At 44.0% G+C, this 57,497-nt stretch carries 62 protein-coding genes (2 of these 62 cut by a window edge); 6 read left to right on the top strand and 56 right to left on the bottom strand.

Annotated features, from left to right (window positions below; translation table 11 throughout):
* A protein-coding gene (locus DXD06_RS00905) for an aminoacyl-histidine dipeptidase (RefSeq protein ID WP_117830325.1) crosses the window boundary here: on the bottom strand, positions 1-1,229 show its 5' portion. The gene continues 223 nt to the left of window position 1, outside the view; only the first 1,229 of its 1,452 coding nucleotides appear in the window; its start codon is at positions 1,227-1,229; the stop codon falls past the left edge of the window.
* Positions 1,230-1,259: 30 nt separating this feature from the next.
* Between DXD06_RS00905 and DXD06_RS00900 the strand changes: the two genes are divergently transcribed.
* Positions 1,260-2,141 (top strand): nucleoside recognition domain-containing protein, encoded by an 882-nt coding sequence (locus DXD06_RS00900; protein ID WP_022046571.1) that lies wholly within the window; start codon positions 1,260-1,262, stop codon positions 2,139-2,141.
* On the opposite strand, the gene DXD06_RS00895 is transcribed toward DXD06_RS00900, so the two are convergent.
* From DXD06_RS00895 to DXD06_RS00855, 9 genes are read right to left on the bottom strand one after another with little or no spacing between them, the layout of a single operon-like run.
* Positions 2,115-2,762 carry an ATPase gene (locus tag DXD06_RS00895; RefSeq protein WP_117830324.1) on the bottom strand — a complete coding sequence of 216 codons (648 nt, stop codon included), beginning with the start codon at positions 2,760-2,762 and terminating at the stop codon, positions 2,115-2,117. The two genes, DXD06_RS00900 and DXD06_RS00895, sit on opposite strands and share 27 nt — an antisense overlap.
* A gap of 14 nt (positions 2,763-2,776) precedes the next feature.
* The gene (gene coaD, locus DXD06_RS00890) at positions 2,777-3,259 is read right to left on the bottom strand and encodes a pantetheine-phosphate adenylyltransferase (RefSeq protein WP_022046573.1); all 483 of its coding nucleotides are present in this window, start codon (positions 3,257-3,259) and stop codon (positions 2,777-2,779) included.
* A 5-nt stretch (positions 3,260-3,264) separates the two neighbouring features.
* Positions 3,265-3,822 (bottom strand): 16S rRNA (guanine(966)-N(2))-methyltransferase RsmD, encoded by a 558-nt coding sequence (gene rsmD, locus DXD06_RS00885; RefSeq protein WP_022046574.1) that lies wholly within the window; start codon positions 3,820-3,822, stop codon positions 3,265-3,267.
* Entirely contained in the window at positions 3,810-4,295 is a 486-nt protein-coding gene (locus DXD06_RS00880; protein WP_117830323.1) for a CinA family protein, read from the bottom strand. Before DXD06_RS00880 ends, rsmD begins: the two co-directional genes overlap by 13 nt.
* On the bottom strand, positions 4,295-4,837 hold the full coding sequence (pgsA, locus tag DXD06_RS00875) for a CDP-diacylglycerol--glycerol-3-phosphate 3-phosphatidyltransferase (protein ID WP_022046576.1): 543 nt from the start codon (positions 4,835-4,837) through the stop codon (positions 4,295-4,297). Before pgsA ends, DXD06_RS00880 begins: the two co-directional genes overlap by 1 nt.
* Before the next feature lie 11 nt (positions 4,838-4,848).
* Positions 4,849-6,177 (bottom strand): 30S ribosomal protein S12 methylthiotransferase RimO, encoded by a 1,329-nt coding sequence (gene rimO, locus DXD06_RS00870; protein WP_117830322.1) that lies wholly within the window; start codon positions 6,175-6,177, stop codon positions 4,849-4,851.
* Positions 6,178-6,231: 54 nt separating this feature from the next.
* The gene (gene rpoZ, locus DXD06_RS00865; RefSeq protein ID WP_022046578.1) at positions 6,232-6,474 is read right to left on the bottom strand and encodes a DNA-directed RNA polymerase subunit omega; all 243 of its coding nucleotides are present in this window, start codon (positions 6,472-6,474) and stop codon (positions 6,232-6,234) included.
* Between the two features lie 2 nt (positions 6,475-6,476).
* Positions 6,477-7,139, bottom strand: coding sequence for a guanylate kinase (gene gmk, locus DXD06_RS00860; RefSeq protein WP_055261224.1), 663 nt, complete (start codon positions 7,137-7,139; stop codon positions 6,477-6,479).
* A 12-nt stretch (positions 7,140-7,151) separates the two neighbouring features.
* On the bottom strand, positions 7,152-8,030 hold the full coding sequence (locus tag DXD06_RS00855; RefSeq protein ID WP_117830321.1) for a YicC/YloC family endoribonuclease: 879 nt from the start codon (positions 8,028-8,030) through the stop codon (positions 7,152-7,154).
* A 199-nt stretch (positions 8,031-8,229) separates the two neighbouring features.
* On the opposite strand from DXD06_RS00855, the gene DXD06_RS00850 reads away from it, so the two are divergent.
* A complete protein-coding gene (locus DXD06_RS00850; RefSeq protein WP_117830320.1) occupies positions 8,230-9,984 on the top strand; it encodes an Rqc2 family fibronectin-binding protein in 1,755 nt (584 codons plus the stop codon).
* A 79-nt stretch (positions 9,985-10,063) separates the two neighbouring features.
* On the top strand, positions 10,064-10,261 hold the full coding sequence (locus DXD06_RS00845) for an alpha/beta-type small acid-soluble spore protein (protein ID WP_117830319.1): 198 nt from the start codon (positions 10,064-10,066) through the stop codon (positions 10,259-10,261).
* Positions 10,262-10,334: 73 nt separating this feature from the next.
* Here DXD06_RS00845 and recG read toward each other — a convergent pair whose 3' ends face one another.
* The 3 genes from recG to DXD06_RS00830 are packed head-to-tail and all read right to left on the bottom strand — an operon-like array spanning position 10,335 to position 14,490.
* Complete coding sequence (gene recG / locus DXD06_RS00840; protein ID WP_117830318.1) at positions 10,335-12,407, bottom strand: ATP-dependent DNA helicase RecG; 2,073 nt, start codon at positions 12,405-12,407, stop codon at positions 10,335-10,337.
* Positions 12,408-12,449: 42 nt separating this feature from the next.
* A complete protein-coding gene (locus tag DXD06_RS00835) occupies positions 12,450-14,117 on the bottom strand; it encodes a DAK2 domain-containing protein (protein WP_117830317.1) in 1,668 nt (555 codons plus the stop codon).
* 13 nt (positions 14,118-14,130) lie between these two features.
* Entirely contained in the window at positions 14,131-14,490 is a 360-nt protein-coding gene (locus DXD06_RS00830) for an Asp23/Gls24 family envelope stress response protein (RefSeq protein WP_022046585.1), read from the bottom strand.
* A gap of 206 nt (positions 14,491-14,696) precedes the next feature.
* On the opposite strand from DXD06_RS00830, the gene rpmB reads away from it, so the two are divergent.
* Entirely contained in the window at positions 14,697-14,882 is a 186-nt protein-coding gene (gene rpmB / locus DXD06_RS00825) for a 50S ribosomal protein L28 (RefSeq protein ID WP_022046586.1), read from the top strand.
* Positions 14,883-14,931: 49 nt separating this feature from the next.
* On the opposite strand, the gene DXD06_RS17195 is transcribed toward rpmB, so the two are convergent.
* The 18 genes from DXD06_RS17195 to proB form a co-directional block, all read right to left on the bottom strand.
* Positions 14,932-15,069: a hypothetical protein gene (locus DXD06_RS17195; protein ID WP_022046587.1), complete on the bottom strand. Its 138-nt coding sequence runs from the start codon at positions 15,067-15,069 to the stop codon at positions 14,932-14,934.
* A gap of 69 nt (positions 15,070-15,138) precedes the next feature.
* Positions 15,139-15,525: a GerW family sporulation protein gene (locus DXD06_RS00820; RefSeq protein WP_022046588.1), complete on the bottom strand. Its 387-nt coding sequence runs from the start codon at positions 15,523-15,525 to the stop codon at positions 15,139-15,141.
* A gap of 21 nt (positions 15,526-15,546) precedes the next feature.
* On the bottom strand, positions 15,547-16,485 hold the full coding sequence (locus DXD06_RS00815; protein WP_117830316.1) for a hypothetical protein: 939 nt from the start codon (positions 16,483-16,485) through the stop codon (positions 15,547-15,549).
* Positions 16,482-16,814: a hypothetical protein gene (locus DXD06_RS00810; protein WP_117830315.1), complete on the bottom strand. Its 333-nt coding sequence runs from the start codon at positions 16,812-16,814 to the stop codon at positions 16,482-16,484. The genes DXD06_RS00815 and DXD06_RS00810 overlap by 4 nt, the downstream gene beginning before the upstream one ends.
* A 14-nt stretch (positions 16,815-16,828) precedes the next feature.
* The gene (locus DXD06_RS00805) at positions 16,829-17,281 is read right to left on the bottom strand and encodes an NUDIX hydrolase (RefSeq protein ID WP_022046591.1); all 453 of its coding nucleotides are present in this window, start codon (positions 17,279-17,281) and stop codon (positions 16,829-16,831) included.
* Positions 17,282-17,349: 68 nt separating this feature from the next.
* Positions 17,350-18,780, bottom strand: a complete 1,431-nt coding sequence (locus DXD06_RS00800) for a penicillin-binding transpeptidase domain-containing protein (protein ID WP_243000810.1) — start codon at positions 18,778-18,780, stop codon at positions 17,350-17,352.
* Positions 18,777-20,126: an FtsW/RodA/SpoVE family cell cycle protein gene (locus DXD06_RS00795; RefSeq protein WP_117830314.1), complete on the bottom strand. Its 1,350-nt coding sequence runs from the start codon at positions 20,124-20,126 to the stop codon at positions 18,777-18,779. The genes DXD06_RS00800 and DXD06_RS00795 overlap by 4 nt, the downstream gene beginning before the upstream one ends.
* Positions 20,126-22,342: a U32 family peptidase gene (locus tag DXD06_RS00790; RefSeq protein WP_117830313.1), complete on the bottom strand. Its 2,217-nt coding sequence runs from the start codon at positions 22,340-22,342 to the stop codon at positions 20,126-20,128. The genes DXD06_RS00795 and DXD06_RS00790 overlap by 1 nt, the downstream gene beginning before the upstream one ends.
* 59 nt (positions 22,343-22,401) lie before the next feature.
* Entirely contained in the window at positions 22,402-22,860 is a 459-nt protein-coding gene (locus DXD06_RS00785; protein WP_022046595.1) for a cell division protein ZapA, read from the bottom strand.
* Between the two features lie 80 nt (positions 22,861-22,940).
* The gene (gene ruvB / locus DXD06_RS00780; protein WP_022046596.1) at positions 22,941-23,942 is read right to left on the bottom strand and encodes a Holliday junction branch migration DNA helicase RuvB; all 1,002 of its coding nucleotides are present in this window, start codon (positions 23,940-23,942) and stop codon (positions 22,941-22,943) included.
* A gap of 21 nt (positions 23,943-23,963) precedes the next feature.
* On the bottom strand, positions 23,964-24,575 hold the full coding sequence (gene ruvA, locus DXD06_RS00775; RefSeq protein ID WP_117830312.1) for a Holliday junction branch migration protein RuvA: 612 nt from the start codon (positions 24,573-24,575) through the stop codon (positions 23,964-23,966).
* 75 nt (positions 24,576-24,650) lie between these two features.
* Entirely contained in the window at positions 24,651-25,175 is a 525-nt protein-coding gene (locus DXD06_RS00770; protein WP_117830311.1) for a Gx transporter family protein, read from the bottom strand.
* The gene (locus DXD06_RS00765) at positions 25,159-25,542 is read right to left on the bottom strand and encodes a NusG domain II-containing protein (RefSeq protein WP_022046599.1); all 384 of its coding nucleotides are present in this window, start codon (positions 25,540-25,542) and stop codon (positions 25,159-25,161) included. Before DXD06_RS00765 ends, DXD06_RS00770 begins: the two co-directional genes overlap by 17 nt.
* Positions 25,535-26,971, bottom strand: coding sequence for a tRNA (N6-isopentenyl adenosine(37)-C2)-methylthiotransferase MiaB (gene miaB, locus DXD06_RS00760; protein WP_055067869.1), 1,437 nt, complete (start codon positions 26,969-26,971; stop codon positions 25,535-25,537). Before miaB ends, DXD06_RS00765 begins: the two co-directional genes overlap by 8 nt.
* Before the next feature lie 28 nt (positions 26,972-26,999).
* Complete coding sequence (locus DXD06_RS00755) at positions 27,000-28,262, bottom strand: glutamate-5-semialdehyde dehydrogenase (protein ID WP_022046601.1); 1,263 nt, start codon at positions 28,260-28,262, stop codon at positions 27,000-27,002.
* A gap of 2 nt (positions 28,263-28,264) precedes the next feature.
* Positions 28,265-28,852: a 5-formyltetrahydrofolate cyclo-ligase gene (locus DXD06_RS00750; RefSeq protein ID WP_158569450.1), complete on the bottom strand. Its 588-nt coding sequence runs from the start codon at positions 28,850-28,852 to the stop codon at positions 28,265-28,267.
* Positions 28,827-29,051: a DUF896 domain-containing protein gene (locus tag DXD06_RS00745; protein ID WP_022046603.1), complete on the bottom strand. Its 225-nt coding sequence runs from the start codon at positions 29,049-29,051 to the stop codon at positions 28,827-28,829. Before DXD06_RS00745 ends, DXD06_RS00750 begins: the two co-directional genes overlap by 26 nt.
* The gene (proB, locus tag DXD06_RS00740) at positions 29,051-29,890 is read right to left on the bottom strand and encodes a glutamate 5-kinase (protein WP_117830309.1); all 840 of its coding nucleotides are present in this window, start codon (positions 29,888-29,890) and stop codon (positions 29,051-29,053) included. Before proB ends, DXD06_RS00745 begins: the two co-directional genes overlap by 1 nt.
* 141 nt (positions 29,891-30,031) lie before the next feature.
* Between proB and DXD06_RS00735 the strand changes: the two genes are divergently transcribed.
* Positions 30,032-31,090 carry an FAD:protein FMN transferase gene (locus DXD06_RS00735; protein WP_117830308.1) on the top strand — a complete coding sequence of 353 codons (1,059 nt, stop codon included), beginning with the start codon at positions 30,032-30,034 and terminating at the stop codon, positions 31,088-31,090.
* 70 nt (positions 31,091-31,160) lie between these two features.
* Here DXD06_RS00735 and rnfB read toward each other — a convergent pair whose 3' ends face one another.
* The 6 genes from rnfB to rsxC are packed head-to-tail and all read right to left on the bottom strand — an operon-like array spanning position 31,161 to position 36,200.
* Positions 31,161-31,949: an RnfABCDGE type electron transport complex subunit B gene (rnfB, locus tag DXD06_RS00730; RefSeq protein ID WP_117830307.1), complete on the bottom strand. Its 789-nt coding sequence runs from the start codon at positions 31,947-31,949 to the stop codon at positions 31,161-31,163.
* 14 nt (positions 31,950-31,963) lie between these two features.
* Positions 31,964-32,569: an electron transport complex protein RnfA gene (locus DXD06_RS00725; RefSeq protein WP_022046607.1), complete on the bottom strand. Its 606-nt coding sequence runs from the start codon at positions 32,567-32,569 to the stop codon at positions 31,964-31,966.
* A gap of 15 nt (positions 32,570-32,584) precedes the next feature.
* On the bottom strand, positions 32,585-33,304 hold the full coding sequence (gene rsxE / locus DXD06_RS00720; protein WP_022046608.1) for an electron transport complex subunit RsxE: 720 nt from the start codon (positions 33,302-33,304) through the stop codon (positions 32,585-32,587).
* Positions 33,304-33,909, bottom strand: coding sequence for an RnfABCDGE type electron transport complex subunit G (locus DXD06_RS00715; RefSeq protein ID WP_055067874.1), 606 nt, complete (start codon positions 33,907-33,909; stop codon positions 33,304-33,306). The genes rsxE and DXD06_RS00715 overlap by 1 nt, the downstream gene beginning before the upstream one ends.
* The gene (locus DXD06_RS00710; protein WP_117830306.1) at positions 33,902-34,858 is read right to left on the bottom strand and encodes an RnfABCDGE type electron transport complex subunit D; all 957 of its coding nucleotides are present in this window, start codon (positions 34,856-34,858) and stop codon (positions 33,902-33,904) included. Before DXD06_RS00710 ends, DXD06_RS00715 begins: the two co-directional genes overlap by 8 nt.
* Positions 34,859-34,877: 19 nt before the next feature.
* Positions 34,878-36,200 carry an electron transport complex subunit RsxC gene (gene rsxC, locus DXD06_RS00705; RefSeq protein ID WP_117830305.1) on the bottom strand — a complete coding sequence of 441 codons (1,323 nt, stop codon included), beginning with the start codon at positions 36,198-36,200 and terminating at the stop codon, positions 34,878-34,880.
* A 219-nt stretch (positions 36,201-36,419) separates the two neighbouring features.
* Between rsxC and DXD06_RS00700 the strand changes: the two genes are divergently transcribed.
* Positions 36,420-37,520 (top strand): ribonuclease H-like domain-containing protein, encoded by a 1,101-nt coding sequence (locus DXD06_RS00700; protein WP_117830304.1) that lies wholly within the window; start codon positions 36,420-36,422, stop codon positions 37,518-37,520.
* A 65-nt stretch (positions 37,521-37,585) separates the two neighbouring features.
* On the opposite strand, the gene DXD06_RS00695 is transcribed toward DXD06_RS00700, so the two are convergent.
* From DXD06_RS00695 to DXD06_RS00605, 19 genes are all read right to left on the bottom strand, one after another.
* A complete protein-coding gene (locus DXD06_RS00695) occupies positions 37,586-38,365 on the bottom strand; it encodes a CheR family methyltransferase (RefSeq protein ID WP_117830303.1) in 780 nt (259 codons plus the stop codon).
* A gap of 72 nt (positions 38,366-38,437) precedes the next feature.
* On the bottom strand, positions 38,438-39,517 hold the full coding sequence (rpsA, locus tag DXD06_RS00690) for a 30S ribosomal protein S1 (RefSeq protein ID WP_055067878.1): 1,080 nt from the start codon (positions 39,515-39,517) through the stop codon (positions 38,438-38,440).
* Complete coding sequence (ispH, locus tag DXD06_RS00685; protein WP_022046615.1) at positions 39,498-40,352, bottom strand: 4-hydroxy-3-methylbut-2-enyl diphosphate reductase; 855 nt, start codon at positions 40,350-40,352, stop codon at positions 39,498-39,500. Before ispH ends, rpsA begins: the two co-directional genes overlap by 20 nt.
* A 6-nt stretch (positions 40,353-40,358) precedes the next feature.
* Positions 40,359-41,024, bottom strand: coding sequence for a (d)CMP kinase (gene cmk, locus DXD06_RS00680; RefSeq protein ID WP_117830302.1), 666 nt, complete (start codon positions 41,022-41,024; stop codon positions 40,359-40,361).
* Between the two features lie 39 nt (positions 41,025-41,063).
* A complete protein-coding gene (locus tag DXD06_RS00675; protein ID WP_117830301.1) occupies positions 41,064-42,305 on the bottom strand; it encodes an NAD(P)/FAD-dependent oxidoreductase in 1,242 nt (413 codons plus the stop codon).
* Positions 42,298-43,227 carry a MurR/RpiR family transcriptional regulator gene (locus tag DXD06_RS00670; RefSeq protein ID WP_117830466.1) on the bottom strand — a complete coding sequence of 310 codons (930 nt, stop codon included), beginning with the start codon at positions 43,225-43,227 and terminating at the stop codon, positions 42,298-42,300. The genes DXD06_RS00675 and DXD06_RS00670 overlap by 8 nt, the downstream gene beginning before the upstream one ends.
* Before the next feature lie 158 nt (positions 43,228-43,385).
* On the bottom strand, positions 43,386-44,804 hold the full coding sequence (locus tag DXD06_RS00665; protein WP_055067880.1) for an oxaloacetate decarboxylase subunit alpha: 1,419 nt from the start codon (positions 44,802-44,804) through the stop codon (positions 43,386-43,388).
* A gap of 15 nt (positions 44,805-44,819) precedes the next feature.
* Entirely contained in the window at positions 44,820-45,968 is a 1,149-nt protein-coding gene (locus DXD06_RS00660; RefSeq protein ID WP_117830300.1) for a sodium ion-translocating decarboxylase subunit beta, read from the bottom strand.
* Between the two features lie 18 nt (positions 45,969-45,986).
* On the bottom strand, positions 45,987-46,349 hold the full coding sequence (locus DXD06_RS00655; protein WP_117830299.1) for a biotin/lipoyl-containing protein: 363 nt from the start codon (positions 46,347-46,349) through the stop codon (positions 45,987-45,989).
* A gap of 31 nt (positions 46,350-46,380) precedes the next feature.
* On the bottom strand, positions 46,381-47,154 hold the full coding sequence (locus tag DXD06_RS00650; protein ID WP_117830298.1) for an OadG family protein: 774 nt from the start codon (positions 47,152-47,154) through the stop codon (positions 46,381-46,383).
* A gap of 14 nt (positions 47,155-47,168) precedes the next feature.
* Entirely contained in the window at positions 47,169-48,605 is a 1,437-nt protein-coding gene (locus DXD06_RS00645; RefSeq protein WP_022046623.1) for an acyl-CoA carboxylase subunit beta, read from the bottom strand.
* A 117-nt stretch (positions 48,606-48,722) separates the two neighbouring features.
* On the bottom strand, positions 48,723-49,949 hold the full coding sequence (locus DXD06_RS00640; RefSeq protein ID WP_117830295.1) for a D-alanyl-D-alanine carboxypeptidase family protein: 1,227 nt from the start codon (positions 49,947-49,949) through the stop codon (positions 48,723-48,725).
* A 54-nt stretch (positions 49,950-50,003) separates the two neighbouring features.
* A complete protein-coding gene (gene scpB, locus DXD06_RS00635) occupies positions 50,004-50,573 on the bottom strand; it encodes an SMC-Scp complex subunit ScpB (RefSeq protein WP_117830293.1) in 570 nt (189 codons plus the stop codon).
* Positions 50,574-50,604: 31 nt separating this feature from the next.
* On the bottom strand, positions 50,605-51,354 hold the full coding sequence (locus DXD06_RS00630) for a segregation and condensation protein A (protein WP_117830291.1): 750 nt from the start codon (positions 51,352-51,354) through the stop codon (positions 50,605-50,607).
* An 81-nt stretch (positions 51,355-51,435) separates the two neighbouring features.
* The gene (gene cls / locus DXD06_RS00625; RefSeq protein ID WP_117830289.1) at positions 51,436-52,989 is read right to left on the bottom strand and encodes a cardiolipin synthase; all 1,554 of its coding nucleotides are present in this window, start codon (positions 52,987-52,989) and stop codon (positions 51,436-51,438) included.
* A gap of 55 nt (positions 52,990-53,044) precedes the next feature.
* Entirely contained in the window at positions 53,045-53,911 is an 867-nt protein-coding gene (locus DXD06_RS00620; protein ID WP_055067885.1) for a S8 family peptidase, read from the bottom strand.
* 115 nt (positions 53,912-54,026) lie between these two features.
* Positions 54,027-56,123 carry a polyribonucleotide nucleotidyltransferase gene (locus DXD06_RS00615; RefSeq protein WP_022046629.1) on the bottom strand — a complete coding sequence of 699 codons (2,097 nt, stop codon included), beginning with the start codon at positions 56,121-56,123 and terminating at the stop codon, positions 54,027-54,029.
* 156 nt (positions 56,124-56,279) lie between these two features.
* On the bottom strand, positions 56,280-56,546 hold the full coding sequence (rpsO, locus tag DXD06_RS00610) for a 30S ribosomal protein S15 (protein WP_022046630.1): 267 nt from the start codon (positions 56,544-56,546) through the stop codon (positions 56,280-56,282).
* Positions 56,547-56,674: 128 nt separating this feature from the next.
* Positions 56,675-57,497, bottom strand: partial view of a C40 family peptidase gene (locus DXD06_RS00605; protein ID WP_022046631.1) — the 3' portion only. 332 nt of this gene lie beyond the right edge of the window; the window shows 823 of its 1,155 coding nt (coding positions 333-1,155); the start codon falls outside the window, past its right edge — the gene reads right to left on this strand; the stop codon is at positions 56,675-56,677.

Raw genomic sequence — 57,497 nt, 5'->3', positions numbered from 1 at the left:
ACCTGCGGACGCAGCGCAGAATCCGTGCGATACTCCCACGCCGGATAATCACCTTCCACTTCTGCTTCTCCTCCAAGCATCTCCACAAGCATCGTAACACGTGCACACAGATCTTCTTTGCGGGTTTTTACACTGCTTCGGATCGAAGTAAGCGACGTCAAGGCATCTTCTTTTAATTCCAGAATTCCAAGATTTAAGGAAGTTTCTACCTGACCGTTTAACAGCTGGCTCATATGCTGAATTCCGTTTGGCACATTGCGCAGATAAAAAATCACACGGCTTACCGAATGATAATCTAATATTTCCGCTTCAGCATTGCCCTGTTCTTCTATCAGCACCTGCACGCCCGGATCTGTTTCCACCAGTTCTTTTTTTAATATTTCATTCAGTTCTTTTACATATTCACAGACAATCTGCGTATTTTCTGCCGGAATCAGGATTTCTGCCTCACATTCTCTTGGAATTGCATTGTCCTTTAACCCACCATGCAAAGTGAGAATTCCAAACGGGGAACGAGAAAAGATTCCATACAGCAGGCGTCCCATCAAAAGATCTGCATTTCCATGTTCTTTATCGATCTCACTGCCGGAATGTCCGCCGGAAAGCCCGGTCACAATAAGAGAAAGTTTCTTTCCCGTCTGTCTGACACGGGTTACGGGAATGGAAACATTTAATGCCATACCGCCCGCACAGCCGGTCAGGAAAATTCCCTCTTCATCACTGTCAATATTTAACATGGTATGTCCGGTCAGCATAGACAGATCCATGACAGCCGCCCCCAGCATTCCGATTTCTTCATCCACGGTAATCACAACTTCTAATTTCGGATGGGAAATTTCATCTGATTCCAAAATTGCCAGCGCATATGCCACTGCAATTCCGTCATCTCCGCCAAGCGTTGTCCCTTCTGCCTTCAGGAAATCTCCATCTACATACAGGCGCAGCCCTTCTTTATCCATGTCAAGATTACAGTCTTTTTCTTTTTCACAGACCATATCCATGTGTCCCTGAATGATGATCGCCGGAGCCTTTTCATAACCTTTGGATGCTTCCTTGACAAGAACCACATTGTTTGCTTCATCCTGATACCAGGTCAGTGCGTGTTCTTTTGCAAATTTTACCAGGTAATCACTGATCGCTTTGGTGTTTCCCGATCCATGTGGAATTGCTGCGATCTGCTTGAAATAATAAAATACCCTTTCCGGATATAAATGCTCTAATGTACTCATATACTCCTCCTGTCTCACATAAACTGTATCATGAAAAAATTTGTATTTACTCTTCTCTGTTGCATACTGTTTTTGTTTTTTATCTGTTTCCCCCACGCAGCAGTTTCGGCATCAAAACAAGGGCTGCAGCTGTGGTTTACACAGATTCTTCCGACGCTGCTTCCTTTTTGTGTCCTCTCGTATGTCATTCTGCGCAGTGAAATTCTTCCAAAAAAATTTTCTGCCTGCTACATCGTACTGTGTGGTTTTTTGTTTGGATTTCCCATCGGCTGCAAACTGACTGCCGACTTTTACAGCAGTAACTATATCTCCCGGGAAAAAGCCTCTGCCTTATGCTGCTTTACAAACAACTTAAGTCCCGTATTTGTCATAACCGCCATTCAGGAAATTTTGCAGCTTCCGTTATCTCCTGTATACGTTTTTCTGATCTATGGCATTCCGTTTTTGTATGGAATGAGTATGCTGTTATTATATCACAGAACCCCTTCTTCTACACAAAAAGAAACGGCATCAAGATTTCATATGGATATGCAAATCATTGATGCCGGCATCATTCACGGATTTGAAACCCTGATCAAAATATGCGGCTATATCATCCTGTTTTCCATTTTCTGCGAAATGCTGCAGACACTGCCGTTTCCGGCGCATTGGTTTTCGCTGGCCGCCACCGGATTCTTAGAAGTTACAAACGGTGTTGCGCTGCTTTCCACCTCTGCCTGCACCAGACAGATAAAATCTCTTCTGGCAGTGTTATTCCTGTCATGGGGAGGATTGTCCGGCATTTTTCAGGTCTCTTCCATCCTTCACCAGACCGGACTCTCGCTCCGGAACTATGTATTACAGAAAATAATCCTCTTACTGTTAACCGTTGGATGCTGTATTCCTTTACTTTTCCTGGGCATCCTCATCTGAAGCTGAAATATTGGTAATCTGTGGCTCCTCTGCAGACTCTGCTGCCTGTCCGGCAGAAGCGGCTGCCTCCTCTGCTGCTTCTGTCTGTGGAAACAGCTGTGCCCGGTTCTTTGTCACTACATCAAGGAACCCCTGCAGTGAAGAAATCAGACTGTCATACCGCGCCTGAGAAGTCTCGATGGAATTAGACAAAACCTCCTCGATCTCATGCAGCTGGTCATCCGCATATCCCATGGCACTGACACGCAGACTGTTTGCCTCATTGGTAGCATTGTCTAAAATTTCCTGGGCCTGCTTGGTTGCGATCATAACAACTTCATTTGCCTGTGCATATGCCTGCTGCATAATCTGATGCTCGCTGACAAGTTCGTTGGTCTGCACCTGTGCCTGTGCAATGATCTGATCCGCCTTCGCCTGTGCATCTGCTAAAATTGCTTCCTTATTGCTGATAATCTTCTGATAACGCTTTACTTCTTCCGGTGTTTTGGCGCGAAGTTCCGCAATAAGTTCTTCTAATTCTTCTTTGTTGACAATAATCTTTGTACTTGAGAGCGGCTGAAATTTACAGCCATCAATATACTCTTCGATTTCCTCAATAATCTGTTCCATCTTACTGCTCATAGTGAAAATCTCTCCTATCTGTTCTCATATTTCTTATAAATCCGTTCAATAAAACGTTCCGGTACAAAGTTGGAAATATCTCCACCGTAGGACGCAAATTCCTTGACAATTGTCGAACTTAAATAGGAATAAGAAAGATCACTTGTCAGGAAAATGGTTTCAATATTAGAATCCTGCACATGGTTCGCCTGTGCGATCTGCAGCTCGTACTCAAAATCTGTCACTGCACGAAGCCCACGCACGATAATGGTAGCATCTATTTTATTCATAAACTCTACCAACAGACCATCAAAGGACGCCACCGTAACGTTTGGAATATCCTTTGTCATCTCTTCTATCATACTAACACGTTCTTCTAAAGAAAACAACGAATTTTTTGCGCTGTTGTTGAGCACTCCGACGACCAGCTCATCCACAATTCTTGAAGCACGGTTGATGATGTCCATATGTCCGAATGTCAGTGGATCAAAACTTCCCGGATAAATTGCTTTTTTCATGTTTGTTATACCCTCTTCTGTTGAATAAAGACATGCATGTTTGTCTTATATTTTTTGAACTTTATCACGGAAAATCCCAGCTCATCCAGATAAGAAAAATCCGTATCCAGCGATGCTTCCACAATAATCATGGTGTCAGGTTTCAACACACTTGATTTTGAAAGGAAACGCAGCACATCTTCTTCAAGTCCCTGCCGGTATGGCGGGTCCATAAAAATAATATCAAATGTATATTTTCCCTCCAGACTGCTGATTCCGCTGATCACATCCGTGGTAAGCAGTCTGGATTCCTTCGTAAATTTTGTGAATGCAATATTATCTTCAATGCATTTGGCCGCTTTCCGGTTATTCTCAATAAAAACCGCATACAAAGCTCCGCGGCTGATTGCTTCTAACCCGATCTGACCGCTGCCCGCAAACAGATCCAGGAAATAACATCCCGGCACATCATTCTGCAGCATATTGAATAATGTCTCTTTGATCTTGTCTGTTGTCGGGCGCGTTTCCAGCCCCTCAATTGTTTTCAGCGGCAGGCTGCGCGCTGTTCCTGCTATGATTCGCATAAGGTTCCTCCATATGTTTTGATGATACACCGCTCCAGAAATGCAATGGCATATGCCGCAGCCGCATGTCTTATTTCACTTCTTGTACCGGTAAAATGTTCTGTCCCGGAAAATATCTTTCCCTGCACAAAACATCCAAAACAGACCGTTCCCACCGGAGTCTTTAAAGTTCCTCCCCCGGGTCCGGCAACCCCCGTTGTAGCCACCGCACATCCCGCGTGTGCCTGTTTTGCAGCACCTTCCGCCATCTCACGTGCGGTCTGTTCACTCACGACACCATAATCGGAAATGGTCTCCGGCAATACTCCCAGTATCTTTTCTTTTGCTTCGGGAGCATAAGTGATATATCCCTCTTTAAAATAATCGGAAATTCCCGGAATATCTACCAGTGCAGACGCTACCAGTCCTCCGGTACAGCTCTCGGCTGTCGTCACCAGCAGCTGGTGTTCTGCCAGAAGTCTGTCAATTTTCATTAGTTCTGATCCTTTAATACTTCTTTGTTTTTTGCGATATAATCAATCAGAGATACGACGGTAAGTACCAGGGAAATATAAATAAATACCGTTCCGAGTACTGTAAATACCGTATTTTGAATATTCAGTACCAGAAGAATCACGGTAACCATCTGGGATGCGGTTTTAAACTTGCCCCAGTAGCTTGCAGCGATCACGACACCATTGTCTGCAGCAATCAGACGGAATCCGCTGATAATAAACTCGCGGGAAATAATCACAATCACAATCCATGCCGGAATTCTGTCAAGTGCAATCAAACAGATCAGTGCAGAGCAGACCAGAAGCTTGTCTGCCAGCGGGTCCATAAACTTTCCGAAATTTGTTACAAGATTGTACTTTCTTGCAATTTTTCCATCCAGAAAATCCGTCAGGCTTGCGACAATAAAAATAACAAGCGCAATGTAATTTCCATACCCTTCAAAGTATGGAGCTAACAGGAAAAATACAAAAAACGGAATAAGAATCACACGGAAAGTTGTTAATTTATTTGGTAAATTCATAATTGTTCCTCCTATTTTACAATCGTAGCGATCAGGTCATATTCATATGCACCGGTAACTTCCACCTTCACAATATCTCCGGTTAAAAGTTCTTCGTCTGTATTGATAAAAATATATCCGTCTACATTTGGCGCATCCCGGTAGGTTCTGCCGACGTAGGTATTGTTTTCATCCGCAACCTGTCCTTCGATAAACGCATACAAAACCGTACCTTTCATGGCTTCATTCCTGTCAAAAATCACTTCTTCCTGAAGTTCCATGACGTCTGCCTGCCATTCCTCTTTTTGTTCCTGCGGCACCTGATCCGGCATTTCCGCTGCCGGTGTCCCTTCCTCCGCGGAATAAGTAAACGCTCCGAGACGGTCAAATTCCATATCATTGACAAACTGCATCAGTTCTTCGTGCTGCTCTTTTGTCTCCCCCGGGAATCCGCAGATCAAAGAGGTCCGCAAGGTGATATCCGGGACACGTTTTCTCAAATAATGGATTCTCTCGATCAGTTCCTTTTTATTTGTTTTTCTTCCCATGCGCTGCAAAATTGTATCGTTGCAGTGCTGGACCGGCATGTCCAGATAGTGACAGACCTTTTTATCCTTAATCATGGAATCGATCAGTTCCTCATAGATTTCCTCCGGATAACAGTACATAATACGAATCCAGAACAGACCGGAAATCCCGTTCAGGCGGTCTAACAATTCATGCAGGCATTTTTTCCCATACAGATCCACACCGTAAAGCGTTGTCTCCTGCGCAACAAGGATCAGTTCCTTTACGCCTCCTGCAACCAGTTCTTCTGCTGACGTAACCAGCTCGTCCATCGGAACACTGCGGTAACGTCCGCGCACAGACGGGATCACACAGTAGGTGCAGTTTTTGTTGCATCCCTCTGCAATTTTCAGATATGCATAATGTCCACCTGTCGTAACCGTCCGTTTGGTCGACAGCTGCGGCAGTCCGCTGAGCGTATGAAAATTTTTATAAAATTTATGCTGCAGGGTCTCCTCGAGTGCCTCTACAATGGAATCATAGGAATTGGTTCCTAAAATAGCATCTACTTCCGGTATTTCTTTTTTCACTTCATCCTGATAACGCTGTGTCAGGCAGCCGGTGACAATGAGTGATTTACAGCAGCCTGTTTTTTTCTGCTCTGCCATTTCCAGAATGGTGTTAATGCTTTCTTCTTTTGCATCGCCGATAAAACAGCAGCTGTTGACAATAATGATATCCGCTTCCGTTTCATCATCCGTCAGTTCAATTCCATGACTGGTAAGCATACCGATCATGTACTCGGAATCTACCAGATTTTTGTCACATCCGAGTGAAACAAATAATAATTTCATATAACCTCTCACTTGAAAAAGGGAATGACAGTTGTCACTCCCTTTTGGTATTTCTTAGTTTTCGTCCTCTCCAGGTACAATCTTTACTTCTCCGCGGTATAACTCTTCCACGGCAATGGAAAGCGGCTTGTTGCAGACCGGATCATCAATCAGTGGTTTTGCTCCGGCAATGATCTGTCTTGCACGCTTTGCTGTGGCAAGAACGATGGAGTAACGGCTGTTTACCACCGGTTCTTCACCGATTTCGCCCTCGTCATTTACAACTTTCATTAATTCAACATAAGATGGATGTATCATATTCATTCTCCTTTCGAAAAGCTTTTGAGATTTTCTCTCATTTGATTAATAAAATCTATATTAGCAGATACCCGATACTCCTGATCCCTTCCGGTATTTTGTGACTGCTCATCACAGATCAGCTGATCAATCAAAGCCGATGCGTGATCCACCGTATCGTTTACCACTAAATAATCATAATTTTCAATTCCTTCGGATTCCTCACATGCACGTGCAAGCCGTGCCGCAATGACCTCCGGAGTCTCTGTACCGCGTCCGACCAGACGGTCACGCAGTGTCCCGGCATCCGGTGCCGTAACAAACATCAGGACAGCATCTTTTATTTTTTCTTTTACTTTTAATGCTCCCTGTATCTCAATCTCTAAAATTACATTCTTTCCGAGATTTAAATTTTCCTCCACATAAGAACGAGGAGTTCCATAAGAGTGGCTGACATATTTTGCATATTCTAAAAAATCATCCTTCTGAATCATGGAATCAAACGTTTCGTCCGTCACAAAAAAATAATCCACACCATCTTTTTCTCCCGGTCTCGGATCTCTGGTAGTTGCGGAAACCGACAGTGCATACCTGTCCGGATGTGCTGCCAGCAGTGCTTTCATCAGAGTTCCTTTGCCCGCTCCGGAAAATCCGGAAATAACAACTAACTTTCCTTTCTGTTCCATAACGCGCTTCCTTTATTCTATATTTTGGATCTGTTCGCGGATCTTTTCGATTCCGGTCTTCAGATTAATTCCCACATCTGAAATTTCAATATTATTTGCCTTTGAGAGAATCGTATTTGCTTCACGGTTCATCTCCTGTGCAATAAAATCGAGTTTGCGTCCTACCGGACCGCCCTCTGAAAGTGTCTCCTTCATCGAGGTAATATGGCTGCGCAGACGCACGGTTTCTTCATCCACACACACCTTGTCTGCATAGATCGTAACCTCTGTCGCAATTCTTCCCTCATCGATCTGGGTATCTCCCAAAAGTTCCTGGATCTTTTCCGTCAGATGGCTGCGGTATTCCTGCATAATCTGCGGAGAACGCTCCTCAATGAAATCCACTCCGGCAAGCAGGTCATCTAACTTCTCACAGAGATCCTTCTTTAAGTTCTCTCCTTCCCGGATACGGGTCTCAACGAATTGTTCACATGCTCCGCAGATTGCCTTCTGCAATCCATTCCAGAGCTCTTCTTCGTCCATTTCCTGTTCTTCCATAACAAAGACATCCGGATAACGGGACAGTGTGCTTACCCGCACATCATTTTCCAGATGGAATGTTTCTGCCATGGCATTCAGATATTTTAAATACTCACCGGCAAGTCCCTCATTATACTTAAGTGCATAATTGTCCTCCGTATAGTCCTCATAGGAAATATACAGATCCACTTTGCCTCGTTCAATATATTTTTTTAACAGACTGCGGATCGCACTCTCAAAAAAATTTAACTTTTTCGGCATCTTCATGTTTACATCAAGATACCGGTGATTTACGGATTTCAGTTCCACGGTAAATTTGCGTTTTTCATCTGCAATCTCACAGCGCCCAAATCCGGTCATGCTTTTAATCATTTTACTTTCTCCCAAATATCATGCACATATCTATGCATAGATAAATGTATTATAATGCTTCTTTGCCGTTTCGTCAAATGTTCTTGCAAAAAATGTATACAAAAGATATCCACTTTCTGCATATAGACAAAAGACTTGGAAATTACTATAATGATTCATGAGTTTGAAAAACACTATAATCATGAACAGGAGAATTTCCATGGCTTTTGACGGAATCGTAATCGCAGGTTTAGTCCATGAACTGAACCAGACGATTTTAAATACAAAAATCAGTAAAATTGCGCAGCCCGAAAATGACGAGCTGCTTTTGACATGCAAAGGAAGCAGCGGACAGTTCCGTGTATCCATTTCAGCAAACGCTTCCCTTCCTTTTTTATATCTGACGGACACCAACAAGACAAGTCCCCTGCAGGCGCCTACATTTTGTATGGTTTTACGCAAACATATCGCAAACGGGCGGATCATAAGCATTACCCAGCCCCATATGGAGCGCATCATCCATCTGAAGATTGAACACCTGAATGAAATGGGGGATATCTGTCATAAGACCCTTGTCATTGAACTGATGGGAAAACATTCCAATATTATCTTTTGCGATGAGGACGGCACCATGATCGACAGCATCAAGCATGTCTCTTCCGCCGTAAGTTCCCTGCGCGAAGTGCTTCCGGGCCGCCCGTATTTTATTCCTGCCACACAGGAGGACAAATTCAATGCCATGACTATGGATGCCACACAGATCTGCGATGCCATTAAGGCAAAACCGATGTCCATCTGCAAAGCGATCTATACATCATTTACCGGTGTCAGTCCGCTTGTTGCATCCGAACTGGCATACCGGGCCGGGATGGATGCAGATCAGTCTCTTTTGGCCTGTACCGATGATGAAATCCACCATCTTGCAAACCACATTGCATGGTTTTTTGATGAAATCCGCCACAACGAATTTCATCCGGTGATCGTAAGAAAAGACAAACGGCCGATCGAATTTTCTGCAATTGAACTGACCATGTATCAGGATTATGAGATGGAACATATGGAAAGCATCTCGCAGATGCTCGAAGTTTTCTATGCAGAGCGCAATATTTACAACCGTATCCACCAGAAATCCGCAGACCTGCGAAAAATCGTCACAACTGCGTTAGAGCGCAACCAGAAAAAATACCAGTTACAGCAAAAACAGCAGAAAGATGCCGAAAAACGGGAAAAATATAAACTGTACGGAGAACTGATCAATGTATACGGTTACAATCTGCAGGACCAGGCAAAAGAACTGGTCTGTGAAAATTTTTATGACAACAATAAAGAAATCCGTATCCCGTTAGATCCGCAAAAGACCGCACGTGAAAATTCCCAAAAATACTTTGATAAATACGGAAAACTGAAACGGACTTCCGAAGCTCTTGAAGTCCAGCTTGCGGAAACCAAAGCGCAGATTGACCATCTGGAGTCCATCCAGAATTCTTTGAACATTGCACTCTCCGCCGATGATCTGGTGCAGATCAAAGAGGAATTGATGGAATACGGTTTTATCAAAAAACACAAAAACGGCAAAAAACAGAAAATCAAAAGCAAACCTTTCCATTATATTTCATCCGACGGCTATGACATGTACGTCGGCAAAAATAACTATCAGAATGATGAACTGACCTTTAAATTTGCAACCGGAAATGACTGGTGGTTTCACGCCAAAAAAATGCCGGGTTCCCATGTAATTGTAAAAAACAAAGGGGGAGAAATGCCGGACCGCGTATTTGAAGAGGCCGGAAAACTTGCCGGTTACTATTCCAGCGGACGTGACAGTGACAAACTTGAAATTGATTATCTTCAGAAAAAAAATGTAAAAAAACCGGCCGGAAGTGCACCCGGATTTGTCGTATACTATACGAACTACTCTCTCACGATTCATCCGGACATCAGCGGCCTGACACTGGTGGAATCATCCAATACATAAGTTTCCAGCATAGGCTTTCTGCTTAGCGCATATACTAGAATCGTACCACAAAGTACAACCGCAAAGGAGGAAGAAAAGCATGGCAGACAGAAGTACAAAAAAATCATTGGAACGTTTTAAGTATGAAGTTGCAGATGAGCTTGGAGTCCCACTTAGCAACGGATACAACGGTGATCTTACCGCAAAACAGAATGGATCTATCGGCGGTTACATGGTCAAAAAAATGATCGAAGCACAGGAAAGACAGATGGCTGGCAAAGGAGAAAACATCCAGTAACCCACTTGTCCCAATGTACAAAAGAAAAAAGCAGGTCTCTGTCACGGAGACCTGCTTATTCTTTTACCGGAATCTACAAATTCATTTTTGAAAGCTGTTCTTCCTGAAACTGCATCATTTTCTTTTGCAGAATGTGATGTCCGGGTTCTGTCAGTTCCGGGTCTTCCTCAAGAATTGTTTTTACTTCTTCCGAAGCCTCCTGCAGCACCGCGGCATCCTGGTAAATATCCGCCAGCGCAAATACCAGATCTCCACTCTGCCGAATACCGAAAAAATCTCCCGGTCCGCGTAATTTCAAATCCTCACTCGCAATAAAAAAGCCGTCGTTTGATTTATTTAATATTTCCAGACGTTTTTCTGCCGTCTTGGCCGAAGAGGCATTGATCATAATACAATAAGACTGTGCATCTCCTCTTCCCACACGTCCACGCAGCTGATGCAGCTGTGCTAAGCCAAATCGGTCCGCATTCTCGATCAGCATCACGGTTGCATTCGGTACATTGACCCCCACTTCCACTACCGTGGTGGATACAAGCACCTGAATTTTATTTTCCGCAAATTCCTGCATAATTTCATTTTTCTTACTGCTCTTCATCTTTCCGTGAAGCACGCCCACCTGGATGCCGGATGGCAGTTCCTCCATAAGCGTTTTCGAGTAATCAATTACATTTTCTCCCTGTGTCCCTTCGCTTGCCTCCACAAGCGGACAGATCACATATGCCTGATGTCCTTTTTTCACCTCATCTGCAACAAACGCATATGCTTTCGGCCGGTATGCCGTATTAACCACACAGTTTTTGATCGGAAGCCGTCTTGCCGGCACCTCATCCACAACCGAAATATCCATATCTCCGTAGATAATGATCGCAAGGGTTCGCGGAATCGGTGTTGCACTCATAACAAGAATATGCGGCATATCCCCTTTTTGCGCAAACTCCTCTCTCTGCCGCACGCCAAAACGATGCTGCTCATCTGTGATCACAAGCGCAAGATTTGCATATGCCGGTTTTTCCTGAATCAGCGCATGCGTTCCTACAATCAGGGCATTCTCATACAGTTCTAACCGTTCATACGCACTGCGTTTTTGTTTTGCCGTCATGGACCCCGTCAGAAGGATTACCGGAAAATGCAGTCCAAACTGCTCACAGAGTTTCTGGAATGTTTCATAATGCTGCTGTGCAAGTACTTCCGTCGGTGCCATGATGGCAGACTGATATCCATTCTGTGCGCACCACGCCATTGCCAGAAAAGCCAGAATCGTTTTACCGGAACCCACGTCTCCCTGAATCAGACGCTGCATGGCATACGGTCCCTGCATATTTTCCGTCACATCATGCAATGCTCGTCTTTGTGCTCCCGTCAGTTCATACGGAAGCTTCTGAATCAGATCTTCCACAAACTCCGGATGTTCCATCACAAACCGGTTTTCCTGTCTGGTTCTCTTTTCTTTCTGGTACTGCATGCCCATGATAAATAAAAAGAACTCATCAAAAACCAACCGCTTTCTCGCCTCGATCAAACGTTCCATCGTATCCGGAAAGTGGATCTGTTTGACCGCATAATTATACTCACACAGTTTTCTGCGCGTACGAATTTCTCCCGGAAGAAAATCCGTAAGCAGTTCTTCCTCATCCAATGCCTGCCGCATCGTTTTTATCATGAGATTGTTGGTGATCCCGCTGGTCAGCGTATACACCGGAAGAAAACAGTTTTCGATTTCCTGATAGGCCTCCGGCGTATACACCACCGGCTGTTCCATCACAAATTTGCCATCCTTAATGTGGACATTTCCGTAAAAAACAAAATATTTGCCATGTGTCAGCGTGTTCCGTATATAAGGCATCCGATACCAGACCAGCTGGATCTGATGTCCAGGGCTTCCAATCACAAGAAGTGTCACCTGCATATGTCTTCCACTTCTCGTTACCGGTGTACGCTCAATCCGTGCAACAATCGCAAGCTTATCCTCTGTCTGCATATGTTCCGCTGTCATCTCATCGATCGGCACCGGATGGGGATACTGTATATAATTTCTGGGAAAATGAAGGAGTATATCACCTACGGTGTATACTCCCATTTTTTCGAATGATTTTTTTGTTTTTTCACCAATGCCTTTGATTTCCGTGATTGATGAATCCTGACGCATATCTGCTCCTTATTCGTTTCTGTGCTGCATAAATAGTAACTTTTATTCTACAGAAATAACAAAATAGTAAATCGGCTGACCACCACAGTTGATCTCTACCTCAACATCCGGATACTTTTCTTCGATCATTTTTCCGATTTCCTGTGCATGCTCTTCTGTCTCATCCGCACCATAATAAATGCTGACAATTGCAGAATCCTCATCTACCATCGCATCAATCATCTTCATGGTTGTCTCTTTCAGATCCGTGCCGACCGCAAGAATTGCCTTATCGCCAATTCCCATATAGTCATTCTGTCTGATCTGCATGCCATCAATTTCAGTGTCACGAACCGCATAGGTCACCTGACCGGTCTTTACACTGTCGAGTTCTGCCAGCATGGCTTCCTTATTTTCCTCCGCAGTATAATCCGGAATATAATTTACCAGAGCCACAATTCCCTGTGGAATTGTCTTGGTCGGAAGTACAATAATATCTTTATCCTCTGTCAGCTCCGCTGCCTGATTTGCCGCCATAATGATATTTTTATTGTTTGGCAGAATAAAGATATGATCTGCATTTACATGATCAATCGCTGCAAGCATGTCTTCTGTGCTCGGATTCATGGTCTGCCCACCCTCGATCAGATAGTCTGCTCCCAGTCCGCGGAAAATCTCATTCATTCCCTCACCGATGGAAACGGCAATAAATCCCATTGGCTTGCGGGGTTCCTCTTTCTCTGCCTCCTGCTCCTTCTGCTGGGCAGCCGCTTTTTCGGCATCCTTAATCAGCTTTTCCTGATGTTCCTCACGCATATTGTCGATCTTGATCTTTGTAAGAGAACCATGGGTCAGTGCCTTTTGAATGGCAAGTCCCGGATCGTTGGTATGTACGTGAGTCTTTACAACCTCATCGTCTGCTACCACAACAATCGAATCTCCGATAGATTCCAGATAAGATTTGTATTCCTTTTCTTCTTTTTCAGACAATGGACGTGTTAATACAATAATAAACTCCGTGCAGTAACCATATTTAATCTCCTGCTCAGCCGGCTCTGAAACTTTTGCCGTGCCTGCAGATGCCGGAGTCTCCTCAATGGAATAATCAATTTCTTTTCCGAGAAGGGAATCATAGGCTCCCTTTAACACCTGAACCAATCCCTGTCCGCCGGAATCCACTACCCCTGCCTGCTTTAAGACTGGAAGCATTTCCGGAGTCTGACTTAAAACATACTCCGCATGTTTGATCACTTCATCGCAGAAATAAACCAGATCCTCTGTCTCCTGTGCCAGATCAAGCGCTTTGTCTGCCGCACCCTTTGCAACGGTAAGAATCGTTCCCTCTTTTGGCTTCATAACTGCTTTGTATGCTGTTTCTACCGCTTTCTGGAATGCATCACATAAAACAGAAACATCTACCTCATCATACTCTTTGATAACTTTACAGAAACCGCGGAACAGCTGGGATAAAATAACGCCGGAATTACCTCTTGCCCCACGAAGGGAACCGGAAGAAATTGCTTTTGCAAGTTCTTTCATTGTCGGATTGGACAACGCACCGACTTCACGTGCTGCTGACATGATCGTCATTGACATGTTTGTACCGGTATCTCCATCCGGAACCGGGAAAACATTCAGTTCATTGATCCATTCCTTTTTTGCATCCAGATTCTTTGCACCTGCAAGGAACATTCTGGACAAACTCTCCGTATTGATACTTGTAATCTCCAATTTCTTATCCTCCCTAGTCAATCACGCGGACGCCTTCGACGTAGATATTGATCTTATTGATCTTCATGCCCGTAAATGACTCCACTTTATACTTTACAGTCTCGATCAGGTTGTCAGAAACTGTGCAAATGCTTACGCCGTAAGCGACAATCACATGAAAATCAATATTGATCAGATTTTCATCTTCAATTGTGACACTGATACCATGTGTCAGATAATCCCTTTTCAGCAGCTTCACCAGTCCGTCTTTCATATTAACAGCTGCCATACCGACAATACCAAAACATTCTACCGCAACAGAACCTGCGTAAGTGGCAATGACATCGTCTTCCACCAAAACCTTTCCATATTGGGTATCTATCTGTCCCTTCATACTTGTACCTCCAATATTCGTAAACCATCTCATAGGTATTACATCATAGTTACTCGTATTATAACCATTTTTCCTGCAAATGTAAACCAAATGTAATTTATTTCATTTTTTTATAAGTTTTTCTTGCATTTACAGAAGGAATCTGTTAATATATCTTATGTTGTGAGCTTGAAAAAGCTTAGTGAAATGCAAGGAGGTGCAAAATCATGGCAAAGTGTGCAATTTGTGAAAAGGGTGTACATTACGGAAATAATGTCAGCCATTCTCATAGAAGATCTAATAGAGTTTGGAAATCAAACATCAAACGTGTAAGTTGTAAGGTAAACGGAGTACCACAGAAGTTATATGTTTGTGCTTCCTGCCTTAGATCCGGAAAAGTTGAGAGAGCTTAGTAAGCAAATATAAGGACCGTTGTATGACGGTTCTTTTTTTGTGCCGCAATCAGCAGGAAAACAACAGATAGGAAACAAGCATGGTTCCGGCAATCAGCAGAACCCCCAGCAGCCCGCCACCTACAAAAAACATGATCAGCATTCCGATTCCCATCCAGAACAATGTATATCCCCATACCCGTTTCATTTTTTCCACCAAAAAAGCATATATCATTTCTAATATATGCTCTCCCGGTTTTATATGATTCTGTTTTTTCTATTCATTGTCCGTATCATCCGAAACAACATCGTCAATGATATCATCCGTATCTTTTCCGGATGTAAATTTATTGATAAAATCCGGAACCATGTCAAGGATCTTTGTCATTCCATCCTGATTTTTGATATTCACAAGTTTTGTTACTCCATTCTGGATGACAAGAACCGCACTCGGATTGATTTTTCCACCCATACCTCCGGCACCGTTATTTTTCTTTTCCTGTGAAAACGCTCCTGCCGCAACACCAAAAGATACATCTACCAGAGGAAGAATAATCGTATCTCCGATATGAATTGCATCTCCTACTACGGTCTTTGTTGTGATAAAGCTGTCCATTCCTTTAAATAAGGATTCTACTGTATTATTAAAACTGTTATCTGCCATGGTAAAACCTCCTTACCCATTCTACTTCATATGCTTAAATCTATTATATAGTCTCCGGCAATTCTTATCAAGAATTATTCGCAGTGCCAGAGCAAGAATCTGAACTCCGAAAATCCTGCCGTGTACTGTAAAATCTGCTTCTGCATAAAATTCTTCTGCCGTAAAATCCGGAATAATATTCCAGTGATTCCGGTATCCGACCGGAAATATTGCAAGAATACCAAGCACCTGCCCGGTAGTATCCGGCGATCCGGTAGAATATTTCAGCCAAAGCTTCAGCCGTTTCGGCAAAACTGAAACAACCAGATGTTCCAGCTGTTTCCAGATATTAGAAAACGCTTTTTTATTTTTCTCGTCATTGAAAAAACGATACCATTTCCGGCACGTTCGCGTTCCTTTTTTCCAGAATGTCTGTATATTCCTCAAAAAATAAAGAATCTTTTGCAAAATATTCCGGATCTTTTCCGGGAACTTCCGGATAAAACCTGCAATCCTGCCCGGAAAAAATGTTTTCTTTTTTTTATCCGGATGACAGAGCATTGTCTCCTCCGGATCTGTCAATTGCTGCGCAGATGTTTGGGATGTATTTTCCATTGCCGTAAGAGACGGTGCCACTTCAGTCTCCCGGTCTTTTGTCCCTTCCTGCGGAGAGTCTTCCTGCACCGGCTTTTTAAAATCCGCGGAATCTTCTTTTTCTTTCTGCAGATGCAGTTCCTTTCGAAATCCAAAAATCCGCACATACGTGTGGAATCCCTCTTCCGCGGTATCTGCACAGAGCCCCAGCAGACGGCCAAGCCACCAGATCCGGACCTGCAGTTGCAGATTTTTTTCATGGTAGGAACCTTTCACACGATACACGAATGGACAAAATAATGCCAAAAGAGCAATGACAACAATCAGTCCTAAAATCACCAGCAAAACAATTCCTATGATTTTCAGAATCAGAAGGAAAACACTCATACCTGTCTCCTCCGTTTCCGGCCCCGTAAATAAGATTTTACATCCACATCCCCTGTATTCTGATATACTTCCTCTATAATACTGCGCACCAGCTCCAGAGCTTCCGCATAACCTTTTGCCAGACCGATGATCTGCATTTCCTTTTTCCCCGGATAAGATTTCTGCATCAGTTCCCACGCCGGTATAATATCCAGCAGATTCTGCCGGTTGGATGCAAACGCAATCACATAGATAGAGACTGTTCCTGCATGATGGTTAATCTTCCACTTTATTCGATTGACTTTGCCTTCAATGGAATCGCCGACATAAAGATCCTCATACCATTTCATGCAGATTATCCTTTCTAAAAATACTTATGTGTTCCCCATAAGTTGCTTTTTTTCAGATCCAGATACTCATTATAAGCTTTCTCCAAAATCTGTTTTTCATTCGAAAATTTCAACAAATGATATGCTTCATGGTATTTATAATACCCGGAATCTGTAAAATATTCTTCTCTTTGCGGCTTACTATAATAACTTTCGCCCATCATCAGATACCAGTGAACCGATTTCTCGACCGTATCCTCAGGAATGGTAAATGAATACTGGCTTTTTCCCACATACTGAATAATGGTTGCAGTTGCTCCGGTTTCTTCCAAAACCTCGCGAATTGCCGTATCCTTATACTCTTCTCCCTGCTCCACAGTTCCTTTTGGCAATACCCAGCCTTCATATCTGTTTCTGTAATTCTTGTACAAAAGCAGAATCTTGCCACGAAAGATTACCACTCCGCCACAGCTTATTGCTTCAATCATTGCAATCCTCCCGTGTGCGAAAACTGCACATATATGTGCAAACATTCATTATTTTCATAGCAAGTATATCATCTGTTAAAATATACGTCAAATACGTTCTTTGCAACTGGAACCGCGTACGTACTGCCCGCACCACTGTTCTCCACAACGACTGCGATTGCGATATCTTTATAGCCATCCTTCTTTGCATATCCCACAAACCAGGCATTTGTCTGATCCGACGTGTCCGATACCTGCGCCGTTCCTGTTTTGCCGGAAGCTTCATAAGACTGTCCGGATAATTTTCTTCCCGTTCCATCTGTAACAACTGCACGCATATACTGCTGTAACAAACCGGCTTCCGTCTCCGTCATCAGTGTCGCATAAGTTTTCGGTTTATTGCTGCTTACTTCAACCCCGGAATCATTTTGTATATGAGCCACCAGATACGGACGCATCAGAATTCCATCATGATCCACGGCACTTGCTATCAGCGCCATATGCAGTGGCGAAACCAGTGTTTTTCCCTGACCGATTCCCGTTTCCATCGCCATTGCATTGCTGTCATTTTTATTTAAAGAAAAACTGCTTTTCCCGGACTCAAAAGCAATCGGAAGATTTTGATTAAACAGCATGCTGTCACAGGTCTGTTTAAATTTTTCCCGGTTCAGTGACAGTGAAATATTGGCAAACGAAGAATTGCAGGAATTAGAAAAGGAACTCTTTAATGTTTCCTGACCGTGATGCTTATTTCCCGCACAGTGAATGGTCTGCCCGTCAACCGAAATGGAACCACTGCAGTCAAACGCATACTGGTCATAGGCAGAAGGATTCTCACGATAATACTCCAGGGTCGTTAAGATCTTAAACACCGATCCCGGCGCATATTTTCCCTGCGTGGCGCGATTGTAAAGCACCGTGCTTCCCTCCGCCGTCAGACTGCTCCAGTCCTTTTTGACCGTATTGGGATCATAGTCCGGTTTTGACACCATTGCAATGATTTTTCCGGTATCCGGTTCCATAACAATCACAGCTCCCTGATAATTTCCAAGAGATTTGTATGCCACCTGCTGAATCTGTGCATCTAGCGTCGTGACAACCGTATCCCCCTGTGCCTTCTTATCTGAAATATCATCTGCGATTCTCTTAAGGAAAAACTCATGGGAACGCAACAAAGAAAAATTTTCCTGGTTTTCCAGTCCCGCTTTTCCATTCACCGCATAACCAACTGCATGGGCAAACATGCGTCCCTGCGGATAGCTTCTGGTCTGTGTTCCGTCTGCGGATACTTTTGTTGTGGCAAGTACTTTGCCGTCTGCAGATACAATATCCCCACGGATCACATGATCCGAAAACAGATCCTGCAAGGAATTATACGGACTGTTGATAAACGATTCACTCTTACATACCTGAAAATAGACAAAATAAATCATCATAGACAGAAACACTGCCAGGAACAGATACATAATAACAAGAAATTCTTTATTACTTTTCTTTGTCTTTTTCTTTTTTCTTCTCATTCTTTTCTGCCTCTTCTTCGTTTCTGTTCTTTTTTCTGCGTCCGACCGTCAAACTGCATGATGTATAGTCCCTGTATAATGCCAAACACAATCATAGTCGATAACAGAGAACTGCCTCCATAGCTGACCAGTGGAAGTGTCACTCCGGTTGACGGAATAAATTTGATGACCCCGCCGATGGTCAGAAACACCTGCAAAGCATACAGTGTTCCAAGTCCGACCGCTGTCAGACGATAATAATTGTCCCGAAGTTTCATGGCAACATTCATGATCATAAAAAAGCAGCTGACACAGACCATGATCAGACACAGTGCAAAGACTCCCCCGAGTTCTTCCGAGATTGCCGCAAAAACAAAATCCTTTGTCACGACCGGTATTTTTTCCGGCAGTCCCTGTCCCAGACCAAGTCCAAACCAGCCTCCGGTACCGATTGCAAACAGAGACTGGCATACCTGATACCCCGCCCCGTCAATGACTGCAAGCGGATTCGACCATGCCTGCACACGTGCCTGTACATGGTCAAACAGCCGGTACCCAAGCAGACTCGCCACGATCATTGCCAGTATTCCACCTCCGAAATACACAAATCTGCGCGTCGCCACATAAACCATAACCAGGTAGGTAAAAAAATACAAAAGGGCTCCGCCGAGATCTTTGGATGCTACCAGCATCAGAACAAAAACAGCCGAAAAAATGCTTGTCACCATGACCTGATGAAAATCCTGGCGCTGGTACAGCATGGATGCAATAAACATGACAAAAATAATTTTTACAAACTCCGAAGGCTGGATGGTCAAAGGACCGATCGACAGGGACAGTTTGGCCCCATAGCTTGTCTGTCCGGCAATCGCAACAACGCCCAGTGCACCGACACCTACGATCACATACACCCATGTCAGTTTACGGAACAGCGTCATATTCTGCAAGACCATGGGAATCAGCAGGGAAATCGCAAAACCCGCGCACACAAAGATAAACTGCCGGAATGCCTTTTCAAAAGAAATACGTGTCAGGATAACAAATCCAATCGTAAGTAACATACACATATTATTGAGAACCAGCTCGGATGCATGCTTGTAAAACAGATGATATGTTCCGATGATTGCCGCAATGATAATCACCTGCATGAGATAAAATCCGATCAGCTGAAAATTTTTTGTTGTAATATACAAAACAAGAAAGGCATCAAAATGAAAAAGAAACAACAGAGTTCTCTGTACATGGTAAATATGTTTTTGTTCTTCTTCCTCTCCCTCGAATTTAAACACATGAAAGCACTCAAATGTATAAACAAGGAACAAAAAGATCATCAGATATTTTGAAGCCTGAACAATCAGATGGATCATTATTCCACTCCTCTTTTATAGTGTCCGTTGGTATAACGGTTTTCCCATTCTTTCGGATACTGTCTGCGGCTGCCGTCTGCAAACTCTTCATATAATTTCAGAATTGCTTTGGTTTCTTTTGCAGATTCCATGGTAAAATCCATCCGGAAATCACGGATGCCTGCTTTTTTTAATTCCTCTAAATTGGAAAATAATAAAACCGGCAGGGAATTATAAACAACATTATAGCAGTACGTGCAGAAATTTTTTACCGGAAACTGTACCTGATACCGGTCTTTCAGATAAGAAAGCCCCCATTTTTTATCACAGCCCCTGGTATTGGCATGCACGCACTGTGCACTTGTCATAAGCGGATAATATCCGTAAAGCATCATCATACTTTCTTCGTTATATCTCCGTTTTATTTCGCTGCGGTTTAGTTCCAGCGGAACCGTATTTTTTGTCACTCCCTGCCCGGCAAATGCACGGACCGCCTGATCGTTATAGCAATACAGATTGTGATCCGTTATGATTTCACTTCCCAAAAATGTTTCCTTTGCCAATGCCAGCTCTTCATAATTTCTCACAAGGACTCCGGAAAATCCCATTCTTTTTATATCCGGAAGTATCTGCCGCACCCATTCTGCCGTTCCGGCACGGAAGATACGCGGCATCGCCAGATAAACCTCTTTATCCTTTTGCATAACAACATTTGCATCTTCTTTTAATTCTTCCATAATTGTGCTTCGGTCATAAGCTTCCATATCCAGACAGACAGAAGTCACACAGGAACTTTCCAGAACCGGTGCAAGCTGTCTGCGCTCCCCTGTCACTGCAAAAACACGTTCCTTTCGTTTTTCCCGTTTCTCACATGCCTCCGGAAATTTTTCCTCTGCCTTCCTCTGCGGATGCTCCTGTCTCTGGTAAGGTTTCAGCATCTTTTTTTGCAGTTCTGCCAATGCCTCCCTACGCAGCTGATTGAGTGCTCCGTTTGGAAGAAACACTCCGTCCTCTATTTTTATGGACAACTCTTCCATAACAAACGGGGTATCTCCCGTCTTTTCCATACGGCTTTTTACGTCTTCTGCCAGAAGAGGTTTCTTTTGCGCCTGCATAACTTCCATGCCGGAAATTTCCGCAGACACCGTTTGCGTCTTTACCCGGTAATGTGCAGCCTGTCCTTGATGCAAAACCAGTTCTCCCATGACAGGGATTTTGGCAGCACCATTTTCATAGGTTCTTAAAATTTGCTGCTGCAGGGCTTCATTCGTTTTTTCGTAATTTGGCTTTGTAAACGTCACCATATCAGAACCATTGTGCCTGTGGTAATATCCGTCGGTAAATCCACAGCGGTTTCCCAGTGCAAGCACTGCCCGGTAATCTTCTTCCGAAATCTGTGTCTCCTGTCCCGATAAAAAGAGGTCGATATATTTGCGGTAATAAGAAACCACACCGGCAGCATACGGGATCTGTTTCATGCGTCCCTCAATTTTCAAGGAATAGACTCCTGCATCTGCCAGCCCACGCAGATCCTTTATTCCACACATATCCTTGAGGCTTAAGACATAAGCATCTTTTTTGTATTCCCTGTGCTTTTCATCCAGCACTGCGTAAGGAAGCCTGCATGGCTGTGCACATCTGCCGCGGTTTCCGCTTCTTCCTCCAAGCATACTGCTAAACAGACACTGTCCGGAATAACAGTAACACAGCGCCCCGTGTACAAATGCTTCCAGTTCCATACCGGTCTCTTCACGGATCCGTTTCATTTCATTCAGGGAAAGTTCCCGTGCCATGACCATACGGGTCACTCCGTATCCTGAAAAAAGCCGGGCCGCCTCCACACCGGTGACTGTCATCTGCGTACTTGTATGAATCGCAAGATCCGGAAATCTCTCGTGGATCGCTGTCAGGACTCCAAAATCCTGTACAAGTACCGCATCCAGTCCATGTTCATAAAACGGCTGCAGATACGCACAGACCTGTTCGATCTCACTGTTTTTTAAAAGCGTGTTGACCGTAAGATAGACCCTGCGTCCATACAAATGTGCATAGTCCAGTGCTTCTAGTAATTCTTCATCGGAAAAATTATCTGCATATGCGCGGGCTCCAAATTTGCTTCCCCCCACGTAAACGGCATCTGCGCCGGCCGCGACAACCGCCTTAAAAATGGCTAACGATCCAGCCGGTGCAAGCAATTCAAATGTATTTTGTTGTGTCGTATGATTGTTTTCTTTCATATTCTTTCCTTATGATGAAAAAACACAAAGGAATACCTTCCTTTGTGTTTCGAAACCTCTTATTTTTTCTTTGTGTTCTCTTTTTCAGACTCTTTCGGGCTGTCTTTTCCATCCAGAAGCTTGTCCTCAAGTGCTGCCTCTAACCGCGCCTTGTTCAGGAGAAGTTCTTTATTGTCCCGTTCCAGTTTCTTCAATGATTCTTCTGCCGTCTCCGTCTTTACCTGATTAGAGATCAGATCGTGCTTTAAATCGTAAATTTCTTTTTCTTTATTTTCAAGGTCCCGTTCTAATTTTTCCACCTGATCCTTTGCTTTAAAATAATCATCCGCAATATTCAGCTGGATCAGTGTATTTTTCATATTGAGAGGAATGTGCCGGTATTCTTCAATGGAAGTAAACTCATTGATCTTTCCGTTAATATAAGAAGCTACTTTCTGGAGATATTCCTCTCCTTCATAGCCGCTTAACGTATATACCTTTCCATCAATTACCACTTCCGCACTTGTCTTTGCTGACATAACCTATCCTCCCGTTTTGGACCATCCTCTTTGCTGTCATACTTTTTATTATAATATTCCGCAGTAGGAAAAGCAACCTCTTATTCGGATTTTGGTGTCCTCCCGAAATGTTCATAGGCAAATGCCGTTGCAACGCGCCCCTTCGGTGTCCGGTTGATGAAATCATTTTTGACCAGATACGGTTCATAAACATCTTCGATGGTTCCGGAATCCTCACCAAGCGAAGCTGCCAGCGTATCAAGTCCCACCGGACCGCCGTCAAACTTGTCGATAATTGTCAAGATAATGTTCCTATCGTTCTGATCCAGTCCCATCTTATCTACCTCAAGCAGATCCAGTGCAAACGCCGCCACCTCATAGGTAATCTTCCCGTCATACTTTACCTGGGCAAAATCACGCACCCGCTTGAGCAGACGGTTTGCCAGACGGGGAGTTCCCCTGGAACGGCGGGCAAGCTCGTAAGCGCCTTTTTCATCAATTTCCACATCCAGTACCTGTGCCGACTGCAAAATAATCGTGCGAAGTTCCTCCACCGTATAATATTCCATGTGGCTGACGACACCAAAACGGTCGCGAAGCGGTGCCGAAAGCATTCCGGCCCGTGTCGTAGCCCCGACAAGCGTAAACTTCGGAAGATTCAGCCGGATGGAACGGGCGGATTCTCCTTTTCCGATCATCACGTCAATCACATAATCTTCCATTGCCGGATACAGTACTTCCTCCACCTGACGGTTCAGCCGGTGAATTTCGTCCACAAACAAAATGTCACCTTCTGCAAGGTTATTCAGGATCGCCGCCATCTCTCCCGGTTTTGCAATTGCAGGTCCCGAGGTCACTTTCAGGTGGGTACCCATCTCATTTGCAATGATCCCTGCAAGCGTTGTCTTTCCAAGTCCCGGTGGTCCATAAAACAGTACATGGTCCAAAGACTCCTGCCGGGCTTTTGCCGCCTCAATGTAGACTTTCATATTTGATTTTATTTTTTCCTGTCCAATGTAATCCTCCAGCCTCTGCGGACGAAGGGACGATTCAATCTTATAATCTTCTTCCTGCAGCTGCGTGGAAATCACGCGTTTTTCCATACCAAATCTTCTTTCTCGAAACTACAACAACGACATATGTTTCAGTGCTGCCTTCAGCACTGCTTCCACATCCATTTCTTCTGTGATCTCCACCGCGGATACAGCCTTTAAACTTTCCGCCGAGGAATATCCCAGTGCCGTAAGTGCCATAACCGCATCATTTCTGACCTGTCCGTTTCCGGAAATCTTTAAATTCTGTACATGCTCACTCTTCTTTTCAAAAGCATCTTCCAAAGACATCTTATCTTTTAATTCCAAAATCACACGCTGGGCTGTCTTGGCTCCTACTCCCGGAGCTTTCGAGATTGCCTTGGAATCTCCCGACAATACCGCAAACCGCAGATCATCTGCACTGAGCGCAGAAAGAATTGCAAGTCCTCCCTTTGGACCAATTCCGCTGACAGAAATCAGAAGTTTGAAAAGCTCCAGATCGTCTTTGGTCAGAAATCCATAGAGAATCATGGCATCCTCGCGCAGATACAGATACGTATACACTTTAATCTCCTCACCGACTGCCGGAAGATACTCAAACGTCTGTCCGGAAATAAATACCTGATATCCGATTCCCCCGGTCTCTATCACAATATGATCCGGATTGGTTTCTGCAAGCTCACCTTTGATATATGCGTACATAAAACATTCTCCTCATTTTCGTTCGTTCACGGTATTTATCATAACACAGCAGATACAATTATGCAAACAGATGTTCTACTCGTGATATTTTTCGGTCAGAAAACGCAGACGCACGATCAGTTCCTGTGCAAGAAGCCCGATCAGAAATCCCGTAAGAAGTCCGGCAATCAGAAGTACCGGAAAATAATACAACACATAATGGCTGGACACAACAAGCGCCGCTATAAGGATCTGCCCGATGTTATGAGCAATTCCTCCGGCCACACTGACGGAAATACAGCCCAGGTGGTTTCCTTTTTTTAAGAGTGCCATCACAAGAAAACTGAGGATTCCCCCGCCTAAGGAATACAAAATTCCGATCAGATTGCCAAACAAAATGCCGACAAGGAAAATTCTTATGACAGAGACACAAAATGCCTCCTTCGTTCCAATCGAATACAGCATTAAAACAACCACAATATTCGTCAGTCCGAGTTTTACTCCCGGAATTCCAAAATCAAAGGGAATCAGCATCTCTATATAACTGCAGATCATGGCAAGTGCGAGAAACACTCCCATAAACGCCGGTTTTCTCCAAAGCTGTTTACTGTGCAAATCCATCCATCCCTTCTTTTTTCGAATTCGTTACGGTCACTACCACACGATTCGGCAGACAGACAATGCTTTCATTTTCCGCGGAAATCGCTTTCTGATGCACACACAGTTTGTCCGGACAGTCCGCTTCTTTCATATCTGCTTTTCCATCGCGGATCACCAGAACATTCGTGGTTTTTCCTTTGGAATTTTTAATTTTTACAGTCTGCGGCTGTGACAGGGAATAGGTTCCATACACTTCTCCCTCTCTCGTCACCACCACAGAAGCTCCCTGTTTCCCTCCGGCAAAATACCAGACGCCCAGTACAATAAGACAGATACCAAGAAGCGCACCGATAAAAATCACATCTTTTTTGCCAAATTTTCTATGCATTCTCTGCGATCTCTCCCAGATAATAAAAACCTTTACATTCCGTAAGTTTTACCATAAACAGTTTTCCAATCATATCCGGGGTCCCCGGAAAATGCACCACCGAATTGTTTGAAAGCCGTCCGGTAATCAGGGAAGCATCCTGCGTATTCTGTTCCTCTGCCAGCACTTCCATCACTTTTCCTTCCAGTGCCATGGCTTTCTTTGCGCTGATCTGCTGTACTTCCTTTAACAACAGATCAAAATGCCGTTTCACTTCGGCCGGATCGCACTGATCTTCCATGGCTGCGGCCGGTGTGCCGGTCCGCTTGGAATATATAAACGTAAACGCACTGTCATATTCCACCTGTTTTACCACTTCAAGCGTTTCCTGGAAATCTTCTTCTGTCTCTCCAGGGAATCCGACAATAATATCGGTCGTCAGCGCAATATCCGGAATTGCCTCCCGAAGTTTCTTTACAATCGTCAGATACTGTTCTTTATCATAATGCCGGTTCATGATTTTTAAAATCCGTGAGCTTCCGGACTGCAGCGGCAGATGCATATGCTTGCATACCTTATCACATTCCTTCATGGCAAGGATCAGATCATCCGACAGATCCTTCGGATGAGAAGTCATAAACCGGATTCTCTTTAATCCCTCGATCTTGTTTACTTCCCGGAGAAGCTCTGCAAACGTAACTGGCTGCTCTAAATTTTTCCCATAAGAATTAACATTCTGTCCAAGCAGCATGACTTCACACACACCATCTGCCACCAGTCCTTCAATCTCACGGATGATATCTTTTGGTTCGCGGCTGCGCTCGCGGCCCCTGACATAAGGAACGATACAGTAACTGCAGAAATTATTACATCCGAACATGATATTGACACCGGATTTAAAAGAAAACTTCCGCCGGATTGGAAGATCTTCCACGATTTTATCCGTATCCTTCCATATATCAATGATCATGGAATCCGATTCCATACGATTGCATAAAAGTTCCGCAAATTTATAAATATTATGTGTCCCAAATACCAGATCCACAAAACGGTAGGATTTGCGGATCTTCTCCACTACCGTCGGCTCCTGCATCATACAGCCACAGAGTGCTATCATCATATGCGGATTTTTCTTTTTAAAGTTTGACAGATACCCCAGGCGTCCATACACCTTATTGTTTGCATTTTCACGCACCGTACAGGTATTGTAAATCACAAAGTCCGCGTGCTCATCCTCTGTCTCCACATAACCGATGTCCGTCAGGATTCCTAAAAGTTTCTCCGAGTCCCTCGCATTCATCTGACACCCAAACGTATGGACACAGCAGGTCAGTTTGCGCCCCGCTTCTTTTTCCTTTTGTGCCACATACTGTCTGGCTTTTTCTATGTATTCGTACTGCCGTCTGGTTTCTTCTTCCCCGGTTAATCCATTTATTTCTAAATCTCTCATAAAATCCTCTTATTTTCCTGCTCTTCTTTTATGGACGAACCTGACCGTTTCCATAAATAATATATTTATAACTGGTAAGTGCCTCAAGCCCCATCGGACCTCTGGCATGTAATTTCTGTGTGCTGATTCCGATCTCTGCGCCAAGACCAAATTCATTTCCATCGGAAAAACGGGTGGATGCATTCACATAGACACAGGCGGAATCAATTTCATTTAAAAATCTCTGTGCCACATCATAATTTTTGGTTATAATCGCCTCGGAATGGGAGGTATTGTACTTATTGATATGCGCGATTGCCTCGTCCAGGCTGTCTACAATCTTTACCGACATAATATAATCCAGATACTCTGTTCCCCAGTCTTCTTCTGTCGCATCTTTTACCAGTGGCTGATCCGGTCCCAGACATTCGACGGCATAGGAATCACCGCGCATCTCCACATCATATTCTTTTAATGCTGCATACAGCTTTGGAAGAAACTCTTTTGCAATTGCCCGGTGCACCACAATGGATTCGCAGGCATTGCATACACCGATCCGCTGTGTCTTTGCATTTTTAATGATATTGACCGCCATCTCCTGATCCGCAAACTGATCCACATAAACATGACAGTTTCCGGTTCCGGTTTCAATAACCGGAATCGTCGCATTATTTACCACACTCTGGATCAGTCCCCTGCCGCCTCTTGGAATCAGCAGATCCACATAATCCTTCATTTTCATAAACGCATTGGTGGTTTCCCGATCTGTGCTCTCGATCAGACTGAGTGCCCCTTTTGGAATATTCATCCTGCGAAGTGCCTCCTGCATGGCAGAAACAATCGCAATGTTCGAATGGATGGCATCACTTCCACCCTTTAAAATTGCACAGTTTCCGGACTTAAAACACAGACCGAACGCATCGGAAGTAACATTCGGGCGGGCCTCAAAGATAATGCCAACGACACCGATGGCTACACGCACTTTTCCAATGATCAGTCCGTTCGGTCGTTTTCGCATGGACATCACTTCCCCGATGGGATCTTCCAGTTTCGCCACCTGCCGGAGTCCGTCTGCCATTCCCAGAAGACGGTCATGATCCAGCTTCAGGCGGTCTAAAAGTCCCTGTGGCATATTGCGCTCACGTCCCCGCTCCATATCTATTGCATTGGCCTCTAAAATTTCCTGCTCATGTGCCATAAGCGCGTCCGCAGCCAGTTCGAGTGTTCTGTTTTTTGTATCGGTATCCAGCATTCCAACCCTGATCCGGTCTTCATGTGCCTGCCGGCACAGTTCCTGCAGTTTTGCATCCATTGTCATTCTCCTCCTGTTGTCCGTTTCGGACGATACCATTGTTGTTCTGTGATCACATCATCCATAGGATGATCATGTATTTCCGTTGGAATTCTTTTGACGATCTGTTCTCCAAACGCAATTCCTGTCCTGTGCAGATTTTCTTTCTGCTTCAGGTAACGATCGTAAAATCCTCCTCCGTATCCGAGCCGCATCCCCTTTTCGTCGAATGCAACACCGGGGACAAGAATCCATGCCTCCCCATTCTCTGCAAAAGAAGAAAGCGGATATTGTTTGACATCCGGTTCCGGGACAGAAAACATTCCCTTTTTTAACTGTCCGGAATCCTCAATCCGGTAAAACTCCATTTCCTTCCCACACACCTTCGGGAAAAAAATATGTTTTCTGTCCCGAAGTGCCTGATCGCAGAAAAGCTGCAATTCGACTTCGCTTCTAATCGCGGCATAAACCAGAATTTTCTGAAATCTGGCATACTCCGGTGCCGACAGCAGCCGCTCACAGATTTTTGCGCTCTTCTGCCGCCTCTCCTGCGGAGAAATCCGGTCTCTCTTTTCCTTCATCCGTTTACGAAGTTCTTGTTTTTGATCCATATTTTTCTCCAAGATTTTCCACAGATCCATCTGCATTCATCATGTCAATATTGTTAAGCTGATTGCGCAGATTTGCCTTTACCGAAGCGACATATTCCTGACGCAGCAGTGCCTGTTCCTTCTTTTCTTCTTCGCTCAATCCTTCTGCTTTGGATTTTTTGTATAATTCATTGATGCGTGCAATTTTTTCGTTTGTCATCAGCCTATCGTCTCCATAATATAATTTGCAAGGTTAAAGTTTGCATTTTCATTAGCCGTAAATAACGTTCCCACATAATCATTTTCGAAAATATCCTGCAGGATGCGGACATCCCCGCCATTTGCAATGATCATATCCGTTCCGGATAATGTTGCAATCTTTGCTGCGGCAAGTTTTGTCGCCATCCCGCCGGTTCCGACATTGCTGCCGGTAGATTCTTTAGCCATTCCATAAATGTTTTCATCAATAGCATCTACGACTTTAAGCAGCCTTGCCTCCGGGTTTTTGTGCGGATCATCCGTATAAAGTCCGTCAATATCGGAAAGCAGGATCAAAAGATCTGCCCCCACCATGGAAGCGACCAGTGCCGACAGCGTATCATTGTCACCAAACTGCATCTCATAGGTACTGACCGTATCGTTCTCATTCACGACCGGAACCACCCCGAGATGGAACAGTTCGTCAAATGTATTCTTTGCATTCGCACGGGATACCGGATTTACCATTGTATTTTTTGTCAGCAGAATCTGCCCTGCGGTCTGTGAATATTCCGCAAACAGTTTCTGGTAAACCATCATCAGTTTTGCCTGTCCCACAGCCGCACATGCCTGCTTTACCGATGTCTCGGACGGACGTTCCTTCACGCCCATGGCAGCCCTTCCCACGGCAATCGCACCGGAACTTACCAGACAGACATCCATTCCCTGATTGTGCAGATCACTCAGCTGCCTGACCAGGTGTTCCATTTTGGCAAGATTTAAACGGCCGGTCTCTGCGTGCGTCAGAGAGGAAGAACCGATTTTGATCACGATACGTTTATAATTCAGTTTACTGTCCATTGTACTTTATTCCTCGATTTTCTTTACTTATGCATACCTTTAAATACTTTACCATATCTTCCGAAAAAAAACAACAAAGCTTGCCGCCTGCCATAAAATGGAGTATATTAATCTGTATAAAATTTTACGGAGAGGATTTTTATGAAACAACAAAAATACATCAGATACATTCTGTTGCCCACAACGCTTCTTTGCCTTATTGCATCACTTTTTTGTGGCTGCTCTGCCAATTCCGGGAAAATATCCAAAACGGGATTTTATTTTGATACGATGATCACGGTTACCCTCTATGGAACCCGTGATGAAAAGATATTGGATGATTGCTTTTCCCTGGCAGGAAACTACGAAAAGAAACTTTCAAACACCATCACAGACAGTGAAGTTTCAAAGATTAACGAGGCAAACGGCCAGTTTGTGACAGTCAGCAGCGATACCCTCTCCCTGATCAAAGATGGTATCCGGTATGGAAAAATCAGTGATGGAACATTTGATATTACCATCGGTACCCTCTCGGATCTGTGGAATTTTTCAGAGATTGCAGAAACCGCAAAATCCGATGAGAACGAAGTCGATGCATCGGTTGTCCCTTCCCCGGAAAAAATTGAAGCGGCACTGGCACATGTCAACTATAAAAATATTGAGATCAAAGGAAATCAGGTGCGGTTGAAAGATCCGCAGGCCAAAATTGACCTTGGCGGAATTGCGAAAGGTTTCATTGCGGATGAAATGCGAAGTTTCCTGAACAAAAAAGGAATCACCTCCGGCGTGATCAGCCTTGGGGGAAATGTCCTGACTCTTGGGAAAAAGGCAGATCACTCTTCCTATACCATTGGTATCCAGAAACCATTTTCCGAAACCGGTACGTCACTTGGCACCTTAAACGTATCCGATGCTTCGGTTGTTTCTTCCGGTATTTATGAGCGCTATTACCGGGTCAACGGCAAACTGTATCACCATATTTTAGACACCTCGACCGGATATCCGGTCGAGAACCATCTCTATCAGGTAACCATCATCAGTAACATCTCCATGGACGGGGATGCACTCAGCACAACCTGTTTTTCCCTCGGATTAAAAAAGGGAATGCAGCTGGTGGAACAGACCGATGGCGTGGAAGCCATCTTTGTCTCCGATGACGGAACAATTACATGCAGTTCCGGAATCAACCGGGATGATTCCATACAGTTTCATGCCTCCTGATTTTCGTGTTCTGAAAAACTCTGCATAAAAATACCCCATGCAGGCTGACCCTGCATGGGGTTATTTCTTGTTATAAAATAATCTTTTTCGGACACTTTTCTGCACAGATTCCGCAGCCTGTACATTTTTCCTGATCGATGTATGCAATGTTGTCTACCACATGAATCGCATCAGACGGACAGTTCTTCTCACAGAGATGACAGCCGATACATCCAACGGAACATGCACTCATGACATCCTTGCCCTTGTCTTTGGAACTGCACTGTACGAGGTGCATTGCCTCATATGGTACAAGTTCAATCAGATGCTTCGGACATGCAGCCACACATTTTCCGCAGGCCTTGCAGACCTTCGGATCGACTTTTGCAATACCATCTACGACATGGATCGCATCAAACGGACATGCTTTCACACAATTTCCAAATCCCAGACATCCATAATTGCAGGACTTTGGTCCGCCATTTGGAACAAATGCCATTGCCGCACAATCTTCCACTCCGGTATACTCGTAATCCTGTTTTGCTTTCTCACAGGTTCCGGCACACTTGACAAAAGCGACTTTTTTTACCGAAGCCCCGGCAGAAACACCCATGATCTCGCCAATCTTTGCGGCAACCGGCTCTCCACCGACCGGACACTGATTGACCGGTGCCTCTCCCTTTGCGATTGCCGCAGCAAGTCCGGAACATCCGGCATATCCACAGCCACCACAGTTATTTCCCGGGAGAACTTCTAAGATCGCATCCTCTCTCGGATCAGTCTCTACCTTGAACTTTTCTCCGGCGATTCCGAGGAAAAATCCAAGAATAATTCCTACGCAGCCGACAACAACAGCTGCGACAATAATTCCAGTTATCATACGTCTTTTCCCTCCTAAATCATTCCTGAGAATCCCATAAAGGCAATGGACATCAGGCAGGCAGTGATCAGAACAATCGCTGTACCCCTAAATGTCTTCGGGATATCATTGTACTCAATTTTTTCACGGATTCCCGCCATCAATACGATTGCGATAAAGAAACCAAATGCTGTGGAAAATCCGTAAACAACACCCTCTAAGAGATTGTAATCATAAGTAACACAGTTTAAGGCTACACCAAGTACCGCACAGTTTGTGGTAATCAGCGGCAGGTAAACACCCAGTGACTGATACAGTGATGGCATGCTCTTCTTTAAAAACATTTCTACAAACTGTACCAGTGCTGCAATAACCAGAATAAATACAATGGTCTTTAAATAGGTCAGATCAATTCCCTTTTTCACGAGAAACGGATTGGCCAGAATAAATTTATAGATCAGTCCGGTAATGAAAGAAGAGATCGTAATAACGAAAATTACGGCGCCTCCCATACCAGCAGCTGTCTCTGTTTTCTTGGATACACCAAGGAACGGACAGATACCAAGGAACTGACTCAATACTACGTTGTTTACGATCGCAGAACCTACCGCGATCAAAACCAGTTCAGCTAATGTACTCATCGTCTCTCTCCCTCCTTATGCCTGTTCCTGATCAGAAGCTCCTGCACTCTTTCCTGTACAAAGTGCGGACTGACCACAGTGTGCACAGTCTCCGGATAAACATCCTGCCGGCTCTGCAAGCGGTTTGCCCTTTGCTTCCATCTTTTTACGGATAATATTCATTCCGGCTACAAGGAATGCCAATACAAGGAATGCTCCCGGTGCCATGATGAAAATCGTGATCGGAGTAAATCCTTTGATTGCGGAAAGGAACGGAAGTCCGAAAAAGGTTCCGGCACCAAGGATCTCACGGATCAGTCCGATGATGGTCAGACCCATGGTAAATCCAAGTCCCATACCAATTCCATCAAAAATAGATTCGATTGGTCCATTCTTGGATGCATAGCTTTCTGCACGGCCAAGAATGATACAGTTTACAACGATCAGCGGAATATACACACCAAGTGCCTTAGAAAGGCTTGGAAGATATGCCTGCATCAGAAACTGTACGACCGTAACAAGTGATGCAACAATCACGATATAGGCCGGCATACGCACGCCGTTTGGAATCACCTTACGGAACAGTGAAATCAAAAGGTTGGAAAATACCAGTACCACAAGGGTAGAGAGTCCCATGCCAAGTCCGTTGATCGCTGAAGATGTAACCGCAAGTGTCGGACACATACCAAGCATCAGGACAAAGGTAGGATTCTCTTTGATCACACCATTATACAAACGTTCTACATACTTGTTCATTACTGAGCACCTCCTAACGCATTCTGGAAGTAATAGATGGCTGCATTACAGCCATTTGCCATTGCCTTTGAAGTAATGGTAGATCCGGTAATTGCCTCAATCTGATCATCCGATGCCGGTTTTTGTTTTACAACCGTAAACTTGTCTACCGTTTTGTTTTCAAACTGGCTGTAGAAATCTTCCTCTTCTGCTTTCATACCAAGTCCCGGTGTCTCGGAAATATCGGTAATCGAATATCCGTTGACGGTTCCATCATTTTTGATACCAACGGAAAATGTAATACTTCCCTGGCTTCCGTCTTTTGCGGTAACGGTAATGACATATCCCAGTGCATTGCCATCTTTATCTACGGCCTGCTCGACATCGTCAATCGTATCGTCATATCCTGCATCTGCAACCATTTTGTCTGCGGCATCCGCATCATACTCCTGCTGGTTGAACCCAGAGGCATCCGCAAACACTGCCTGATACGCTTCTTTTTTGGTCTGCTCGTTGGCTTTGTCAATCGGAGCCTTTGTAATTCCATATACCGCCCCTAAAATCACGCCGATCACAAGGGTAAAGGCTGTCAAAACCAAAGCGTCATGTATAATCTGTTTATTCATTCTTCTTTGCCTCCTTTGCCAGTCCAAAAGCTCTCGGAATTGTAAACTTCTCAATAATCGGTACTAAAATATTGCTCAGGATGATTGCAAAAGAAACACCCTCTGCATTTGCTCCGAAACAGCGGAAAATACCGGTTAACAGGCCACAGCAGATACCGTAAATAATCTGACCGGCCGGTGTAATCGGTGAAGTCACATAATCGGTTGCCATAAAGAATGCACCAAGCATCAGACCACCACCGCACAGTTCTGCAACCAGATAATTGGCATTCATCGGTTCCTTGCCAAAGATCAGCATAAATACCGCAAATGTAATCAGGTAAGCAGCCGGAATCCGTAATGTGATAACGCCCAGAAGAATCAGGATAATCGCACCAATCAGGATTGCGATCACGGATGTCTCACCGATGGTTCCCGGAATCTTTCCGGTCAGCATATCCATGACATTGACGGAAGAAAGTCCTTCATTTCTGATCATGGCAAGCGGTGTTGCCCCGGAATATGCCTCAAACTTAGAATTCTTGAAATTTGTCATGTCTGCGGCAAAAGCAATCAGCAGAAAACATCTTCCACCCAGTGCCGGGTTCATGAAGTTTTGTCCCAGTCCGCCAAACATCATCTTTACAATGACAATGGCAAATACACTGCCAATCACAGCCTCCCACCATGGAAGTCCTGCCGGCAGGTTCAGTGCCAGAAGAAGTCCGGTGACAACCGCACTCAGATCCGGCAGGCTGTTTTTTTTATGTACGATCTTATCAAAAATCCATTCGGAAGCCAGACAGCTTGCGATGGTAACTAAAATCAAAAGTAATGCATGCATTCCAAAATTCCAGATACCAAACAGGGTTGCCGGCAGCAACGCGATGATCACATACAGCATAACTCTGCTTGTGGAGTCCTTGGCACGCACATGTGGTGAAGACGAAACCTGATATTTCTCACTCACAACAATCCACCTCTTTCTCTTATTTTTTCTTTCTCTTATCTGCTAATACGAGTTTCTTCATTGTCTTGACGGACTGTGCCACCTGTCTGCGGGAAGGACATACATAACTGCAGCTTCCGCACTCGATGCACTCTAGTCCATGCCAGCGTTCAAACTCATCCTTTTGTCCGTGTTCACTGAACTTTGCAAGCCTGCTTGGAATCAGTTTTTCCGGACACGCTTCCACACACCGGCCACAGCTGATGCATGCGAGCGGTTCAAACTCTGCCACCTCATCTTTTCCTAGACATAACAGAGAAGAAGTCGTCTTTGTGGTAGGAACATCCAGTCCAAAAATGGCAAATCCCATCATAGGACCGCCGGATACCAGTTTCTGTGGCTGTACTTTAAATCCTCCGGCAGCTTCCACCAGCTGCTCGTATGGTGTACCCATACTGTACAAAAAGTTTGACGGGGTGGTAATTGCGTCTCCGGTGATTGTAGCAATTCGCTTCATCACAGGAACTCCATCTTTTACTGCATGCTTGATTGCAATCATGGTTTCTACGTTGTCCACGATACAGCCTGCATCTGCAGGAAGCATTTTGGAATTGATTTCGCGTCCGGTCACTGCGTAGATCAGCTGACGCTCTCCTCCCTGCGGATACTTTGTCAGCAATTCACAGACCTCCATCCGGGGCTCATCCTTAATCAGTTCCTTCAGTTTTGCAATTGCATCCGGTTTGTTATTTTCGACGCCAAACACACCTTTTGCATGGTCAAACAGCTGCAGTATGATCTTCATACCTGCAACCAGATCTTCCGGATTTTCGATCATTCTGCGGTAATCTGCAGTCAGATATGGCTCGCATTCTGCGCAGTTTGCAATAATATACTCGATTTTTTCCGGCTCTTTCGGAGACAGTTTTACATGTGTCGGGAAACCTGCGCCTCCCATACCAACCACACCGGCCTCCTTAATTCGATCAATGATTTTCTCCCTGGATAAGGATGTCACATCATCCACCGGTGAATACTCACACTCCGTAAACTGATCGTCACTCTCGATTACAATGGAATTCACCATATCACCGACTGCCACACGCCGTGGTTCAATTTTCTTCACTGTACCGGATACCGAAGAATAAATCGGAGAAGATACAAAGCCGCCGGCTTCTGCAATCTTCTGCCCTTTCTTTACGCTATCCCCTACAGCGACAATTGGAGTGGCTGGTGCACCAATATGCTGTGACAATGGAAAAACCAGTTCTCCTTTGGGTAGAACTTCTTTGATTGGCGCATCCTTGGCAAGTTCTTTGCCTTCATAGGGATGTACGCCGCCTATAAATGTTTTCAAACCCATCCTTGTGCCCTCTTTCCTTATTTTTTTGTCTAAACCATATAGTTTATAACATAATTCACATTAAATTATAGCACTTTTTAACCATGTATGTAGTAAAATTTTTAATTTTTTCTGAATATTTTGTATTCTTTTTAATACAAAGAAACATGACGAAAAATGAGATTTATGGTATAATCCAGACACACAGACAAAATCCAAACGTTATATAAAGGAGAATTTATGAAAACGTTTCATGAAGAAATCCCCGATCTCTGTCAGGACGCTCTCACCGACCAGCTTTTTGATGAACACTCTATATTTTTTGACATAGAAACTACCGGGTTTTCACCTGCAAATTCCACACTCTATATGATTGGATGTGCCAGACGCAAAAGCAACCGGATCTGTATTGAACAGTTTTTTGCTGAAAAACCGGAAGAAGAAGCTGAAATCCTCGTCACATTTTTTCAGATGCTGTCACCATATACCACCATCATTACGTTTAACGGTGTGGGATTCGACATTCCTTACCTGAAGGCAAAAGCAGACCATTATAAGATTCCGGAACATTTTCGGGATTTTGAATACCTGGATATATTTAAATCGGTTTCTTCGATCAAATTTTTATTGAAACTGGAAAACTATAAGCAAAAAACCATAGAATCCTTTCTGGGTCTTAAAAGAGAAGACGAAAAGACGGGAGGGGATCTGATCCATGTATATTTCACGCATGTGAAACATCCGACAGAAGAAACGATGCATCTTCTTCATATTCATAATTACGAAGATGTTCTGCACATGATTGATCTGCTCTCTGTTTTATCTTATCTGGAAGTATTAAACGGTCAGTACACCATCCTCTCCCACCGGATCGACCATTACCACGCATATGACGGAACCGAAGGGGAGGAATGGATCATCACCATGCAAAACAACTATCCCGTTCCGCGTCAGCTTTCCTGTAAACAGGATTGTTTTTATCTGATGATCGGAAAAAACCGCACTTCTCTTCGTATTCCGGTCTACGAAGGTGAACTGCATTATTTTTATTCCAATTACAGGGATTACTATTATCTGAAAAAAGAAGATATGGCAATACACAAAAGTGTTGCCTCATTTGTAGACAAAGAATACCGGGAAAATGCCAAAGCAAGTAACTGTTATACGCGCAAATCCGGCAAATTTCTTCCGCAATACAACAATGTTATGCAACCGGAGTTCCGTAAAGAGTATAAGGATAAAATCAGTTATTTTGAGATGACGGATGATTTTTGTACCTCTGATATCATGTTGCGCCGCTATATTGATCACATCTTAAAAAATATGATGGGAAAAAAATAATAATTTAAGACTGCAAAAATGCATGTTCTTATGTTTTAGGCATAAAAACATGCATTTTTATTGGTTTAAACATTCTTTTCAAAATAAAAACTGCTGAGTCTGTCAAATCCAAGTTCTTTATAATTGGTAATTTGTTCTGTACTTCCGATAAATAAAACCCCATGACTCTTCAGTGACTGATGGAATTTTTGATAAATCATGTCTTTTGCATCATCTGTAAAATAGATAACCACATTTCTGCAGAGAATCATATCAAAATCCCTTGGATACGGATCTTTTAACAGATTGTGTTCTTTAAACGTCACGCAGCGCTTGATTTCATCCGAAATCTGAAATGATTTTCCGATCTGTTTAAAATACTTGCGTTTAAATTCCGGCGGCACATTTGCAATGCTCTTTTCATTGTACAGACCAACCTGCGCTTTCTGAAGAACCTGCTTGTCCAGATCGGTTGCCGTAATATGAATGTTGGAAAGCGGAATATGTTTGGATAATGCCATGACAAGAGAATACGGTTCATCTCCTGTCGAACAGGCTGCACTCCACACATGCAGATTTTTTCCATGCTGTTTGATAAGTTTCGGAATAACATTCTCATCCATCAGCTTCCACTGATCCGGATTACGGTAAAACTCAGAGACATTGATTGTAAGAAAATTGACAAATGCCTCAAATTTGTCCTTGTCTGTCTTCAGCACACGGATATACTCATCATAATTGCTGCAGCCATGCTTTGTCGCAATCGTATCAATTCGTCTGCGCATCTGTTTTTCTTTGTAATAATTCAAATCGATTTTTGTCAGAGCATAGACGTCTTTTTTGAATTTTTCATAATTGTCAAACATAGACTTTTACCCCCTATAAACAATAAGAAGCTGCCCGAAGGCAACTTCTTACCTATGAAAATTTACAGTGAATTATTCCTCTGTCTCAGCATCTTCAGCCGGAGCTGCAAGAGCCTTAATGCTTAAGCTGATCTTCTTTTCTTCTTCGTTGAAGTCTACGATCTTTGCTTCAACTTCCTGACCAATCTTTAATACATCAGAAGGCTTCTCTACATGTTCCTGGGAGATCTGTGATACATGAAGTAATGCATCAACACCAGGAGCAAGCTCTACGAATGCACCGAAATCTGTCATACGTGCAACTTTTCCTTTTACCACGTTGCCAACGGCATACTTCTCTGCAGCACCATTCCAAGGATTCTCATCCTCAAATTTCATGCTGAGTGCAATCTTGGTATCTGTAATATTCTTGATAAATACGCGAACTTTCTGTCCAACAGTAAATACTTTCTTAGGATTCTCAACTCTGCCCCATGACATCTCTGAGATATGAAGTAATCCGTCTACTCCGCCCAGGTCGATGAATGCACCGAAATCTGTAACATTCTTTACAGTTCCTTCGATTACATCGCCGACTTTGATCTTTGCAAACAGTTCTTTCTGAAGCTCTGCCTTCTTTGCAAGTAATAAGGTCTTGCGGTTACCAATGATTCTTCTCTTTCTAGGATCAAACTCTGTGATAACAAACTCGATTTCCTGATCCTTGAACTTGCTTAAGTCTTTCTCATATGTGTCAGATACAAGGCTTGCCGGGATAAATACTCTTGTCTCATCTACATTGACACATACACCACCGGTAAGTACCTGGCTGACTTTTGCCTTTAAAATTTCCTGATTTTCGAATGCTTCCTCTAATCTCTTGTTTCCCTTCTCTGCTGCGAGACGCTTGTAAGAAAGGAGAACCTGTCCCTCACCATCGTTTACTTTTACAACTTTGGCTTCTAAGGTATCGCCGGCTTTTACGACTGTAGTAAGGTCTACATTTGGCTCGTTTGTATATTCATTACGTGTAATGATTCCATCTGATTTGTAGCCGATATTCAGGATGATTTCATCTGGCTTAACATCAATAACGGTACCCTCTACCACTTCTCCATTTCTTATTGTTTTTAAAGATTCTTCCAACATTTGTTCAAAGCTCATTTCTGACATTCTTTGAAACCTCCTCGATGATATTGTTTGGGGTTGAAGCCCCTGCGGTAATACCTACGTTATTGATGGATTGTATCTGATGATAATCCATATCTTTACTCGTTTGTATATAGTAAGTATTTGCACATTCCTTTTTAGATATTTCATACAATTTTTGCGTATTGGAGCTATGCTTGTCACCAATGACAATCATGAGATCCGACTCCGCAGCAATTTTGCGTGCTTCCGTCTGTCTTTCCTCCGTTGCATTGCAGATTGTATCTAAAACACTTATATCATAACCTTTTTTCTTTATAATTTCAACTAATTCTTGAAATTTATTGTAGTTAAATGTCGTCTGTGCCACCAGACAGACTTTTTCTCCCTCTTTTAACGGTAATTTTTCAATATCTTCCTGACTTGTGACCGTATAGGCAGGCTGTCCTTCCACCCATCCGAGAATTCCTTCCACTTCCGGGTGATGTTCGTTTCCGGCAATCACAATCCGATACCCTTCTTTGCTGTACTTCTCCACAAGTCGGTGAATTTTCAGGACAAACGGACAGGTTGCATCCAGCACTTCAAATCCGCATGCCTTCATTGCTTCATGTTCTCTGCGGCTGATACCGTGTGAACGGATGATAATCTTTCCTTTTGGAAGATTCTCAAGTTCTTTGAGCTCCCTGACCACATGAACTCCACGCTGTTTAAGGTCCCTGACTACTTCTTCATTGTGAATGATCGGCCCATACGTATATACCGGAACTTTTGCCTCTTCTGCTTCCTGATATACCATATTTACTGCCCGTTTCACGCCGAAGCAATACCCGGCACTTTTTGCAATCGTCAGCTTCATTTTTGTCTATTCCGCCTTCTTGATTATTTTTTTCATTTCTTCAACAACGCCGTCAATATCCAGATCCGATGAATCTAAAAGGACAGCATCATCCGCCTGTTTTAACGGGGAAGTTTCCCGGTGCATATCCCGGTAATCGCGCTCAATAATATCTTTTTCTATCGCATCCATATCACAGGATACACCTTTTGCTGTCAGCTCATCAAAGCGGCGCTTTGCCCGCACTTTCGAGCTTGCAGTGAGATAAATTTTCACATTGGCATTCGGAAGGACAACCGTACCGATATCTCTTCCATCCATAATCACATTTTCCTTTGCAGCAAGCTGTCTCTGCAATTCTACCAGTTTTGTACGAACCACTGGATAAACACTGGTCGCGCTGGCCATGTTGCCGACTTCCTCTTTCCGGATAACGCCGTTTACGTTCTCTCCATTTAAGATCACCTGCTGTTCTCCGCCCATATACTGAATGGTCACGTCTACCTTCGGACAGGCAGCCGCAATCGCCTGCTCATCGGAAGCATCGATATGATTCTGTAAAAAATAATATGCCATCGCGCGGTACATTGCACCGGTATCCACATACACATACCCCAGATCCGCCGCAAGTTTTTTGGCGATTGTACTTTTTCCGGCTCCTGCCGGTCCATCAATTGCAATATTAAATGCCATTTTCTATTCTCCTTTGAAATAAATTATTTATCTTTGAAATTACAAAACGGATATTCCCGCCAGGTGTCCGGTGGACCAGGCAATCTGAAGATTATAGCCACCGGTAAGTGCATCCAGATCCAGCACCTCGCCGCAGAAATACAGCCCCTGCACAAGTTTTGACTCCATCGTGGAAGGATTGATATCTTTCACGGAAACACCGCCCTTTGTTATAATTGCCTCTTTAAAATCGCGAAGCCCTGTAATTGTAAGCGGCATATTTTTAAACAGATGTAACAGATTCTGTCTCTGTTCCCTGGATATTTCATTCACCTTTGTATCTGGATCAATGCCTGATAACGCAATCATAACGGGTATCATTTTTGCCGGGAGCAAATGCCCCAGAGAATTTTTAAACTGCTTATTTTTCATTTCATCAAATTCCCTTAAGATCCGGTGATCAAGCTGTTCCACATCCAGTGCCGGTTTCAGATCAATCGTCATGGAAAGCTCCTGGTCAAATGCTTTTGCCGGGATACATCCGCTTGCCGACAATACCAGCGGACCACTGACACCGAAATGCGTAAAAAGCATCTCTCCAAAATCCTCATACAGTTTTTTCTTTCCCCGGGTAACCGACATACGGACATTGCGCAGCGAAAGGCCCTGCAGATCCCTGACCCACGGTTCTTTCATTTCCATCGGAACCAGTGCCGGTGTCGGCGATACCATCTTATGTCCGCTCTCTTCTGCCATGCGGTAACCGTCCCCCGTTGCCCCTGTTGAAGGATAGGAAATTCCTCCAGTTGCAACAATCACTGCGTCCGCATGCATTTTTGTATGATCAGCCAGCTCAACACCGGTAACACGCTTTTCTTCATCCCTCTTTTCAAGCAGCAGACGATTTACCTTTGTATGCAGTAAAACTTCCACATGCTGCCCCCGCAATGCGGTGGATAACGCCGCAATCACATCGGAAGAATGATCCGACACAGGAAATACACGGTTCCCACGCTCTGTTTTTGTAGGCATTCCATGACTCTCAAAAAAAGAAATCACCTGCTCATTGTCATAGGAGTAAAAAGCACTGTATAAAAATTTACGGTTGCTGACTACATTGGCAAACAGCTGTTCCATATCACTGGCATTCGTCAGATTGCAGCGCCCTTTTCCCGTAATAAACAGCTTTTTTCCGAGTTTTTCATTCTGTTCTAAAAGCGTCACTGCATGTCCGCTCTCCGCTGCCGCATACGCAGCCATCATTCCCGCCGGTCCTCCACCGATCACGATTACTTTACTCATTATCGATATCCCCTAATTTTGCATAATGTACCTTAATCGAATCATCAATATAATTGATCTCATCGTTTTCATATACCTGATACTCATCCCAGATGTCTTCTAACATCGTCAGCGTTCCCGCCACTTCTTTCTGTTTCTTCATGCACAGAGCCACTACCAGCGCATTGATAACGGAAAGCGGTGCGACAAGGGAATCCACAATGGATGCCATATCACTGTCCGCAATGAGATTGCAGGAAGAATACAGATTCATCGGTGAATGTATGCTGTCAGTAATTGTAATTACTTTTGCACTCCGGTTATTTGCAAATTCCAATGCCTTTAATGTCCGCATGGAATATCGTGGGAAACTGATTCCGATAATAACGTCATTTTCCCCGATTCTTACCATCTGTTCAAACAGTTCACTCGAACTGTTTGTCGTAAGCAGACGCACATTATCAAACATCAGATTCAGATAAAATCCGAGAAAACTTGCAAGCGGCGCACAGCTTCTGATCCCGACAATATAAATATTTTTTGCCTCAAGGATTGTCGAGACGGCCACCTCAAACGCACTGTGATCAATTTTTTCCAGTGTCGTTTTGATCTTGTCCGCGTCTGCCGATAAAACTGTCTCTAAAATCTTCGACTGACTGATTCTTCCGTAGGTTACCTCCATGCGCTGTACGGAGTTTAATTTATTGCGCACCAGTTCTTCTAAGGCACGCTGAAATTCCGGATATCCTTTATATCCAAGATATGTTGCGAAACGTACAACGGTCGACTCACTGACACCGACCGTTTCCCCCATCTTTGCGGCTGTTAAAAATACCGCTTTATCATAATTATCTGTAATGTAAGTTGCAAGCAGTTTCTGTCCCTTGCTCATCGAACTGTAACAATTATTAATCCGGTTTAACAGATCATTGGTATTTGACATCATATTCTCCTCTTTATCCCATAAAAGCTGTGCCACAAACAGCACTTTTGATTGTATCACTTTAACCGGAAAATGCAAGATTTCATGCAAAAAGAATTTTTCCCATCAAAAAAGACGCACCAGATCTGATGCGTCTTTTTCGTAGAAACCGGATATGACTATACCGGATATGCTCCGTTCTTTGTATCAGCAGTCTTTGCGTCTACGCCAGTCTGCTGTGCCTCACGGTATTTGAAGAAATCAGTAGCAACCTGTGGGAACAATGCATAGGATAATACATCCTCATCCTGCTGCTTGTACTGTTTCATCTCAGCTTCAATCTTATCAAGCTCCGGCTCAAGAAGATCTGCCGGACGACAGGTGATTGCATTCTTTTTATCCTCTCCGAGAACCTTGTCAACAACTTCCGGATTGAATGGTTTAACGGTCTGGCCGTACTTACCAAGAAGAATATCCTTTGTCTCCTTTGTTGCGACTTTATAACGCTCTCCCATCAATACGTTAAATACAGCCTGTGTACCAACGATCTGGGAAGACGGAGTAACAAGCGGTGGCTCACCAAGGTCTTTACGTACACGCGGAACCTCTGCAAGCACTTCCTCGTACTTGTCCTCTTTTCCCTGCTCCTTGAGCTGGGAAATCAGGTTGGAAAGCATACCACCCGGTACCTGATAACGAAGAGTGTTGATGTTTACACCAAGTACCTTCGGGTTCATCAGACCGCTTGCAAGTGCCTCTTCACGTAACGGACGGAAGTAATCTGCGATCTCACTTAACAGATTCAGATCAAGACCGGTATCGTATGGTGTGTTCTTGAAAGCCTCTACCATAACCTCTGTTGCAGGCTGGCTGGTTCCAAGAGCAAATGGAGACATTGCAGTATCAATGATATCTACACCGGCCTCTACTGCCTTCATATATGTCATGGAAGCTACACCGGAAGTATAATGTGTATGAAGTTCTACCGGAAGAGAGGTAGAATCCTTCAGTGCCTGTACAAGCTCTGTAGCCTTAGCAGGAACTAAAAGACCTGCCATATCCTTGATACAGAGAGAATCAGCTCCCATATCCTCTACACGCTTTGCCATCTCCATCCAGTAATCCAGAGTATAAGCATCTCCAAGGGTGTAGGAAAGAGCTACCTGTGCATGACCTTTTTCCTTGTTACATGCAGTAACTGCTGTCTGCAGGTTACGGATATCATTTAAGCAGTCAAAAATACGGATGATGTCAATTCCGTTTGCAATTGACTTCTGTACAAAATACTCTACCACATCATCTGCATACGGACGATATCCTAAGATATTCTGTCCACGGAACAGCATCTGCAGTTTTGTATTTTTAAATCCGTCTCTTAATTTACGAAGACGATCCCATGGATCCTCTTTTAAGAATCTCAGGCAGGCATCAAATGTCGCACCACCCCAGCACTCTACAGCATTGAATCCAACCTTATCCATCTTTGGGATAATCGGAAGCATCTGCTCTGTTGTCATACGTGTAGCAATCAGTGACTGATGGGCATCACGCAAAACAGTTTCTGTTATTTTTAATGGTTTTTTTACCACTTCTGACATGACTTTTCCTCCTTATTAAATTCCAAATATAGCCATGAAACATCCCGCAGCTACCGCAGTACCGATAACGCCGGCAACGTTTGGTCCCATTGCATGCATGAGCAGGAAGTTTGTAGGATCCTCCTCTGCACCAACCTTCTGGGATACACGGGCTGCCATAGGCACGGCAGATACACCGGCAGAACCAATCAGAGGGTTAATCTTGCCCTTGGTAATCCAGCATAATAACTTACCAAATAAAACTCCGGCAGCAGTACCAACCATAAATGCAACAAGACCTAATACAACGATCTTTAAGGTGCTTGCATTTAAGAAAGCTTCTGCACTGGTAGTTGCACCAACAGAGGTACCCAGTAAGATAACGACAATGTACATCAGTGCGTTACTTGCAGTCTCCTGCAGCTGACGAACAACGCCAGACTCACGGAAGAGGTTTCCAAGCATCAGCATACCAACAAGTGGTGCTGTGGTAGGAAGCAGTACGCAGACAACAACGGTAACAACGATTGGGAAGAGGATCTTCTCCAGCTTGCTGACCGGACGAAGGTTCTGCATCTTGATCGCACGTTCCTTCTTTGTTGTAAATAACTTCATGATAGGTGGCTGAATGATCGGCACAAGTGCCATATAGGAATATGCAGCCACGGCGATCGGTCCCATCAGACCGGTCTGTCCCAACTTACCAGCCAGGAAAATGGAAGTAGGTCCATCTGCTCCACCGATGATAGATACGGCAGCGGCAGCCTTGTCATTAAATCCAAGTATAATTGCAAGGAAGTATGCGCTGAAGATACCAAACTGTGCGGCAGCTCCCATAAGGAAACTGATTGGGTTTGCAATCAGCGGACCAAAGTCTGTCATTGCACCTACACCCATAAAGATCAGAGATGGTAAAATAGACCACTCATCCAATGTGTAAAAATAATAAAGTAAACCGCCCACGCCGTTGCTGGTCTGTTCCGGGCTTGCGATGATATCCGGGTAAATATTTACCAGAAGCATACCAAATGCAATCGGAACTAACAGTAATGGCTCAAAACCTTTCTTAATCGCAAGATACAGGAAAATAAATGCCACTAAAATCATAACATAATTTCCCCAGGTCAGATTGAAAAAGGCTGTCTGATGCAGGAGGTTCGATAATGTTTCACCTACATAACTCACAGTGTTTTCCTCCTTGGATTAGTTTAATGTAGCGAGTAATGCACCAGATTCTACGGCATCACCAACTGCTACATCGATACTTGCAACAGTTCCGTCTTCCGGAGCAACGACTGGTGTCTCCATCTTCATGATCTCAAGAACCAGGACAGTGTCTCCCTTCTTTACAGCATCGCCGACTTTCTTCTCAATCTTGAATACCTTTCCGGCTGCTCCTGCTTCGATCTTAATGTTTCCGGCTCCTGCTGAAGCAGCTGGTGCTGCCGGTGCTGCAGCTGGCTTTGCAGCTGTACGTCTCGGTGTTGCTGCGCCGGATGTGCTTCCGGTCTCTTCTACTGTAACATCATAAACGTTACCATTTACGGTAATTGTATAATTCTTCATGAATATGTTCCTCCTAAATTTTCTTTCTATCCTATCTACGATTGATGGAACGAACTACGAAATCACTGGTAGAAGTTCCGGTGCTTGCAGCGATTGCCGCTGCAATAACTGCGATAAGTTCAGTGTCATCTGTCTGTGCTGCAACAGGGGCAGGTGCCGGTGCTGCGGCTGGTGTCTCTTCCTGCTGTGGAGCCTGTCCGGCTGCTTTGGCAGCTTTCTTTTTCTCCAGATAAGGGAAGATCTTAAAGCAGGAAATAAGAAGACTGATCAGAATCAATACAGCAAATACAACTGCCATAGAAATTACAGTATTCAGTCCTGCCTTTTCCATTTTCTCACCGAGTGTATAAATCGGATCTACCGAAATACCGGTAACATCCATGGAATAGTAATCATATACTACTTCGAAATTCACATCTTTCTTCGCGAACTTGATGGTCATATCTGTGGTAAGTGTCTTACCGGATTTGGTAACCTCAAAAGTATCGTCTTCGATCTTTTTCATTTCACCAAACTCATCCAAAGTATCCTGCCACTTTGCAGCTGCTTCAATCTGTGCCTCTGTGACACCGTAGCTTGAAGTAAGCTGATCCTTTACATCGTCCGGAAGAGTATCTGCTGTCAGTTTGTTTTCTTTGAACAACTGAGCCAGACTCTGTACCATGCCCGCATTGGTATCCATTTCAGACTGAAGATCTGAATAGGACTTTCCATTGTAATCCACGGTAGTCGGGTCTGTTCCACATGCACCAAGCATCAGAACCATCAGGATCATGCAAAGTGCAAAAGCAATTCTCTTTTTCATAAAACTTCACCTTTCTACTTGGTACCGTGTTTCTTTTCTGGCTCGCTTACATACTTTGTATAAAGCATTTCAAAAGCAGCTACAAGGTATTTTCTGGTATCTGCCGGATCAATCAGACGATCCACATATCCTCTTGCAGCAGCAGATGCGGCAGAATCCTGAAGTTTTTCATAATCAGCAGCTTTCTGCTTGATCTCATCTGCACCAGCTTCCGGATACATAATCTTTGCAGCCAGAGTAGAATCCATCGCACCGATCTTTGCTCCGCTCCATGCGTATACAAGATCTGCTCCGACAGACTTGGAATTCATAAATACATACGCACTTCCGTAAGCCTCTCCTGTGATCAGGTTTACCTTTGCACAGGTTGCATTGGAAAATGCGTAAGTCATTCTCGCAAGTGCCTTTGCAAGTTTCTTCTCAGAGCACATGCAGTTTTTCAATCCATTCACATTTGTAATGGTAAGTACCGGGATTGAGAATGCATCACAGAACTGAACAAATTCAGCTGCCTTGTTGCATCCCTGCGCGGTCAGGGACTTGTCAAAACTCTCTGCTTTCTTGCCTTCTGCATCATATACTTCGCTGCAGTTTGCCACAGCACCGACTGTCATTCCGTTTAACTTGATCAGTCCGGTTACCATATTCCTGGCATAATCTGCCTTTGTCTCGAAGAATACGTTATTATCTGAAATCTGGGATAACAGATATCTCGGATCTCCCTTCATATTCTCCATACTCTCGCAGGCACGATTTAAATCATCTTCACAGTCATCTGTGTACACATCTCCCTCATTGTTGCTTGGAAGCATACATACCAGCTGACGGATCTGTTCCATGATCTCATCTTCTGAACCAACGAAATCTACACATCCGTTATTTTCACTCTGGAATGCTGCGCTGGCTGTATCACATTTTTCTGTGTTATTGCCTTCGATTGCATCCGGAGCATTTACAAACATGCGTCCTTTCTTCTCTTCAATGAACGCGAAATCGCAAAGTGCCGGGACAACGGAAAGGCCGCCGCCACAATTGCCAAATACACCACAAATCTGAGGTACAAGACCGGAAGCTGCTACTTCCTTCGCATAAATAGTTCCAAACCCATCCAATGCATCAACCGACTCCTGAAGACGAATACCGCCACAGTCAATCAGACCGATGACAGGAGCTCCCATCTTCATTGCCATGTCATACACAGACGCAATCTTCTTTGCGTGCATCTCTCCGATGGTACCGTTTAATACGGATGCATCCTGGCTGTAAATAAATACCAGATTGCCGTCGATCAGTCCATGACCGATTACAACGCCATCTGAAGGGGTCTTTGCAGCGGTAAGATTAAAATCTGTGCTACGTGCTGTTACGAGAGAACCGATTTCCATAAAACTGTTCTCATCGACCAACTTAGCAATACGCTGAATTGCCAAGTTTTCATTGTTACTACTCATTTTATGCCCTCCATCTATAAAAAATAAAAATTTCCGCTAGTTTGTATTGTATCTCATTTCCCACTTCTTTTCAACATAATTTGTTAATTTTTTCACTAATTCTTTGTGACTAATTTCCTATTTGCCCAACAGTGCCTCTTTCCACATAATTTGAAAAAACTTTTCAGGAGACCATTTTTTTACGGAAACCTCTGCTTTGATTTTTCCGGAGTAAATTTCCCTGCCGTTCATACAGTAGGAAACACGTCCAAGCGTCTGCCCTTTTTTGACCGGAAGGCTTATCGGATCAGACAATACTTTCTTTATTTCAGCGGTATCCCCGTCTTTTTTCAAAAACGTCAGTTTTGTGATATCCGTATCAACATAAACCGGCAGTTTGGCATGGGTAGCCCATTCCTCGAGTGTTTCTTTCCGACAGCCCTGCGCAATCTCTATATCCGACAGCTCCATGGATGCTTCCGATCCCCGATACAGATGATAGGCATCCATTCCGTATTGAAACAGTGTCTTTGCATCGGACCACTTATAATTTTTGTGGTTCGGCCAGCCGCAGGCAAGAAGTGCGATTGCATAATGTCTCCCCCCTTCTTCAAGTGCAGCCACATAGCAATATCCGGCTTTGGACGTATATCCGGTTTTTCCGGTAATCACATGATCCATCATATCCAGCAGGGCATTTTTATTGGAAACAGCATATCCGGTTCCCTCCAGGCTCTGAAATGTATGTGACCGGGTCTGCGTCACTTCCAGAAACTGCTTGCTTACCGGAGACTTCCATGCGCAATAACTCATAATCCTGCACAGATCATATGCTGTGGTATGATGTTCCCCCTGCTCATCCTTTGCATCCAGACCGTTCGGTGTTACAAAATGGCTGTCGGTGCACCCGATCTTCTTTGCTTTTTCATTCATAAGTGCTGCAAATTTTTCTGCAGATCCCGCCACATGTTCTGCGATTGCATATGCACAGTCATTATAGGATTCCAGCATCAGCCCATACCACAGATCCTGCATATAGAACTGTTCTCCTTTTTTCGCCCCGAGATGTACCTTCGGCTGTGATGCCGCTTTTGTGCTGAATGTGACCACTTCATCGGGCTTACATTGTTCCATCGCCACGATACAGGTCAGAATTTTTGTGGTACTTGCATTCGGCAGTGCTGTCTGTGCCTCTTTTCCATACAAAAGGCGCCCACTGTCACCATCCACCATGGCGCAGGATTTTGAATACAGTGTCTGCGCTTCGGGTTCTTTTTGCTTTTCTGCCAAAACCGGTTCGCTCATCAGACATCCGATTACCAGCAACAGACTTACTATTTTTGTGCAGATTCTTTTTTGAAACATAAAAAAATAACCATATACATTTTTATTCTATGTATATGATTATTCCTGCTTCTTTTATACGTCCAGTTTCACATGCATCTCTTCTTCTGCTTCCTGCTTAAACTCTTCCACCTGTACCGGACTGAGTACCGGCAGATCATCGATTGAATGTACGCCGAAACTGCGTAAAAATTCTTCTGTTGTTCCGAAAAGTAACGGACGCCCCGGTGCATCAAGTCTTCCAAGTTCACACACCAGATGATATTCCACCAGTTTGTTTACCGCATGATCCGATGACACGCCACGTATTTTTTCTATTTCCATCTTTGTCACCGGCTGCTTATATGCAATAATGGAAAGCGTCTCCAAAAGAACATCGGTTAAAACCCGGCGTTTGGGCTGCTTTGCAATTTTAATCAGATATTCGTAAATTTCGGGTCTGGTGCACATCTGGTAGGCTCCATCCAGCTCCGTGATGGTAACGCCGCGTTTCTGTTCTTCCCACTCGTTTCTCATTTCATCGATCAGTTCCTTTGTTTTCTTCTGATCAAGTCCAAGAGCTCCTGCAATTTTTTCCAGTTCTACGGATTCTCCCATAGAAAACAGAATTCCTTCTATAATTGCCTTGTATTTTTTTTCTTCCATATTTTCCGTCCATCCTGCAATACATGATAATCTATGCTGCAACTTTCGAATCAATCTGGATATCATCAAAAATATGTTCCTGCGAAATCCGTATCGTTCCCATTTTCATCAGCTCCAGAATCGCAAGAAACGTAACGATCACTTCCACTTTCGATGACTGTGCCGTCAAAAGTCCCCGGAAACTGAAGTGCCTGTGTCCGGCCGCATATTTTTTCAGATCCTCCATCTTGTCTTCCAGTGATACCTCTTCTTTTTCAATCTTTCCGAACTTTGACCGCAGAGGATCAATTTTATCCTGCTGTTTTTTCATAATGCTCTCAAAAATTTCATGCAGACGTGAAAGCGTAATGTCCGACATCAGTTCGTGGATGTCAACCGGCGGCTCATACGCACGCACTTCCTCCGGAATCGTCGGCTTCTTATACATAACACGACCGGCATCCATCTGCCGGTCTTTTAGTTCATACGCCATACATTTGTACATCTTGTATTCCAGAAGCTGCTGTACCAGTTCCGCACGCGGATCTTCTTCTTCCTCTTCGCTGTCCGGATTCGATGGGAGAAGCATGCGTGATTTGATATCGATCAGCGTTGCAGCCATAACCAGGAACTCACTGAGTACCTCCAGATCCTGTCGTTTCATTTCCCGGATATACTCCATATACTGTTCCGTGATCTCCACAATCGGAATATCATAGATATTCACTTTATTCTTTTCGAGCAGATACAAAAGCAGATCCAGCGGTCCCTCAAATACCTGGAGTTTAACGGTCAGTTCCATTCCTCTCGTCCTTTCTGTCATAATCTATATTTTATCTTTATGTTGTAGAAAATGCAAGGACAAATTACTATATTTAGTGTTTTACAGAAGGGGTGCAAACAATTTTAATGCCCCCATAAATGTACGCACAAGAAACGATTTCTTTTGAAATTCCTCCAGAGTCACTTCGTGGCTTTCCGCAAATGTTTTTAACGCATCTTCTTTTACCTGCAAAACTGCCCGGGTACGATACATCCAGACGCCACATTCAAAATGCAGACACAGACTGCGGTAATCCATATTTACCGTTCCCACGGTTGCCTGTACATCATCTGACACAAAACATTTTGCATGGATAAAACCTGGCGTATATGTGTATATTTTCACTCCGTTTTTGATCAGATACGGGAAATTCGACTGTGTCAGGAAATACACCAGTTTCTTATCCGGAATTCCCGGTACAACCAGACGCACATCCACTCCGGATTTTGCCGCATTTACAAGTGCCGTGCGCATCTCGGACCCGATGATCAGATACGGAGTAAAGATGTAAAGATATTTTTTTGCCCTGCTGATCATATTCAGATATACATTTTCGCCGACATCTTCGTGATCCAGCGGAGAATCGGTATACGGCTGGACAAATCCTTTTTCATCTGCATGGATTTTTTCCTGCAGCCTGTGTTTTTCCATGGAGGTTGCACGATAAAATGTATAATCACTTTCTGTTTTCAAAATATAATCCCACAGTTCCAAGAACATGCTTGTAAAACTCCAGACACATTCTCCGGTCAGACGGATTGCCGCATCCTTCCAATACCCAAAACGCACTCTGGCATTGATATACTCATCCGCCAGGTTCATCCCCCCGGTATAGGCAACCCTTCCGTCAATCACCGTGATCTTCCGGTGATCCCGGTTATTCTGGATAATTGACATCAGCGGTCGAAATGGCTGGAAACATGCACATTTGATTCCTTTTTCCTGCAGATAACGATAATATTTATTTGGCAGTGTCTGGATACATCCGATTCCATCGTACATAAACCGTACATCCACACCCTCTTTTGCTTTCTGTGCCAGAATTTCAACAATTGCATCCAGCATCTTTCCAGGCTCTGCAATAAAATACTCCAGAAAGATATAAGATTTTGCTGTTTTTAAATCTTCCAGAAACTGCGGATACATCTCTTCTCCGCAGCAATAATACTGTGTATCCGCCTCCCTGTACACCGGATACCCCGCATAACGGGTGAGATACTGCGCCTGCTGTCCGACAGAATCATCCTCTGCCCTTAAGGCAGACATCACATCATCGGAAGGAGAACTGTATGCCCGTATCCTGCTGCTGACCACGTCCATCTTCATACGGGTCCGTTTTGTCAGTCCCGGACGGCCAAACAGATAGTATGCCGGAATTCCGAACAGAGGAAGTGCCAGTATCAGAAAAATCCAGGAAGTTTTATATGTGGAACGCATATCCCTGCTGGAGACAAACAATGCAAGCACAATGGATGCAATTTTAAACAATGCATCTACCATGGAACTGTATACGGTCGCACTGTACAACAGATAGACAAACCAGCTGAACTGCAATATAATAATTAATCCTCCAAGGACAAGTTTACTAAAGAGTTTATTTAATATTCGTTTCATCTGTCTCCTCCTTTGGTTCTCATAAAATGTCACCGACAGGCTTTTAGAGAGTATTTTATACCAATGCCAGCAAATTATCAACATCAAGAACGCCCCACGCCATGGACATTCCCGTTTCTTTCCGCGCCGATTCATATAATTTCAGTTTCAGTTCTTCCGGCCGCAGCTTTGGATTTTTCTGTAATGCAAGTGCCAGTGCCCCGCATACGACAGGGGTTGCCATAGAGGTACCACTTTTTCTGGAATATAGTGCTCCGTGATGATCCAGACTTACAATATTCGTCCCCGGTGCTAAAATTTCCGGCTTCATAATACAGCATCCGGTCGGGCCACTGCCACTGTAGCCACCACGCCTTTCCCCCGGAGAACTCCGGTCATCACTTGCCCCCACCGTAATCACTTTTCTCGAAATACCGGGAGCCGTGACTGTCCCGGCTCCCGGGCCATTATTTCCGGCCGCTGTGACGACCGTCACGCCATCATCCCACAGCTGTTCTAAAAGTTCCATAATCTGCTTCTGCTCACGGTCGAGTGCCCCCGGAAGAAATCCTACAGAAAAATTCAGAATCCGGATTCCCAGTTCTTTATGATGTGCAAGCACCCATTGCAGGCCACGAATCACCCGCTCCGTCTGTCCTCCTCCATCCTTCCCGAGGACTTTCAGCGCAATCAGCTGTGCCTGCGGTGCCATTCCTTTCATTCTGCCATTCGCACACAAAATTCCGCCAACATGTGTTCCGTGTCCATTGTCATCATAACAGGCTCGTTTCATTGCCACAAAATCCAGAAATCCAACCACATTCTGCCGCAGATCCGGATGCAGATAAACGCCTGTGTCCAGTGTCACCACCCGGATATTTTTCCCCGTGTAACCCATACGATATACATTCTCTGCATGTACAAGCTGTTTGACACGATTCATATTTCAACTCCGAACTTTTCGAATCATCGCCTTTTTCTTTCATGGTATGAAAAAAGGGCCGCATGGTGCGGCCCCTGAAGTACATCTTTCATGGATCTTAATTCTGTATGGTATTTTATTTCTGATCTGCCGGAACGTCCTTAATGGAAAAACTGATTCTTCCCATCTTGTCCTTTCCAAGACAGACAACTTTCACAACATCTCCAAGTGTCAGTACATCCTCGACATGCTCAATGCGTTCCTTGGCAATCTTTGAAATGTGAACCATTCCTTCCTTGCCCGGTGCAAACTCGATAAAAGCACCAAACTCTTTGATACTTACAACTGTACCGGTAAAGATCTGCCCTTCCTTAAAATCGGTTGTGATGATTTTTATCATATCAATGGCCTTTGCGATTGCCTCCTTGTCTGTTCCACAGACAGAAACCGCACCATCATCTGTAATATCAATCTTGACACCTGTACGGGCAATGATCTCATTGATTGTCTTACCCTTCTGTCCCACAACATCTCCAATTTTATTCGGATCAATGGTGATCTGTTCAATCTTCGGTGCCCACTGATTTACTTCTTTTCGTGGCTCTGCAATTGCCTTGCTCATAACTTCATCCATAATGTAGACGCGTGCCTCACGGGTACGGGCAATGGCTTCTTCTACGATTGGACGGGTTAGGCCATGGATCTTGATATCCATCTGGATTGCAGTGATACCATCATGTGTACCGGTTACCTTGAAATCCATATCTCCGAAGAAATCTTCAAGTCCCTGGATATCTGTCAGTACCAGATAATCATCATCCGTCTCTCCGGTCACAAGACCACAGGAAATACCTGCAACCATCTTTTTAATCGGAACACCTGCAGCCATCAGTGACATACAGGACGCACAGGTAGATGCCATGGAAGTAGATCCATTGGATTCAAATGTCTCGGAAACTGCACGGATTGCATACGGGAACTCCTCCACAGAAGGAAGAACCGGAAGTAATGCACGCTCTGCAAGCGCACCGTGTCCGATCTCACGACGTCCCGGACCTCTGCTTGGCTTTGTCTCTCCAACAGAATAGGACGGGAAATTGTACTGATGCATATAACGCTTGGTTGTCACGTTCTCATCAAGTCCGTCAATCTTCTGTACTTCCGAAAGCGGTGCAAGTGTAACAACATCGCAGATCTGTGTCTGTCCACGGGTAAACATGGCAGAACCATGTACACGAGGGATCAGATCTACTTCTGCAGCCAGCGGACGGATCTGATCGATCGCACGTCCGTCTGGACGCTTATGATCCTTTAAGATCATCTTACGAACAGTCTTCTTCTGATACTGGTAAACGGCCTCGTCAAGAACAGCAAGCCACTCCTCGTTCTCTGCAAAAGCCTCTGCAAATTTATCTGTGATTTCACGGATATTCTCTTCTCTCTGCTGCTTTTCATCGGTAAATACCGCTTCTTCCATCTGCTCCGGAGTGACGATTTCCCGCATAGCTGCAAACATTTCTTCCGGAATCGCACAGCTTGTATACGCATGCTTCGGTTTGCCAACCTCTTCCCGGATCTTATTGATAAATGCAATGACTGTCTGGTTGACATCATGGCACTTATAAATAGCCTCAATCATCTTTGCTTCCGGAATCTCATTGGCACCGGCCTCAATCATGATGACCTTTGTTGCTGTAGATGCAACCGTAAGCTTTAAATCTCCCTCGTCCCAATCTTTCTGGGATGGGTTTACAATAAATTCACCATTCTTCATTCCCATCTGGGTCATGGCACATGGGCCGTCAAACGGAATATCGGAAATGGTAGTAGAAAGTGCTGCACCGATCATGGCAACCAGCTCCGGACGGCACTCCGGATCTACAGACATAACCATATTATTTAAGGTTACATCATTGCGGTAATCTTTCGGAAACAGAGGTCTCATCGGACGGTCAATGACACGTGCGGTAAGAATAGAGTTCTCTGATGCCTTTCCTTCACGCTTGTTAAATCCGCCAGGAATTTTTCCAACCGAGTACATTTTTTCTTCAAATTCCACGCTCAGTGGGAAGAAATCAACGCCATCTCTCGGCTTGTCGGAAGCAGTAGCCGTAGATAATACGGTAGTCTCTCCATATTTTAATAATGCGGCACCATTTGCCTGTGCACATACTCTTCCGATATCAACGGTCAGTGTTCTGCCTGCCAGTTCCATTGAATAACTTTTGTACATGTATTCTCTCCTTCAAAATTTAATATGGTATGTCAAAACCCCGAAACTACTGAACAATACAAAACAGCGTTTTGTCCTCTTCAGTGGTCCCGGAAAAAAGTTCTGCCATACAACAAAAAGAAGAGCGGAATATAAAACTCCGCTCTTTGTTTACAATTATTTTCTGAGTCCTAAACGCTCAATTAAAGAACGATATCTTTCAATATCAATGCTCTTTAAGTATGATAATAATCCACGTCTCTGACCGATCATCTTAAGCATACCTCTTCTGGAATGATGATCCTTTGGATTCTGCTTTAAGTGCTCAGTAAGCTCCTGAATTCTTGCAGTAAGAACAGCTACCTGAACTTCTGGTGAACCAGTGTCGTTTGGTGTTCTTCCATACTCATTGATAATTGCCTGTTTCTTTTCTTTTGCGATCATTTTATGATCCTCCTTAAAATATTTTTGCACCCGATACTCAGCAAAAGGTCGGAGTGTCCATTCACCGAATATGGGTTAAACCATACTAATCTAATGTATCATAAATCCGTATCGTTGTAAACAGTTTTTTAATTTAAATACGATATGACACAGATTGGTGTCCGGTAATAGGCATTGGAAATTTTAATTCCGGTACGTGCATTGCTGGCATGCACAATCTGACCGTTTCCGATATAAATTCCCACATGGCTGATGCTGCTTCCGCTTCCATAGAAAAAGAGATCTCCCGGTTTTGCCTCAGATGCACTGATTCGTTTTCCGTATGCCGGCTGACTTGCCGCATGATGCGGGAGGCCGACTCCGTATCTCGCATATACCTGCATCGTAAATCCGGAACAATCAATTCCGTTTGTCAGGCTTGTTCCACCCCAAACATAACGGTTTCCTACAAACTGTAATGCAAACTGTACTAAAGAAACGCGGGAATCCGTGTATCCCTCTCCGTATTCCAGTTCTTTTACCGTCGATGCTGTCGGAAGTTTTTCTGTTACCTCTACATAATCTCCGGAAATATATCCCTTCTGATCATCCACTTCCACTTTATACCAGCCGTCTTTTGTATCTTCCACAACAAGATCCTCTCCCTCTCCAACCAGAGAAAGTATTGCAGAATCTTCAGAAGCCTTTTCTCTTACACGAAGGGTTGTGGTATTTACTGTAACAACTTTTGTAATTTCTTTCTTTGCTACATTTTTTGCCGCATCTCCTGTCAGAAGATACTCTGTCTTTACATAACCTTCCACCTTGCCGGAGGTGATCTTTGCCCAATCTCCCTTGACCGAGACAATCTCACAGGCATCTTTATCCGTCATTTTTCCAACAACTTTACTGTCTGTGGATGCCTTTTTTCGCACATTCAGGCTTCCCTGCACCTGCGCGATTCCAAGATTT

This window comes from Roseburia sp. TF10-5 (assembly GCF_003462365.1).
GTDB lineage: Bacteria > Bacillota > Clostridia > Lachnospirales > Lachnospiraceae > Roseburia > Roseburia faecis.
This window is presented reverse-complemented; position numbering and strand designations above follow the sequence as displayed.

Excerpts from the sequence above, each read along its gene's own strand:
- DXD06_RS00900 (WP_022046571.1), top strand. The coding sequence starts at position 1,260 with ATGAAAAAATTTGTATTTACTCTTCTCTGTTGCATACTGTTTTTGTTT.
- DXD06_RS00895 (WP_117830324.1), bottom strand. The coding sequence starts at position 2,762 with ATGAGCAGTAAGATGGAACAGATTATTGAGGAAATCGAAGAGTATATT.
- coaD (WP_022046573.1), bottom strand. The coding sequence starts at position 3,259 with ATGAAAAAAGCAATTTATCCGGGAAGTTTTGATCCACTGACATTCGGA.
- rsmD (WP_022046574.1), bottom strand. The coding sequence starts at position 3,822 with ATGCGAATCATAGCAGGAACAGCGCGCAGCCTGCCGCTGAAAACAATT.
- DXD06_RS00880 (WP_117830323.1), bottom strand. The coding sequence starts at position 4,295 with ATGAAAATTGACAGACTTCTGGCAGAACACCAGCTGCTGGTGACGACA.
- pgsA (WP_022046576.1), bottom strand. The coding sequence starts at position 4,837 with ATGAATTTACCAAATAAATTAACAACTTTCCGTGTGATTCTTATTCCG.
- rimO (WP_117830322.1), bottom strand. The coding sequence starts at position 6,177 with ATGAAATTATTATTTGTTTCACTCGGATGTGACAAAAATCTGGTAGAT.
- rpoZ (WP_022046578.1), bottom strand. The coding sequence starts at position 6,474 with ATGATACATCCATCTTATGTTGAATTAATGAAAGTTGTAAATGACGAG.
- gmk (WP_055261224.1), bottom strand. The coding sequence starts at position 7,139 with ATGGAACAGAAAGGAAAGTTAGTTGTTATTTCCGGATTTTCCGGAGCG.
- DXD06_RS00855 (WP_117830321.1), bottom strand. The coding sequence starts at position 8,030 with ATGATTAAAAGCATGACCGGATTTGGGCGCTGTGAGATTGCAGATGAA.
- DXD06_RS00850 (WP_117830320.1), top strand. The coding sequence starts at position 8,230 with ATGGCTTTTGACGGAATCGTAATCGCAGGTTTAGTCCATGAACTGAAC.
- DXD06_RS00845 (WP_117830319.1), top strand. The coding sequence starts at position 10,064 with ATGGCAGACAGAAGTACAAAAAAATCATTGGAACGTTTTAAGTATGAA.
- recG (WP_117830318.1), bottom strand. The coding sequence starts at position 12,407 with ATGCGTCAGGATTCATCAATCACGGAAATCAAAGGCATTGGTGAAAAA.
- DXD06_RS00830 (WP_022046585.1), bottom strand. The coding sequence starts at position 14,490 with ATGAAGGGACAGATAGATACCCAATATGGAAAGGTTTTGGTGGAAGAC.
- rpmB (WP_022046586.1), top strand. The coding sequence starts at position 14,697 with ATGGCAAAGTGTGCAATTTGTGAAAAGGGTGTACATTACGGAAATAAT.
- DXD06_RS17195 (WP_022046587.1), bottom strand. The coding sequence starts at position 15,069 with ATGAAACGGGTATGGGGATATACATTGTTCTGGATGGGAATCGGAATG.
- DXD06_RS00820 (WP_022046588.1), bottom strand. The coding sequence starts at position 15,525 with ATGGCAGATAACAGTTTTAATAATACAGTAGAATCCTTATTTAAAGGA.
- DXD06_RS00815 (WP_117830316.1), bottom strand. The coding sequence starts at position 16,485 with ATGAGTGTTTTCCTTCTGATTCTGAAAATCATAGGAATTGTTTTGCTG.
- DXD06_RS00810 (WP_117830315.1), bottom strand. The coding sequence starts at position 16,814 with ATGAAATGGTATGAGGATCTTTATGTCGGCGATTCCATTGAAGGCAAA.
- DXD06_RS00805 (WP_022046591.1), bottom strand. The coding sequence starts at position 17,281 with ATGATTGAAGCAATAAGCTGTGGCGGAGTGGTAATCTTTCGTGGCAAG.
- DXD06_RS00800 (WP_243000810.1), bottom strand. The coding sequence starts at position 18,780 with ATGAGAAGAAAAAAGAAAAAGACAAAGAAAAGTAATAAAGAATTTCTT.
- DXD06_RS00795 (WP_117830314.1), bottom strand. The coding sequence starts at position 20,126 with ATGATCCATCTGATTGTTCAGGCTTCAAAATATCTGATGATCTTTTTG.
- DXD06_RS00790 (WP_117830313.1), bottom strand. The coding sequence starts at position 22,342 with ATGAAAGAAAACAATCATACGACACAACAAAATACATTTGAATTGCTT.
- DXD06_RS00785 (WP_022046595.1), bottom strand. The coding sequence starts at position 22,860 with ATGTCAGCAAAGACAAGTGCGGAAGTGGTAATTGATGGAAAGGTATAT.
- ruvB (WP_022046596.1), bottom strand. The coding sequence starts at position 23,942 with ATGGAAAAACGCGTGATTTCCACGCAGCTGCAGGAAGAAGATTATAAG.
- ruvA (WP_117830312.1), bottom strand. The coding sequence starts at position 24,575 with ATGTACGCATATATCAAAGGTGAGCTTGCAGAAACCAATCCGGATCAT.
- DXD06_RS00770 (WP_117830311.1), bottom strand. The coding sequence starts at position 25,175 with ATGGATTTGCACAGTAAACAGCTTTGGAGAAAACCGGCGTTTATGGGA.
- DXD06_RS00765 (WP_022046599.1), bottom strand. The coding sequence starts at position 25,542 with ATGCATAGAAAATTTGGCAAAAAAGATGTGATTTTTATCGGTGCGCTT.
- miaB (WP_055067869.1), bottom strand. The coding sequence starts at position 26,971 with ATGAGAGATTTAGAAATAAATGGATTAACCGGGGAAGAAGAAACCAGA.
- DXD06_RS00755 (WP_022046601.1), bottom strand. The coding sequence starts at position 28,262 with ATGGATGCAAAACTGCAGGAACTGTGCCGGCAGGCACATGAAGACCGG.
- DXD06_RS00750 (WP_158569450.1), bottom strand. The coding sequence starts at position 28,852 with ATGGATCAAAAACAAGAACTTCGTAAACGGATGAAGGAAAAGAGAGAC.
- DXD06_RS00745 (WP_022046603.1), bottom strand. The coding sequence starts at position 29,051 with ATGACAAACGAAAAAATTGCACGCATCAATGAATTATACAAAAAATCC.
- proB (WP_117830309.1), bottom strand. The coding sequence starts at position 29,890 with ATGGACAGTAAACTGAATTATAAACGTATCGTGATCAAAATCGGTTCT.
- DXD06_RS00735 (WP_117830308.1), top strand. The coding sequence starts at position 30,032 with ATGAAACAACAAAAATACATCAGATACATTCTGTTGCCCACAACGCTT.
- rnfB (WP_117830307.1), bottom strand. The coding sequence starts at position 31,949 with ATGATAACTGGAATTATTGTCGCAGCTGTTGTTGTCGGCTGCGTAGGA.
- DXD06_RS00725 (WP_022046607.1), bottom strand. The coding sequence starts at position 32,569 with ATGAGTACATTAGCTGAACTGGTTTTGATCGCGGTAGGTTCTGCGATC.
- rsxE (WP_022046608.1), bottom strand. The coding sequence starts at position 33,304 with ATGAACAAGTATGTAGAACGTTTGTATAATGGTGTGATCAAAGAGAAT.
- DXD06_RS00715 (WP_055067874.1), bottom strand. The coding sequence starts at position 33,909 with ATGAATAAACAGATTATACATGACGCTTTGGTTTTGACAGCCTTTACC.
- rsxC (WP_117830305.1), bottom strand. The coding sequence starts at position 36,200 with ATGGGTTTGAAAACATTTATAGGCGGCGTACATCCCTATGAAGGCAAA.
- DXD06_RS00700 (WP_117830304.1), top strand. The coding sequence starts at position 36,420 with ATGAAAACGTTTCATGAAGAAATCCCCGATCTCTGTCAGGACGCTCTC.
- DXD06_RS00695 (WP_117830303.1), bottom strand. The coding sequence starts at position 38,365 with ATGTTTGACAATTATGAAAAATTCAAAAAAGACGTCTATGCTCTGACA.
- rpsA (WP_055067878.1), bottom strand. The coding sequence starts at position 39,517 with ATGTCAGAAATGAGCTTTGAACAAATGTTGGAAGAATCTTTAAAAACA.
- ispH (WP_022046615.1), bottom strand. The coding sequence starts at position 40,352 with ATGAAGCTGACGATTGCAAAAAGTGCCGGGTATTGCTTCGGCGTGAAA.
- cmk (WP_117830302.1), bottom strand. The coding sequence starts at position 41,024 with ATGGCATTTAATATTGCAATTGATGGACCGGCAGGAGCCGGAAAAAGT.
- DXD06_RS00675 (WP_117830301.1), bottom strand. The coding sequence starts at position 42,305 with ATGAGTAAAGTAATCGTGATCGGTGGAGGACCGGCGGGAATGATGGCT.
- DXD06_RS00670 (WP_117830466.1), bottom strand. The coding sequence starts at position 43,227 with ATGTCAAATACCAATGATCTGTTAAACCGGATTAATAATTGTTACAGT.
- DXD06_RS00665 (WP_055067880.1), bottom strand. The coding sequence starts at position 44,804 with ATGTCAGAAGTGGTAAAAAAACCATTAAAAATAACAGAAACTGTTTTG.
- DXD06_RS00655 (WP_117830299.1), bottom strand. The coding sequence starts at position 46,349 with ATGAAGAATTATACAATTACCGTAAATGGTAACGTTTATGATGTTACA.
- DXD06_RS00650 (WP_117830298.1), bottom strand. The coding sequence starts at position 47,154 with ATGAAAAAGAGAATTGCTTTTGCACTTTGCATGATCCTGATGGTTCTG.
- DXD06_RS00645 (WP_022046623.1), bottom strand. The coding sequence starts at position 48,605 with ATGAGTAGTAACAATGAAAACTTGGCAATTCAGCGTATTGCTAAGTTG.
- DXD06_RS00640 (WP_117830295.1), bottom strand. The coding sequence starts at position 49,949 with ATGTTTCAAAAAAGAATCTGCACAAAAATAGTAAGTCTGTTGCTGGTA.
- scpB (WP_117830293.1), bottom strand. The coding sequence starts at position 50,573 with ATGGAAGAAAAAAAATACAAGGCAATTATAGAAGGAATTCTGTTTTCT.
- DXD06_RS00630 (WP_117830291.1), bottom strand. The coding sequence starts at position 51,354 with ATGGAACTGACCGTTAAACTCCAGGTATTTGAGGGACCGCTGGATCTG.
- cls (WP_117830289.1), bottom strand. The coding sequence starts at position 52,989 with ATGAAACGAATATTAAATAAACTCTTTAGTAAACTTGTCCTTGGAGGA.
- DXD06_RS00620 (WP_055067885.1), bottom strand. The coding sequence starts at position 53,911 with ATGAATCGTGTCAAACAGCTTGTACATGCAGAGAATGTATATCGTATG.
- DXD06_RS00615 (WP_022046629.1), bottom strand. The coding sequence starts at position 56,123 with ATGTACAAAAGTTATTCAATGGAACTGGCAGGCAGAACACTGACCGTT.
- rpsO (WP_022046630.1), bottom strand. The coding sequence starts at position 56,546 with ATGATCGCAAAAGAAAAGAAACAGGCAATTATCAATGAGTATGGAAGA.